This window comes from Streptomyces sp. NPDC052301 (assembly GCF_044593395.1).
Taxonomy (GTDB): Bacteria; Actinomycetota; Actinomycetes; order Streptomycetales; family Streptomycetaceae; genus Streptomyces.
This window is the reverse complement of the sequence record NZ_JBIUBE010000021.1, coordinates 1-57241: the sequence shown is the minus strand read 5'-3', so window position 1 is coordinate 57241 and position 57241 is coordinate 1. Positions and strand designations below refer to the sequence as shown.

At 68.5% G+C, this 57241-nt stretch carries 43 protein-coding genes, 1 tRNA gene and 10 pseudogenes; 26 read left to right on the top strand and 28 right to left on the bottom strand.

Annotation, left to right across the window (positions count from 1 at the left end; genetic code table 11):
- Positions 1-262: 262 nt before the first annotated feature.
- Both ACIHEJ_RS37530 and ACIHEJ_RS37525 read right to left on the bottom strand, forming a co-directional pair.
- Positions 263-700, bottom strand: a complete 438-nt coding sequence (locus ACIHEJ_RS37530) for a hypothetical protein (RefSeq protein ID WP_400142296.1) — start codon at positions 698-700, stop codon at positions 263-265.
- Positions 701-1509: 809 nt separating this feature from the next.
- On the bottom strand, positions 1510-5193 hold the full coding sequence (locus ACIHEJ_RS37525) for a DNA-binding protein (RefSeq protein ID WP_400142294.1): 3684 nt from the start codon (positions 5191-5193) through the stop codon (positions 1510-1512).
- 466 nt (positions 5194-5659) lie between these two features.
- Here ACIHEJ_RS37525 and ACIHEJ_RS37520 point away from each other — a divergent pair, with 466 nt between their 5' ends.
- From ACIHEJ_RS37520 to ACIHEJ_RS37510, 3 genes are all read left to right on the top strand, one after another.
- On the top strand, positions 5660-6106 hold the full coding sequence (locus ACIHEJ_RS37520; protein ID WP_400142292.1) for a hypothetical protein: 447 nt from the start codon (positions 5660-5662) through the stop codon (positions 6104-6106).
- Positions 6107-6289: 183 nt separating this feature from the next.
- On the top strand, positions 6290-6586 hold the full coding sequence (locus tag ACIHEJ_RS37515) for a hypothetical protein (RefSeq protein ID WP_400142290.1): 297 nt from the start codon (positions 6290-6292) through the stop codon (positions 6584-6586).
- Positions 6587-8127: 1541 nt separating this feature from the next.
- Complete coding sequence (locus ACIHEJ_RS37510) at positions 8128-10524, top strand: ADP-ribosyltransferase domain-containing protein (protein WP_400142288.1); 2397 nt, start codon at positions 8128-8130, stop codon at positions 10522-10524.
- Positions 10525-11320: 796 nt separating this feature from the next.
- Here the strand turns inward: ACIHEJ_RS37510 and ACIHEJ_RS37505 are convergent.
- From ACIHEJ_RS37505 to ACIHEJ_RS37495, 3 genes and pseudogenes are all read right to left on the bottom strand, one after another.
- Entirely contained in the window at positions 11321-12520 is a 1200-nt protein-coding gene (locus tag ACIHEJ_RS37505) for a hypothetical protein (protein ID WP_400142287.1), read from the bottom strand.
- Positions 12517-13593, bottom strand: a complete 1077-nt coding sequence (locus ACIHEJ_RS37500) for a CHAT domain-containing protein (RefSeq protein ID WP_400142388.1) — start codon at positions 13591-13593, stop codon at positions 12517-12519. The genes ACIHEJ_RS37505 and ACIHEJ_RS37500 overlap by 4 nt, the downstream gene beginning before the upstream one ends.
- Positions 13594-15646: 2053 nt before the next feature.
- Positions 15647-15736 (bottom strand): annotated as a pseudogene (locus ACIHEJ_RS37495) (IS5/IS1182 family transposase); the annotation flags it as partial.
- 11 nt (positions 15737-15747) lie between these two features.
- On the opposite strand from ACIHEJ_RS37495, the pseudogene ACIHEJ_RS37490 reads away from it, so the two are divergent.
- The 7 genes and pseudogenes from ACIHEJ_RS37490 to ACIHEJ_RS37460 form a co-directional block, all read left to right on the top strand.
- A pseudogene (locus tag ACIHEJ_RS37490) lies at positions 15748-15861 on the top strand (IS5/IS1182 family transposase); the annotation flags it as partial.
- Between the two features lie 351 nt (positions 15862-16212).
- Positions 16213-18654 (top strand): CHAT domain-containing protein, encoded by a 2442-nt coding sequence (locus tag ACIHEJ_RS37485; protein ID WP_400142387.1) that lies wholly within the window; start codon positions 16213-16215, stop codon positions 18652-18654.
- 322 nt (positions 18655-18976) lie between these two features.
- Positions 18977-19150 (top strand): annotated as a pseudogene (locus ACIHEJ_RS37480) (IS5/IS1182 family transposase); the annotation flags it as partial.
- 265 nt (positions 19151-19415) lie between these two features.
- Entirely contained in the window at positions 19416-20519 is a 1104-nt protein-coding gene (locus ACIHEJ_RS37475) for an exonuclease domain-containing protein (protein ID WP_400142285.1), read from the top strand.
- A 66-nt stretch (positions 20520-20585) separates the two neighbouring features.
- Positions 20586-20967, top strand: a pseudogene (locus ACIHEJ_RS37470) (transposase); the annotation flags it as partial.
- 161 nt (positions 20968-21128) lie between these two features.
- Entirely contained in the window at positions 21129-21608 is a 480-nt protein-coding gene (locus ACIHEJ_RS37465; protein WP_400142283.1) for a hypothetical protein, read from the top strand.
- On the top strand, positions 21605-22918 hold the full coding sequence (locus ACIHEJ_RS37460; protein WP_400142281.1) for a caspase domain-containing protein: 1314 nt from the start codon (positions 21605-21607) through the stop codon (positions 22916-22918). The genes ACIHEJ_RS37465 and ACIHEJ_RS37460 overlap by 4 nt, the downstream gene beginning before the upstream one ends.
- On the opposite strand, the pseudogene ACIHEJ_RS37455 reads toward ACIHEJ_RS37460, so the two are convergent.
- Positions 22889-23092: pseudogene (locus ACIHEJ_RS37455) on the bottom strand (hypothetical protein); the annotation flags it as partial. The gene ACIHEJ_RS37460 and the pseudogene ACIHEJ_RS37455 overlap by 30 nt on opposite strands.
- Positions 23093-23105: 13 nt before the next feature.
- On the opposite strand from ACIHEJ_RS37455, the pseudogene ACIHEJ_RS37450 reads away from it, so the two are divergent.
- A pseudogene (locus tag ACIHEJ_RS37450) lies at positions 23106-23755 on the top strand (IS5 family transposase); the annotation flags it as partial.
- Here ACIHEJ_RS37450 and ACIHEJ_RS37445 read toward each other — a convergent pair.
- Genes ACIHEJ_RS37445 through ACIHEJ_RS37430 form a run of 4 tightly spaced genes read right to left on the bottom strand, consistent with a single transcriptional unit; the run spans position 23730 to position 26392 of the window.
- Complete coding sequence (locus ACIHEJ_RS37445; RefSeq protein WP_400142279.1) at positions 23730-24161, bottom strand: GNAT family N-acetyltransferase; 432 nt, start codon at positions 24159-24161, stop codon at positions 23730-23732. The pseudogene ACIHEJ_RS37450 and the gene ACIHEJ_RS37445 sit on opposite strands and share 26 nt — an antisense overlap.
- Complete coding sequence (locus ACIHEJ_RS37440) at positions 24151-24768, bottom strand: hypothetical protein (protein WP_400142277.1); 618 nt, start codon at positions 24766-24768, stop codon at positions 24151-24153. Before ACIHEJ_RS37440 ends, ACIHEJ_RS37445 begins: the two co-directional genes overlap by 11 nt.
- A 23-nt stretch (positions 24769-24791) precedes the next feature.
- Positions 24792-25472 carry a transposase gene (locus ACIHEJ_RS37435; protein WP_400142275.1) on the bottom strand — a complete coding sequence of 227 codons (681 nt, stop codon included), beginning with the start codon at positions 25470-25472 and terminating at the stop codon, positions 24792-24794.
- Positions 25473-25474: 2 nt separating this feature from the next.
- The gene (locus ACIHEJ_RS37430) at positions 25475-26392 is read right to left on the bottom strand and encodes an ISL3 family transposase (protein WP_400142273.1); all 918 of its coding nucleotides are present in this window, start codon (positions 26390-26392) and stop codon (positions 25475-25477) included.
- Between the two features lie 515 nt (positions 26393-26907).
- Between ACIHEJ_RS37430 and ACIHEJ_RS37425 the strand changes: the two genes are divergently transcribed.
- Positions 26908-27378 (top strand): hypothetical protein, encoded by a 471-nt coding sequence (locus ACIHEJ_RS37425; protein WP_400142271.1) that lies wholly within the window; start codon positions 26908-26910, stop codon positions 27376-27378.
- 1330 nt (positions 27379-28708) lie between these two features.
- On the opposite strand, the gene ACIHEJ_RS37420 is transcribed toward ACIHEJ_RS37425, so the two are convergent.
- Complete coding sequence (locus ACIHEJ_RS37420) at positions 28709-29602, bottom strand: LysR family transcriptional regulator (protein WP_400142269.1); 894 nt, start codon at positions 29600-29602, stop codon at positions 28709-28711.
- Between the two features lie 102 nt (positions 29603-29704).
- Here ACIHEJ_RS37420 and ACIHEJ_RS37415 point away from each other — a divergent pair, with 102 nt between their 5' ends.
- Complete coding sequence (locus ACIHEJ_RS37415; RefSeq protein WP_400142267.1) at positions 29705-30793, top strand: alcohol dehydrogenase catalytic domain-containing protein; 1089 nt, start codon at positions 29705-29707, stop codon at positions 30791-30793.
- 740 nt (positions 30794-31533) lie between these two features.
- Here ACIHEJ_RS37415 and ACIHEJ_RS37410 read toward each other — a convergent pair.
- The 4 genes from ACIHEJ_RS37410 to ACIHEJ_RS37395 all read right to left on the bottom strand — a co-directional run bounded on the left by ACIHEJ_RS37410 (position 31534) and on the right by ACIHEJ_RS37395 (position 33689).
- Positions 31534-31608, bottom strand: a tRNA-Met gene (locus tag ACIHEJ_RS37410).
- Positions 31609-31728: 120 nt separating this feature from the next.
- Positions 31729-31896, bottom strand: a complete 168-nt coding sequence (locus ACIHEJ_RS37405; RefSeq protein WP_352367419.1) for a hypothetical protein — start codon at positions 31894-31896, stop codon at positions 31729-31731.
- Positions 31897-32033: 137 nt separating this feature from the next.
- Positions 32034-32327 (bottom strand): hypothetical protein, encoded by a 294-nt coding sequence (locus tag ACIHEJ_RS37400; protein WP_400142264.1) that lies wholly within the window; start codon positions 32325-32327, stop codon positions 32034-32036.
- A gap of 753 nt (positions 32328-33080) precedes the next feature.
- A complete protein-coding gene (locus tag ACIHEJ_RS37395) occupies positions 33081-33689 on the bottom strand; it encodes a TetR/AcrR family transcriptional regulator (protein WP_400142262.1) in 609 nt (202 codons plus the stop codon).
- A 128-nt stretch (positions 33690-33817) separates the two neighbouring features.
- Between ACIHEJ_RS37395 and ACIHEJ_RS37390 the strand changes: the two genes are divergently transcribed.
- From ACIHEJ_RS37390 to ACIHEJ_RS37380, 3 genes and pseudogenes are all read left to right on the top strand, one after another.
- The gene (locus tag ACIHEJ_RS37390) at positions 33818-34579 is read left to right on the top strand and encodes an SDR family NAD(P)-dependent oxidoreductase (RefSeq protein ID WP_400142260.1); all 762 of its coding nucleotides are present in this window, start codon (positions 33818-33820) and stop codon (positions 34577-34579) included.
- 511 nt (positions 34580-35090) lie between these two features.
- Positions 35091-35399: pseudogene (locus tag ACIHEJ_RS37385) on the top strand (PRC-barrel domain-containing protein); the annotation flags it as partial.
- Positions 35400-35423: 24 nt separating this feature from the next.
- Positions 35424-35594: a hypothetical protein gene (locus tag ACIHEJ_RS37380; RefSeq protein WP_400142259.1), complete on the top strand. Its 171-nt coding sequence runs from the start codon at positions 35424-35426 to the stop codon at positions 35592-35594.
- A 192-nt stretch (positions 35595-35786) separates the two neighbouring features.
- On the opposite strand, the gene ACIHEJ_RS37375 is transcribed toward ACIHEJ_RS37380, so the two are convergent.
- A complete protein-coding gene (locus ACIHEJ_RS37375; protein ID WP_400142257.1) occupies positions 35787-36239 on the bottom strand; it encodes a winged helix-turn-helix transcriptional regulator in 453 nt (150 codons plus the stop codon).
- 57 nt (positions 36240-36296) lie between these two features.
- On the opposite strand from ACIHEJ_RS37375, the gene ACIHEJ_RS37370 reads away from it, so the two are divergent.
- The 3 genes from ACIHEJ_RS37370 to ACIHEJ_RS37360 all read left to right on the top strand — a co-directional run bounded on the left by ACIHEJ_RS37370 (position 36297) and on the right by ACIHEJ_RS37360 (position 38417).
- Positions 36297-37166: an alpha/beta fold hydrolase gene (locus tag ACIHEJ_RS37370; RefSeq protein ID WP_400142255.1), complete on the top strand. Its 870-nt coding sequence runs from the start codon at positions 36297-36299 to the stop codon at positions 37164-37166.
- Between the two features lie 76 nt (positions 37167-37242).
- Complete coding sequence (locus tag ACIHEJ_RS37365) at positions 37243-37665, top strand: alpha/beta hydrolase fold domain-containing protein (protein WP_400142253.1); 423 nt, start codon at positions 37243-37245, stop codon at positions 37663-37665.
- A 293-nt stretch (positions 37666-37958) separates the two neighbouring features.
- On the top strand, positions 37959-38417 hold the full coding sequence (locus ACIHEJ_RS37360; protein ID WP_400142386.1) for a PPOX class F420-dependent oxidoreductase: 459 nt from the start codon (positions 37959-37961) through the stop codon (positions 38415-38417).
- Here ACIHEJ_RS37360 and ACIHEJ_RS37355 read toward each other — a convergent pair.
- Positions 38414-38797: a transposase gene (locus ACIHEJ_RS37355; protein WP_400142385.1), complete on the bottom strand. Its 384-nt coding sequence runs from the start codon at positions 38795-38797 to the stop codon at positions 38414-38416. The two genes, ACIHEJ_RS37360 and ACIHEJ_RS37355, sit on opposite strands and share 4 nt — an antisense overlap.
- Between ACIHEJ_RS37355 and ACIHEJ_RS37350 the strand changes: the two genes are divergently transcribed.
- Positions 38738-38899, top strand: a complete 162-nt coding sequence (locus ACIHEJ_RS37350) for a hypothetical protein (protein ID WP_400142394.1) — start codon at positions 38738-38740, stop codon at positions 38897-38899. The genes ACIHEJ_RS37355 and ACIHEJ_RS37350 overlap by 60 nt on opposite strands.
- Here ACIHEJ_RS37350 and ACIHEJ_RS37345 read toward each other — a convergent pair.
- Both ACIHEJ_RS37345 and ACIHEJ_RS37340 read right to left on the bottom strand, forming a co-directional pair.
- The gene (locus ACIHEJ_RS37345) at positions 38896-39180 is read right to left on the bottom strand and encodes a transposase (protein ID WP_400142251.1); all 285 of its coding nucleotides are present in this window, start codon (positions 39178-39180) and stop codon (positions 38896-38898) included. The two genes, ACIHEJ_RS37350 and ACIHEJ_RS37345, sit on opposite strands and share 4 nt — an antisense overlap.
- A gap of 164 nt (positions 39181-39344) precedes the next feature.
- Complete coding sequence (locus ACIHEJ_RS37340; RefSeq protein ID WP_400142249.1) at positions 39345-39980, bottom strand: hypothetical protein; 636 nt, start codon at positions 39978-39980, stop codon at positions 39345-39347.
- Positions 39981-40197: 217 nt separating this feature from the next.
- On the opposite strand from ACIHEJ_RS37340, the pseudogene ACIHEJ_RS37335 reads away from it, so the two are divergent.
- Positions 40198-40417: pseudogene (locus tag ACIHEJ_RS37335) on the top strand (transposase); the annotation flags it as partial.
- Positions 40418-40644: 227 nt separating this feature from the next.
- On the opposite strand, the gene ACIHEJ_RS37330 reads toward ACIHEJ_RS37335, so the two are convergent.
- Together ACIHEJ_RS37330 and ACIHEJ_RS37325 are read right to left on the bottom strand one after the other, a co-directional pair.
- Positions 40645-41379 (bottom strand): dienelactone hydrolase family protein, encoded by a 735-nt coding sequence (locus ACIHEJ_RS37330; RefSeq protein ID WP_400142247.1) that lies wholly within the window; start codon positions 41377-41379, stop codon positions 40645-40647.
- A 476-nt stretch (positions 41380-41855) separates the two neighbouring features.
- Positions 41856-42101 carry a CBS domain-containing protein gene (locus ACIHEJ_RS37325; protein WP_400142245.1) on the bottom strand — a complete coding sequence of 82 codons (246 nt, stop codon included), beginning with the start codon at positions 42099-42101 and terminating at the stop codon, positions 41856-41858.
- Positions 42102-42283: 182 nt separating this feature from the next.
- Here ACIHEJ_RS37325 and ACIHEJ_RS37320 point away from each other — a divergent pair, with 182 nt between their 5' ends.
- Positions 42284-42775, top strand: a complete 492-nt coding sequence (locus ACIHEJ_RS37320; RefSeq protein WP_400142244.1) for a hemerythrin domain-containing protein — start codon at positions 42284-42286, stop codon at positions 42773-42775.
- Positions 42776-43243: 468 nt separating this feature from the next.
- Here the strand turns inward: ACIHEJ_RS37320 and ACIHEJ_RS37315 are convergent, their stop codons facing one another.
- The 4 genes from ACIHEJ_RS37315 to ACIHEJ_RS37300 all read right to left on the bottom strand — a co-directional run bounded on the left by ACIHEJ_RS37315 (position 43244) and on the right by ACIHEJ_RS37300 (position 47520).
- Positions 43244-44326 carry a hypothetical protein gene (locus ACIHEJ_RS37315; protein WP_400142242.1) on the bottom strand — a complete coding sequence of 361 codons (1083 nt, stop codon included), beginning with the start codon at positions 44324-44326 and terminating at the stop codon, positions 43244-43246.
- A 420-nt stretch (positions 44327-44746) separates the two neighbouring features.
- Positions 44747-45628, bottom strand: coding sequence for an EamA family transporter (locus tag ACIHEJ_RS37310; protein ID WP_400142240.1), 882 nt, complete (start codon positions 45626-45628; stop codon positions 44747-44749).
- A 208-nt stretch (positions 45629-45836) separates the two neighbouring features.
- Positions 45837-46499: a Fic family protein gene (locus ACIHEJ_RS37305; RefSeq protein ID WP_400142238.1), complete on the bottom strand. Its 663-nt coding sequence runs from the start codon at positions 46497-46499 to the stop codon at positions 45837-45839.
- Complete coding sequence (locus ACIHEJ_RS37300) at positions 46486-47520, bottom strand: Tn3 family transposase (RefSeq protein WP_400142236.1); 1035 nt, start codon at positions 47518-47520, stop codon at positions 46486-46488. The genes ACIHEJ_RS37305 and ACIHEJ_RS37300 overlap by 14 nt, the downstream gene beginning before the upstream one ends.
- Positions 47521-47893: 373 nt before the next feature.
- Between ACIHEJ_RS37300 and ACIHEJ_RS37295 the strand changes: the two genes are divergently transcribed.
- Entirely contained in the window at positions 47894-48106 is a 213-nt protein-coding gene (locus ACIHEJ_RS37295) for a helix-turn-helix domain-containing protein (protein WP_400142235.1), read from the top strand.
- 337 nt (positions 48107-48443) lie between these two features.
- Here the strand turns inward: ACIHEJ_RS37295 and ACIHEJ_RS37290 are convergent, their stop codons facing one another.
- The 3 genes and pseudogenes from ACIHEJ_RS37290 to ACIHEJ_RS37280 form a co-directional block, all read right to left on the bottom strand.
- Positions 48444-49013, bottom strand: coding sequence for a hypothetical protein (locus tag ACIHEJ_RS37290; RefSeq protein WP_400142233.1), 570 nt, complete (start codon positions 49011-49013; stop codon positions 48444-48446).
- Between the two features lie 585 nt (positions 49014-49598).
- Positions 49599-50041, bottom strand: a pseudogene (locus ACIHEJ_RS37285) (VOC family protein).
- Positions 50042-50634: 593 nt separating this feature from the next.
- The gene (locus tag ACIHEJ_RS37280) at positions 50635-50934 is read right to left on the bottom strand and encodes a hypothetical protein (protein WP_400142231.1); all 300 of its coding nucleotides are present in this window, start codon (positions 50932-50934) and stop codon (positions 50635-50637) included.
- 107 nt (positions 50935-51041) lie between these two features.
- On the opposite strand from ACIHEJ_RS37280, the pseudogene ACIHEJ_RS37275 reads away from it, so the two are divergent.
- The 3 genes and pseudogenes from ACIHEJ_RS37275 to ACIHEJ_RS37265 form a co-directional block, all read left to right on the top strand.
- A pseudogene (locus ACIHEJ_RS37275) lies at positions 51042-51300 on the top strand (transposase family protein); the annotation flags it as partial.
- A gap of 211 nt (positions 51301-51511) precedes the next feature.
- Positions 51512-53569, top strand: coding sequence for a tetratricopeptide repeat protein (locus ACIHEJ_RS37270; protein WP_400142229.1), 2058 nt, complete (start codon positions 51512-51514; stop codon positions 53567-53569).
- Positions 53570-54064: 495 nt separating this feature from the next.
- Positions 54065-56902 (top strand): hypothetical protein, encoded by a 2838-nt coding sequence (locus tag ACIHEJ_RS37265; protein WP_400142227.1) that lies wholly within the window; start codon positions 54065-54067, stop codon positions 56900-56902.
- Positions 56903-57241 lie beyond the last annotated feature (339 nt).

Below are 57241 nucleotides of genomic sequence, written 5' to 3'. Positions count from 1 at the left end.
GTCAGGCCGAGCCGCCAAGGTGTCGACAGGGCCTGGGCGTGCACACTGGTGGGGTGGGCGGCAAGGTGGTCCAGCAGGGGCTGCCAGCGGGCGGAGTCGCTGCAACGGTCGCGCAGATAGGTCAGCGCGCGCTCGGATCCCACCGGTGAGATGATCACCAGCGCAGCGTCGACCAGTGGCTCGTGCGCAAGGAGCGCGTCGTAGTCCGCGCTTCGGCTGGTGAGGACGAGGGGGCCTGCGTGCAGACCCCGCTGGTAGGCGTTCAGGTGCCGCACCGCGGCCCGGGCCCGGGCGGCGGCCGGGTCCGCGGAGCCGTCCGAGCGCGGGGGATCCATTTCGTCCAGACCGTCCAGAGCGGGCAGCACCATGCCGTGGGCCACGAGGCGCTGCGCCATCTCCCGGGCCAGTCCATGGCCTGCGTGAGGTGCTCGGTCAGCAGTTCGGGCAGGGTGTGGGCGGTGTCCCACTGGGCCATGGAGATGCGCACAGGCACCGGATCTCCCTCGGCGCGGTCGACAGTGAGAGCGAGCACGAGCTCAAGGGCGAGGACCGTCTTGCCGGAGCCGGGGGCACCGGTGATGACGAGTCTTCGGGGCTGGGTGGCGCGGAAGAAACCCGCGATGTCCGGGTCCGCACCGGTGCTTGCGCCCTCGTGGAAGGTGCGCCCCGCCGCCGGGGCCTCGGCCGCGCGGCCGGGCACCGCCCGCAGCGTGTAGCGCAGATCGATGCGCCGGGTGTCGCCGCCGAGCAGTTGCTGTCGCAGTTCGCCCTCGCTCTCCTGTACCTGGACGGCAAAGCGTCGCCGCCCACTGCCGCACGAGTTCGACGTCCGTGCCCCGCAACGGCTGCCGCGGTGCCACCACCGCGGCCACCAGTCCCGCCGCGCCGAGCGGTAGGCCCAGCAGGCCGGCGGTGTCGGCCGGCCCCAGTCCGCCGCGCACCAGTTGGGACATTGCGTAGCCGGCGCCGGCCACCAACAGCACCACACCGAGCACGGCCACCGCCCGGCGCCGCTTTCGCTCCCGTCGCCCCCCGATCCCCACCATGCTGTGCTGCATACCCGCCACGCACGCCGAACCCCGTTCCGAAACAGCACCTATTGACCGCCCGGACGCGAAACGTGCGGCCGCGCCCTCAGGTGGCGTCGACGGTGGTCAGGGAAGTCGTCGGCGTCCCGCAGGCGACCAAATACCCTGGCCGGGTTACTGGTCACCGTGTGGCGCCGCGCGCCACGACGGCCGGCCCGCTGGGCGGGGGCCGGCCAACGGGCCTTGCCCCAGCAGCAAGGGTGCGGGCTGCGGCGGGCACTCCGGCTGGGGGGCTGGTCTTGATGCCGGGTCAGCGTCTCCGGGACCAGGTGCTGCCGATTCCCGCACCATACAGGGCCAGTGCGGTCAGCCCCAGCAGGATGACATTGACCGACGAGAACGTATGTCCGCTGTCCGGACCATCCCTGCCGGCGCGAGACCGCCACGAGTTGGAAGCCGAACGTCTGGTGGATGCTCCCGCTCAACAGGTGCGGCGATAGGGGACGTTCGAGAGGTAGGTCTTCCAGTCGTGTTTCGAGAGGCCGGAGCCGGTGCGTTTGCAGACTTGGGCGGCTAGGTGCGCGGGCCTTATGTCGTACGTCTGTACGGGGATGTTCGTGCCGGAGGCGTACACCGTGCCGTCGTGGGAGCCGAACGACAGGGCGAGCACCTTGTCGCCCGGGGTCGGCAGGGCGGAGCCAAGGAGCCGTTGGGACGGGACGTCCCAGAGCTGCACGGTGCCGGCCCAGCCTCCCACCGCCAGGGTGCGGCCGTCGTGGGAGAAGGCCAGGGCGGACACTGGGCCGGCGGTGTCCGCCCCGGCGTCGGACAAGGAGCCGTCCAGCACACCGAGGCGCGTGCGGGCCGCCCCGTCCCAGAGGGTGACGCGGCCCATGGCGTCACCGACGGCCAGGCGGGTGCCGTCTGGGCTGAACGCCGACGTAGTGATCTGCTCGTCGCCGAGCACACGGGGCGCCATGCGTCCCGCGCGAAGGTCGGCAACCAGGCCCTCTTGCGTCACCACGCTGCCGTTGTCGGGGCGCAGGGCTATGCGCACGCTGTCCGACTCGTCGACGGAGGTGGCAGAGCGGCTGTTGCGCACCGTTTTCACGTGCTCGTCCCGGCGCACGTCCCACACCTCGACCGTCGGCCGGAACGCCTGCCGATACACCAGCAGGGTGTGGGCGTGGGTGTCGAGGGCCAGCCCGTTGACGGCGATGGAGCCGTCGTGGTCAGGCCGGATGCCCACAGTGGCGTACTCGCGACCGGTCCTGACGTCCCACACCGTGATACGAGTCCCGCCCGGTGTCCCTTTCCGGTGGCTGTCCACCCTCCGGCTGCGCGCGAGGTATCTGCCGTCGCCGCTGAGCGCCATGACACCGGCGCAGGAACCCTCGCCCTCGTCCTCCTTGCCGGGGCACGCCTCTGCCTCGGGCTCGAAGACCACTCTGCCGTCGTGGGTGTCCAGGACCTGCAACCGCTCCTTGTCGTCCGTCTCCAGAACGCGGGCCAGGATCCGGCCGTCGCCGGAGAGTTCCGCCTGATCTGCCATCTGGTCCGGCCACCGCTTCGTCGTTGCTCTGCCGAGGGACAGCGAGCGGACGACGGTCCCGGAGGTGTTGAGGTAGCGCACGGCTCCCGCGACGAGGTCGAGGGCTACATCGCTCCAGTCGTCGGCGGTCAGCCGCTGCCGCAGCACGGGCAGGTCCGGGTACGCGGCCCGCCACACGAGGAGCCGGCCGGGTCCCGTGGCCACGAGGAACCTGCGGTCGGATCCGAACCACACCTGGGTCAGCCCATCCGCCTCGAGGAACAGAGTTCTGCGCCCGGTGCGCAGATCCCACTCCGCGATTCCGTGGTCGCTGACGACGGTGAGGGACCTGCTGTCGGGAGTGAAGGCGAGCGAATGGTCGGTGCAGTCAGCGGCGCGCACCTTTGCGGCCCAGGATGCGGAAGCCTTCCGGTGGTGCGCGAGATCCCAGATCTCCGGATACCTGTCCGCGCACCAGGCGAGCCACCGGCCGTCGGGACTGACGGCCATCGCGGACTCGCTGCCCCCGGGTGCGGGGATGCGCGGTATCCGGCGTCCGCTGTGCAGGTCCAAGGCATGGATGTAGCCGTCGTTCGCGTCCACCGCGGCCAAGGTGCGCTCGCCGAGGACGAGTTCGGGCTCATCCGAATCGACCTTGGCGAGTGTCCTCGTCACCCGCGCGGAGCGTACGTCCCACAGCTTGATGCCGTCCTCCAGCGTCGGCAGCGCGAGAGTGCCGCCGTCCGGGCCGACCACGGCCGAAGTGCCGTCGGCCATCAGCTTCCCGGGGCCGGGCGCGGAGAGCGTGAGCCGTCGCGTGCGCAGGTCCCAGATCCGGACCCGGTCCGCCGTGACGGACACCACCGATCTGCCGTCCGCCGTCAGCCGGCGCGTCTCGTTGTCGGAGCCGTCGAAGCCGGCGTCGGCCCCCGGCACCGCGAACACGTCCTGCTCTCGTTGTGCCATCGCCCCGATCAGCGCCGACCGTGTCTCCGTCGTGTCGGCCAGCCGCCACGCGGCCACGCTGAGACGCATCGCGGTGACCGGGTCGGAGAATCGCATGCTGTCGGCGACTCCGGCTGTGCGGCGGGCCTCTGCCTCCTCGCGGCGGCGGTCGCTGGTGCGGTGCTGCTGCCAGGCCACGGCCCCGGCGGCGAGGGCGAGCACGACCAGCACCGCGAGGGCGCCGACGAGTGCGCGCCGGCGGCGGCGCTCTCCTTGGCGCGCGGCACTGCTCGCGTTGAGGAACGCCCGTTCCAGCGGGGTGAGCGAGGCCTCGGACAGCTGCTCCCGGGCAACGGCGAGCCGGGTGCCGCGGTACAGGGACCCCGGGTCGCGGCCGAGTTCGTCCCAGGTGCGGGCAGCCTCGGTCAGCCGCCGGTGCACCCGCAGCTGTTCGCGTTTTTCGTCGATCCAGCCGGACAGCCGCGGCCAGGCGGTGATCAGCGCCTCGTGGGCGAGGTCGACGGTGCCCTGGTCGAGGGCGATCAGGCGAGCGCGGGCCAGCCGGTCCAGGACCAGGGAGACGTCCGCCGCCTCAACAGGGGTGTGCGCGGCGCTCGTCGGATCGGGTGCGAAGTCGAGTTCGGAACGGTCAACGGGACGGCGGGTGTCCTGTGATCCCTCGCCGGGGGTTATCAGCCGCAGCAGGACGAGGCGGGCGAGCTGGGCGTGCTCGGCGGAGAACCCGGCGTAGACGTACTCGGCGGTCTGGGCGATGGCACCGTGGACGCCGCCCGCGGCCTCGTACGCTTCCTCGGTCAGCGCCCGGCCGCGGCGGCGCCGCCAGGTTTCGCGCAGGACATGGGACATCAGCGGCAGAGCCCCGGGTTCCCCTTCGACCTCGTTGAGAATGCGTGTCGTCAGCCCGCGTTCCACGATCAGCCCGGCGGCCTGTGCGGGTTTGACGATGGCCTGGCGGAGTTCGTCCCGGCTCATGGGGCCGACGAGCACGGTGCCGTCCTGCAGGGCGGCGGTCAGGGCAGGGTGTTCGGCGCACCGGCCGAGGAAGTCGGCTCGCACAGCGATGACGACGCGCAGTCTGCTCCCGGGATCGGTGGCGGTCAGAAGGCGGTCGACGAACTGGTCGCGTTCGGCCGGGTCGTGGCAGAGGGTATAGAGCTCTTCGAACTGGTCCACGATCAGCCACGTCTCCCCGTCGCCGTGCTTCGGGGTCAGCCGCTGTTCGTGGGTGCGCAGGGGGTGTTCGCCGGGAGCAAGGACGCGTAATGCGGCCGGCCGTGGACCGGACTGGTCCTCGGTGCGCAGGCGGGGGATGAGGCCCGCCCGCAGCAGGGAGGACTTGCCGCTGCCCGAGGGACCGAACACCGCCGTAAACCGGCGGGAGCGGGTCAGCTCGAGCAGACGGTCGGTGAGCTGGTCCCGACCGAAGAACAGGCCGGCGTCGCCGGGCTCGAAACGGGCCAGGCCCCGGTACGGGGGCTCGGCGTCATCATCCTCCGTGCGTGGCTCGGCCGCCGCCTCCGAGGCCGCCTCACGCCACCGCGCCTCCCACTCCTCCTCATCGCCGCCGCAGGCACGCACGTAGGCGAGGACCACCGGCAGGGTCGGCAGCCGATCACCCCCGGCCGCCTGTGACAGCGTGCTCGCGCCCTGCCCTGTGCGCTGAGCCATCACCCGGTAGGGCGGACCGCCGGCCTCCGCGCGGAGCTTCCGTAACTCGGCAGCGAAACGCTGCACCGGCCCCCGACTCGGGTCGAGTGGGCTTTCCGGACGCCCCGGCATCGACAGCACCCCCACCCATTCGCCCGCCTCCCCCGTGGACGCGGCGCGATGGCCCGTCACGCTACGCACGCCCGTGACTCGGTGGCAAACCAGAGGCGCATTCTTCGGTCAGCGCCGCAATGCCATACCCGTGAACTGCGGTGAGCCATTGATCAGGGTGGCAAAACCGGCTGCCCATTCAATTCCGGAGCCGCTGAACTCGGTGATGTGCCGCCCCGCAGCGGCACCGGTGCAAGGAACCCGCCGTCGCCCCACGGGGGTGGGCGACGGCGCCCCGCACGGGAAAGAACACCGAGCCAGATGGTCCTCCGCGCTCGGCGTCCAGACACCTCATCAACAACGAGAGGGACGAAACATGAACACACGCAAGCGGGCCACTCTGTACGCGGCGGCAGCCGGGCTGGCCGGAGGTCTCGCACTGGTGGGCCCCGCCCAGGCGGTAACCACCGCCCACCGCACGGCCGGCACGACCCTCCTCCAGCACACCGCCGTCCATCCCGACGGCTTCGAGCCGGACTCCGTCGTCACCCGCGGCAACTGCAAGGCCTGGATGAACACCAAGAAGATCAACGGCCACTGGAACGCGCAGGGCCTGGTCCGCTCCTGGAACGCTCAATGCGCCATGATGCTCCAGCGCAAGCACGGCGGAGCCTGGGAACGGATCACCTGGTACCACTTCGTGCGGTACAACACGCAGGACCACACCGGCTACTACTGGGACGACCGCGGCTACAAGGCACGGGTCTGCCTGCGAAACATCGACTGGAACGACTCAACCTGGCATTGCAGCAGGGGCATTTGAACAATCCCCTCGCACGATGTAGGAGGCAACAGGCGAGTTCGACGAGAAATGGGGCGGCGGAGAAGGTGGCGGGATGCCGGTGCCGGAGGGGTGGGTGAGGCACACTTTCCGGCCAGTACTCGCAGGTAGCGGTACGTGAGGCCGGCTTGCGGGGGCATGATCGCGGTTGTGTTCCGTGAAGACATGCCCAGCTGCGTGCGGTGGGAGATCCTGATGCACGAACGGTTCAGCGGCGTGTGGATCTGCAAAGGCTTCGGCCGTACGACCACCAGCGCGGAGCCCACCGAGCTGGGCCGGGCCGTCCTGGCCGCGTACCTCGCCGGCCGGTCTGCCCGGGGTGAAACGTTCCGCGTCGTCGTCCGCGCCGACAACGGCAGCCAGTCGGTGATCACGCCTGGCCAGCTCGCGGACTTCGGTTGGAAAGCGGATCCGGCCGTCTGCCAGGCACTGCCCGCTTACCTGCGCAACGCCCTCGCCTGACGCCGGCCAAGCCACCTGTGCGGTCTCGGACGGCTCCTGGAAAGCGGGGACGGCCCAGGAGGCGGGTCCGGCCGGCTGTCCGTCCTCGGCGGGCGCGCTCCACCGGCTTCGGTGGGGCCGGGCGGTAGTTGCTGCCCGTCCGCGGTGTGCCGTCCGACGGGTTGCAGAGCTTGCGCGGCCGGGCTGTCGGGGCGGCCCGTACCAGGGCGCACAGCAAAAGGGCCGCCACCCAGCTCCGCCGTCCTGTCACCGCAGAGCATGATCGACAGTATCCCTCCGCCCGCGAGAGCGCTGCCTCATGGGACAGTTCAGCGATCCAAGGGGCCTGAGCTGCCGTCACAGGCACTCGTGCCTTCAGCGCTGTCCCAGACACGTGGCCCGAGCTGCCAGGCCACGCCGGCAGGGGGCGTGGCCGCACGGTCAGGGCGGTGCGCAGCCGCGACCCGGTTGCGCACCTGCCGGGCGGCGTGACCTTTCTGCACGCCGGGGCGTTGGGCACGGCACGCGTGCAGACCCGCCGGTGGACGCCTGCGCAGATGAGGGGCCCGGACCCATGCCGGCTTGCGAGCCCCCCTGGCGTCAGTCGAGCCCCCTGGCGTCAGTCGAGCCCGCCGGGCTTGCGGTCCTGCGGCCGGTCCGATCGGTGCTCCGCCCCCGGCTGCGTGCGAAGACCGGCGGCTGACAACACATTGCGCCGGTAGTGGCTCGGGGGTGTGCTCGCCGTGGACGAAGAACAGCGACTTCCATCAGGCCCACGGTCATCTCGCCGTAGTCGGCGCGGCGGACGCCGCAGGCCGGGTATTGGGCGGAATCGATGTCGGCGTCTTTCCGGTACTCCCCCTCCTCGGCGGAGAGCCGACAGCCGACGATCTCCGCCGCCACAACGCTCGGCCACCGCTCTGCGCGGAGAACTTCGCCCCACAGCCCCTCACCTCGTCGCCCGAGAGCTCGCACGCTGTTGTTGCTGCAGGCGGGTGGTGGAGACACACCTGCCTGGTGGTGTGTGGCCAGCTGCCGCCCAGGCCGGACGTACGCGGGTGTGGTTCCCCACCGCGTACGGCGTGCAGCTCGCCTCCGAGAGGCCCGAGCTGCGCGGACACCGGGGCTCCAAAACCGTGTCCGATCCGACCGCCCGGCTGAAGGCCGGCCACACGCTGACGGCGACCGAGACCGCGCTCACCTTCCTCGGAGACGCCCGCCGCCGCGGCGATGTATGCCAGCCGCCGGTCTTCTCCGGGATGGTGTGCCGGATGCCCCGGCGTCGCAGGTGCTCGCGGCAGGGCCCGTTGGGCAGAGCTCTGCAACTGGCCACTTGTCTTGCCGGCGGGAGGCACGTGCTCGTTGAGGGCAGGCCACGTCCGACTCATGTACCCCGATCGGCGGGTGCACCGCCGGTAGGACTCGGGGCGTGAGCGGCCACCGCTCGGTGCGGCCTCACTGAGCATGACGGCAAGTCACCCGCCCCTCGCCGAGGCTGCGTTGTCAGTGGTGGGAGATACGTTCGAGGCCTTGGAACCGCTGTTGCACGACAGGAGTGGACGATGACCGAGAGTAGTGCGCTGCCCGCGCTCAGGGTGGTGCTGACGGATGTCAACGAGCGTGTGGTGGAGGCGTGGCGCGCCGCGTTCGCCGACACCCCGGGCATCGAGATCCGCAAGGGTTCGATCCTCGACGAGGACGTCGACGCCTGGGTCACCCCCACGAATTCCCTGGGCCGGATGGACGGCGGGGTCGATGCCGTCATCAAGCGGTACCTGGGGTCCGGCATCCAGGTGCGTGTACAGCGGGCGATCCGTGACCGGTTCGCCGGACCCATGCCGGTGGGCAGCGCGGTCTGCGTCCCGTCCGGCGCGACCGTCCCCCGGTACCTGATATCGACGCCGACGATGGTGCGGTCCACGCAGAACGTGAGTGCCACGCTGAACGTGGCCCTGGCGTGTGCGGCCGCTTTCCAGGCCGTCCACCGGCAGAACCGGAAGAAGCCGGGCAGTATCCGGTCCGTGGCGCTGGTCGGGATGGGGGCGCAGACCGGCCAGGTGCCGGCCCGGGTGTGCGCCAATCTGATGTGGACCGGCTACACGCTCTTCCACGACCACTGGTTCGAGGACGACGACGAGCTGCGGTCCACGATCATCTCCCAGCTCCACGGGATCGAGAACGTGCCCGTCGACCAGCGGGTGCGCATCGTGCCGCCGGCGGCCATCACGTCCATCGCCGCGTCGGCACCCGAAACTGCCGCTCCCGCTCCCTCCACCGCCCAGCCCCCTTCTGCCACGACGAGCGAATCCGGCTCCGCCATGACCGGATCGACGACCGGCGTCCCGGCCTCGGGCCAGCCACCGCAGCCCCAGCCCGATGCGAACGACCCCCTCGCCCTGACCGAGCTCTTCGACGGCGGCGGGGAGGCCTGGCTCCCGCTGCTGAAGCCGGTCATCGAAGCGCAGCCGGACGCCGCACGGTTCATCGGGAAGGACCGCAGCCACGAGGTGGTCCCGGTCCGCGAGCTGACGTTCCAGGCGCTCAAGCCGAACCCGCCGCACAAGTGGAAGGTCGTGGTCTTCGGTCAGAACCCGTACCCGCGGCCGGAGAGCGCCACCGGCATAGCCATGTTCGACAACACCTTCAGCGACTGGAAGGACAGCCAGTTCGGCCGGGTCGTCAGCATCCGGTGCCTCATCAAGGCGGCGGCGATGTGGAAGTACGGCATCGCCAAGAAGACCCCGATCGCCGACGTGCGGGCGCTGCTGAAGGAGCGGGACACGGTCCAGCCGCCGGAGTGGTTTCAGGCGATGCTGACGCAGGGCGTGCTCCTGCTGAACGCGTCGCTGACCGCAAGCGGCGACGGGGCGATGGGGGCCGACCAGCACACGGCGTTCTGGCGGCCGGTCGCCGAGCGGATCGTCGAGGAGATCCTCAAGGCCAAGCAGGACGCGACCGAGGAGGACCACGGGGTCGTGTTCGCGTGGTGGGGGGCGCACGCCCGCAACCTGAAGCGGATCGTCCTGCGGCTCCAGCAGAAGTACCCGGACGTCGATGTCCGGCACCTCGACCACGCGAACCCGGCGGCACAGGGCGACATCTTCTGCGAGGGTGACCACTTTGCTCAGATCAACGGCGCCCTGACCTCGCTGGGCGCCGACCCCATCGACTGGCTGCCGAGCAAGGGGTGGAACGAGCCCGCGGGCGGCACGGACGGGGATGTCTCGGCCCGCATGGGCGCATTCATCGACTCGACCATGAACCTGCACCAGCTGTACCTGGAGCGCCTCACCAGCGTCAAGGACGAGGGCCTGGTCCTGCCCGCGATCACCGGTGTATTCGACACCCTTCTGATGGACTTCCAGGACGCCATCGCCCCGGTCTCCGCGGCACTGTCCGGGCTCGCCGGGCACATCCAACGCTCCCACGACTTCGGCAAGCAGCGCGCGGACCAGGCGGACAACGGCGGCCTGTCCGCCGACGCGATCGCCGCGCTCCACCTCTACACCTGTGAGTCAGCCTTCTACCGGGAGGTCAACAGCGTTCTGCGCTCGCCCGACCGCACCAGGGTCACCCCCTACCTGCCGTACCTGCGGCTGCTGTTCTCAGCGGTCTCGGAGCTACCGGCCTACACGCAGCCGTTGTGGCGCGGGGTGTCGCTGGACCTTCGAGCGCAGTACCCCATAGGCCGGACAGTGACCTGGTGGGGCATCTCCTCGTGTACCTCCGAGCCGAAAGTGGCCAGGGCGTTCCTGGGCAGTCGCGGCAAACGGACACTCTTCGAAGTGACGCCGGCCAGGGCGGTCGGGATCAAGAGCTTCTCCGCCTTCACCGGCGAGGAGGAATACATCCTCACGCCGGGTACCCAGCTCAAGGTGACGGAGGTCAAGAGCGAGCCCCGCGGACTGTGCACGGTCCGGCTGAACGAGGTCACGGACGCCGCTCCCACGGTATCCTGAACCGCCCACTCCCCACGATGCCCACCGTCGTGATTACCGGACGCTCGCGTCCGGCAATCACGTGGCACAGGGAAGTACCACTCCCGCCGCGCCCCTGCTGCAACCAGGGACTTCCATGTTCTGGGCGAGCGGCACGAGTGTGCGGGTGCCCCGGAGCAGCGTCTGCCTCCACGGCACTGACGCGTCTGCTGCCAGCCCATCGTCGCCAACGGTCGCGGGCACGTTGCCCCGCCTTCTCGCCGTCGTGGCCGAACGCTGACCGCCGCTCCGGTGTTCGGCCTCGGACCGGAGTCGAAGGCTTCGCTCCCGACGCTCGACGAGGCCGTCGACGTCGTGCACTTCACCAGCCGGGCGTCGGGTGCCCAGCTGGCGGCGCTCACCTCGCCTTCTTCCAGGGGCGCGAGGAGGAAGTGCAGAGCCTGGGCCGGTGGCTGAGCCAGAGCGGGCGGGGGTCGGCGCTGCGCGCCGTGACCGGCAAAGCGGGGGTCGGAAAGTCGGCCCTTCTGGGGGTGGTGGTGTGTGCCGCGCACCCGGCGCTGCGGGAGGGGAAACGCAATCTATCCCCGACCACGGCGATCCCATCGCCGTACTGCGCCCCCTGAAAACCTACTCCCCCGACACCCACCCCGACCTCGCAGAAAACACCAGCCTCATCCAACACCACACAGCCACCGACTACCTCCGCTCCACAGCAACAACAGCCACCGCCCCCTACCCACAACACACCCGCCACCCACGCCCTCAGGCCTCCTCCCACGCCGCTCTGCCTCACCGGCAGATACTGCGCACCGCTGCCTCAGGAGGTGCTCCACCCCGGTTTGGCCTCGCCCATCACGTCGCTGATGGCTGAGGCGACGGAAGGAAGGGCCCAGTACGCCGAGTGAGTCCATATCCCGGTGCTCGCCTGATGGTCGACTGGGACATCCACCGGAGGCGTGCCGTCATGCAGCCGGAACACTTTCGAAGCGGCGAAGGCCAGGACGTCCAGGGGTTCCCAGAGATTGGTCCAGCGGTTCAGGGAGTCCGGCAGTTGGACGGGCGTACAGCCTTCGAAGGGCTGCAGTTGCCCCCCTCTGGGGTCGCAGACGTGAAAAAAGGCTGCTTGGGAGCCGAAGGTGACGAGGGACTCCGTCCACAGGGGCGCAGCGGCGGTTGCCATGTCGACTGCGATGACACCGCCGAGGCTGTGAGCCACAATGCGCACTGGCCGAGCGGGACTGCGCCCAAGATCGGGATGCACTGTGTCGATGACCTCTCGTACGCGGGCGTGGATGGTCTGCTGATGCCGTTGGTAAACGAGCACGTCACCGAGAAAACGTGTGGTGCCGGCCCCGAACCGGTCACGCAGGGCGTGATTCAGCCGGGCACCCACCGCTTGGATCGCGGCGCCCGCCACGCGGTCCAGGTCTTGCAGCCGACGCCGCACCAGTTCCCGGAGGCGGGTTTCCCGCCCGGTTCCCCCTCCGCGCAGTCCGTCATAGGCGTCGTCACCGTCAGGGTCGGTTTCATCCAGAAGCGCGTGTGCCAGGGAGCGGCCCGTCTCCAGCAATAGCTGCGTGTCGCCTGTGCGACGGAGCCACTCCGTGTCGCCCCACACATCTCTTACGTACTCAAGGACCCGATCGGCATCGAGCTGGTCTCGGCCGCTCCCCCGCATCCCCTCATCGTCCCCGTCGTGTCCCGCGGCCAAGCGTTTACGTACGGCGGCATCGACTTGAGACAACTGCCAGCTCTCGTCGGTGATTTCAGGAAACGCAGCAGCGACGACAGGCTCGGCCATGACGGGCTCCGCAGCCTCGCTGTCGCGCAAGGTATGGGTACCGGATCGGTAGGCGGGTAGGGCGGCGTCGATGAACTCGTCCTGCGCGCCCAGGTCGCCCCAGTGGACTGGGACCATCTCGACACCGGATGCTGCGGCGAGCGCCGCTACGGCGGAGGAGAATCCATCCCGGTCGCGGTTGGCAACGCCGTGGATGACGAAAACGGGATCCTTCATGCGCCGACTCCTCCTGATCGGGTGGTCTGGACGGTGGCTGCGGGGCTGCCGTACACGGCGTAGGCCAGCCATGTCGGATCGCCACCGTGCTGGTCTCTGATGGTCTGCCGGGCCGCCAATGACGCCTGCCCCAGTGGCCGGCGGTGGCTGAACAACTGCTCATAGAAGGCTTCGGCGAACCGTAAGGCGGTGCCTGACCGCACGGGCCAGAGGGTGCCGACGAAGGCTCCCGCGCCTGCGTTGAGGAACTGAGGTGCCCACCCCAGGCTCTCTCCGAACCAGTCGATTTCTCCTGCGCTTCGGCAGGCATTGAAGAACACGAGTGGGCGGTGGGCTCGCAGCGTTCGGAGCTGAGCTGCTGACGCCAGGTCGATGGGGTCGAAGGGGCCGTCGGACATGGTTACGCAAGAGCCGGTGCCCGTGAAGGCGTTGTGACACGCGAAGTGGAGCACGCCGGCGTGCCCGCCTTCGATGAGGGCGGACAGCGCCGCTCGCTCGGTCAGCACGCCGGCGTCTGCCAGTCCGGTACCCAACTGAGCGCGGAGGAGGGCCACTTCTCTGCCGGCGTCGTCAGGTGATCCGGGAGGCACCACGAACGCCGCTGTCGGCACGCTGAGACTGCGAACCCGGTCCTGCCCAAAGACTCGACGAACGATGGGCAGCCATTCGGCCAGGAAACCTCTGTCCTCATGGCCCTCGTTCAATGGATACAGCAGCTCCCAAGGGACGATGTCATGCTCGCCCAGGACCGTGAAGGCCGTCACGCTGTCCGCTTCTTCCCAGAACTGGGCTTGAACGGCTCGGGGTACTGCTGAGGTCCATAGTTGTACGCCGTGGTTACGAAGGCGGTCCCGTACCCGCGTTGCGTGCCCTGCTCCTTCGCCTGTCGCTGCGGCTTTGGCGGCTCTCCTCAGCTCGGCGTAGATCTGCTCGGTCGCTCTGCGGGGGTCACCGGCGCGGAAATGGAAGGTTTCCGGCGCGTAGAACCGCTCGCTGATCAGCTGGAAGCTGTACGTGCCGGCCGCCTCGTCCTTGAGGACCTGCAGTGTGGCCTCGCCCGGGTCGAAGGCCATGGAAGGCAAGGGGGCGTGCTGCTGGTGACCGTCTCTGGTGACACTGCCGTGCTCGACCGAGATCTGACAGGTCACCTCCCCGAGGAAGGTTCCGCCCCTGAAGACCCTCACGGTCACGTGATGAAGTCCTGGCGTCGGGGCCCGCAACCGGAATCGCAGCACGTCCGAGTCCTTACCGGGCACGATGTGCAACTCCTGCTGAAGGTCATCGATGACCACCAGCCCCGGGGCATGGATGGTCACCAGCACCCGGATCCCGTCCGGCGGCACGGCGAAGGAACGCAGTGGTACGCCCCGTTCGCCGCCTCGCACGATCTGCACGTGCAGGGGTACCACCCGCCCGGGCGTAGTCTGCGCGGTCAGCTCGGCAACCAGCGACCGCGGCTCCGCCGAGACACCTGCGGTGTCGGAGCCCGTCAGTGGCGGAATCAGCGGCGGAGCATCGCTGCGGGACTGGCCGGGCGGGGGCCCGCTGCCCCGGTCGGCAGGCCCTTCGCCTGGGGTGTTCTTCTTTCCCGCCACCCTCAGCACTTCATCGATTTGCTCCAGGCTGAGCCGGTCCTTCTGGGAAGCCGACGCCGCGATGATCAACTCGCCACACAGTTCGATCTCTGCAAGGGCCACCTCGTCACGCGTCTCGCTGCCCTGACGGGCATCAGCGTGCTGCGGAGCAGCAGTTAGTTGATCGACCTGCCCCGTCCCTCGGCCAGTGCGTACGGACTCGTGGTGGACGGCATGCTGGAGCTGCAACGTGCCGCTCTGGACGGCGTACACCGTGCCACCGCCATCCGGGCGTGGGCCGACGGTGGGTGGGGTGTCCGAGGGCTCGACCGATGCTTCTGCTGGGATCGCCGGGGCGGGCCGGCCGGGCAGATGGAACCAGGCAGTGACCTCGTCATCTTTGAGGCGCAGTCGGGCCGGGGCGTAGCACGCGGGATCGATGGTTCCGGCGCCGCTTCTGACCACGTCTTCATACAGGAACCGGGAGATCACCAGCACAAGGTCGGCTTCATCAGCATCGAGGAGCCGCCGAGCGAGGGCGGAGTCGGCGAGCCGGCCGGCTAGGTTGACCGCGCGTCCGCTGAGTCCCCGCTCGTCATGCCAGACGGGACCGACATGCATGCCGATGCTCAGTCGCAGAGGCCTACGCAGAAGTCGATTTTCCTTATACAGGCTTGCGTGGACCTCCGCAAGCCACAGCCCGAGCACCAGCTTTAGACTGATCTGGGCTTTCACCACCACGATCACGGCGTCGCCGCGATCCTCGAGGTGCAGGGCTTCGCCCGAAATCCCGGCGCGCTCAAAAGCCGTCTCCAACACATGGTGGAGTCGGGTGCGCATATACGGCTTGTCGTGGTCGTCATACTCGCCAGAACCCCTGGCTTCGACGTCTATCACCAAGGCGTAGGCGTACGGGAGCTCGCGAGCGTGATGCCTCACGCGTCACCCCCATGCACCCGCCCAGCCTGTCGCCGTTGTGCGGCCATACGGACAGCGGGCTCCAATCCCTTTGAGACGCCGGCAGGGACTTTCCCCGCAGGAGCCGGGACGCACGAGATGGCGCTGAGGCCGATCACGGCATGCCGGATGGACCGACGAAGGTGCCGCCCAGGGTATGTGCCGTGTACTTGGACGTGGCCGGTGTCGACGAAGGGGGACGCCAGCGGATGTGACCGCCAGGTTGCAAGCGGCTTCGCTCGACTCACAGCACCCTCCCCCGTCCTTCCGCTATGACTTCCCACAGTAGGCGGGATCGGCCGCTGGAGAGGCCCGTTCACGGACCATGCGGCGCACCACGCCTTGCGACGCGCCGGAGACGGAGGCAGCCTCTCGCGGCAGCACGTCACGGGCTTCTGCACATCGGTGCAGGTGCGGCCGCTGCGAAGGAGCCTCGTCCTCGAGAGTGGACGCCGTCCTGGTCGCCGCGATTGTCGCGGAGAGAGGGGCCCGGCACGTCGGCACTCATGACCGGGCCGCAAAAGACGCGGACCCACCGCCAGCGCGCTCGATCCAGGCTGCCGCCGCGAACTCGGTCGGCGGGCTCGATCTCGCCGATCACGAAGCGGCGGTGAGCGGTCGACTTCGAGACACTAAAGCACGGCGGCAACGCTCGCCATGCACACCGGCTGACCAGCACGTAGATCCGTGTTCCGGCTGCCCGGCTACCGCCGACTCAGCCCACACTACGCACGCAACCCCCGCGACCACCTGGCCTTTCTCGGCCTGGCCGCCGCCCTGTGCTGCTACAAGCGACTCATCCGCCTCACACGTACGACACACGGTCCGGGCAGGTCTCGAATGGGACCTGCCGGCGGTTGGTGTCAGGGCGGACCAGGACATCATGACGGCCGGTTCGCCGGGGTCATGGTGACGGCGGTGTTGGTGATTCTGCTGACTCCAAGCGCCCGCCCCGAGATACTGCAGATCGAGGATCGCAACGGGAGAGAATCATGGCCAACGTGCTGCCCGAACCGGCCGAAGTCCACTCACGTGAAGAGGCGGCAGCCGAGCGGAAGCCGCGCAGCGAGCCCGGTGCCCAACCGCCGGGCGCCGCTCGAAGCGGCCCGACCGCGGACCCACTCGCCAGGCCGAGAACGGCGCGCCGAGAAGTCGAGCACCATGCCTGATACCGGAGACCGCCAACCCGAGCAGGAGCCACCGGCCGGTCGGCACACACAGCTGGTCGATCCCGTCCTCACCGTGCGCCCGCTGTCACGCTTCGACTTCAACCTCAGGTCAGCCGTCCGCATCGATGTTGGGCTGGTCTTCGTCACCCCGGATGGAGGCTACGACACGTATCTGCCGCCCCAACGGCCGATGCGCACCCAGATGGTGGTCAAGCGGTATGCGGTCGTGTACGAGGTGGACATGGGCGTGCACTCGTTCTCGACTGAGCTGGCGTTGCCCAGCGACAACGACGCGTTCGAGTTCACAGCCGCGGTCGACGTGTCCTGGCAGTGTCTCGAGCCAGCCCGGTTCGTGGCCACAGGACACCGGGACGTGCCGCGGTTGCTGCTCGGCGAGCTGCAGCAGGCGGCCCGGCGGGTGACCCGGCGCTTCGCTATCGCTGCCAGCGCGCAGGCTGAGCACGCGCTGCTGCAGGAGAAGACCACGTGGCAGCCGCTCGGCTCGGCCGCGGGATTGCAGGTGACCTGGACACTGCGCCTGAAGCGCGACCAGGAGAACATCGACCACCAGCGTCGGCTCCAGACCATCCAGCACCAGGAGGCATTAGCTTTCGTCCGGGAGCAGCACGAGCTGGCCGCGCAGCAACAGCTGCCCCTGGAGCAGCTGAAGATCGAGTTCTACCAGTATTATCTGGAGAATGGCGGGGTGCATGCTTGGGCTCTGCATCTGGCCGCTCATCCGGAAGACTCCAGGCTCGTCATGGACAGTATGAGCGACGATCAGATTCGCTTCGTGCAGGCACGCTTGGAAACCGCGCTTCAGTCCCTGATCGGTGATACAGCTGAGAGTCACGAACTGGATGCCTCGAAACAATCAGCCTTGCGTGCGGTCAGCGATATTCTCGATCAACGCTTTGCTGGTGCCTCCCCTGTTTCACCGCCGCTTCGACAGGGTGTTGCCCCGATCTATCCCGGTTCCTCACCGTCCGCTGGCCACGGAACCATGGAGTCGAGGCGGCTCGTCGCTGAATTGGCAGAGCAGGCTCCCCCGGGCAGGGAAGTACCACTGCAGGTACAGATCATTCAAGAGCGCGGAGATGTCGGCGTAGCGCTGCGTGGATTTGCCGTGCCTGCGCAAGGGATGCGGCTCCTGATCACAGTCCATGCACCTGGGCTTCTCGCGCTTGGAGATCTCCAGCAGGAGCTGACCATAGTGCCTGGCTGTGACTCCGACGTCGTACGATTTGGTCTGCGGACGACGATAACAGGGCTTCATACCGTTACCGTACGGGTTTTCTGTGGCGGGTCTTTTCTCGGGGAGCTACGGACGCAAATTTCAGTTGAAGCCGACGTGCCAACTCGGGATGGACCAGCTCACAGCTCGCCACTGAATTCGCTCGCTTTCGACCCGGGAGAGGTGACGCTCCAGGTCCTCAAAACGGAAGACGGCGCGTATAGCTTTCAGTTGCTTGGGGAGACTAGCTATGCTCCCGAGACATTCCGGCTTCGTGCCGGGGACCCGGAGCGCATCACCGGCTATATCTACCAGGAGTTGCGGAGCAGTGCCGCAGCGGCTCACCAGATCGACGGGCGACAGGCTCGAGAACGACTTCGCAACCTCGGAGTGTCGTTATGGGCAGATGCCGTTCCCGAAGCGGTGCGTCGGCAATTCTGGGAAGAAGCTGACCGCATCCGTGCATTTACCGTGCTCGGCGAACATGACGTCGTGCCCTGGGAGCTCCTCTATCCCATAGACGGCGCGCAAGAAGGCGACGGTTTCCTGGCTGAATGGCTGCCGATCGTGCGGCGCGTCTTCGGCCAAAGCCGGGTGCGCGAGCTGCCCATTCCCAAGGTGGCGTTCGTAATCCCACCTGGCTCACCTCCTGAAGCGGCCCAGGAGGTCGCCGCACTGCGTGCGAAATTCGACTCGACCATCACCGACGTTGGCACGCTCACCAGGCGTAGCCAGGTCCAAGACCTCGTGAATGCAGGAATGGCAGGCCTACTGCACTTCGCCTGCCACAACACCTTCACAGAGCGAGGCTCACGGGTCGCCATGGAGGATGGCGGCTTCGATCCTATAGATCTGGCATACGCCCGACGTACCGGGGCTTTGCGGGACACACGGCCGCTGGTGTTCTTCAATGCCTGCCGCAGCGCTGGAGAGATCAACTGGTACTCGTCCAGTCTGGGCTGGGCACCGCAGTTCCTTAGAGCAGGCGCGGGAGCGTTTGTCGGCACCTTGTGGCCCGTGCGTTCCGACTCTGCGCTGATGTTTGCCGACACGTTCTATCATCACTTGGTTCGCGAGCACCTCCCGCTCGGCGAAGCCTCGATGAAGGCGCGCCGCGCCATCCGAAACCACGGTGGCGACCCCACCTGGCTGGCTTACGCGGTTTACGGAAGCCCGGCGGCCCGTGTCACGATCGCATAGCCCTCACATCACCCGACCATTCGCGGCGCCTACCAGGCTTCATCAGCGTGTGCGGCGCGGGCTTCCCGCGCAATGAGCTGCAGGATCAGGTTTCCAGCAGCTCGTTGCTCTCCTTCGAGACTGGCATGACGCCGAAGTTGAGTGGACCCTGGCGAGGGTCGTAGAAGGATCCAGCCGCTCCCTCGTATGTGGTCGCGAACGGGCACTCATCGCATGCCGCTCCGGACGTAGGGTGTGACGTGCTCTGAGCCGTTGGCAGGACTACGAGGGAGTGAGTCGTGGACCGGAGCCCCACCTGTGACCGTGCTGGGATGATCTCGGTGTGGCTGGAGTGACCACGGCGTCGCAACCGTCCTGGTTAGCCCCTTTTACCAGGTTGCGCCCGCACAGCTTCAGCAAGTTGGTCACAACCGTTCGCCTTCAAGGGGCTGATGCCGTTCAGCGAGGCTGGCCTTGGCGCCTCCCGCTAGAGGACCGGGTTCTGTTGGTGACGGCGTCCCTGGGCTCAAGCCCGAGTCGGAGGCGGGCATTCAGGCAGATCTCGGCGATGAGCACCGGCGTCCGGTCCGGTTCCCGCAGGATGTACCAGTCGAGGAGTTTGACGACGTCGGTCCTGATGTCCTGACTTTGCTCTCCTGCGGCTGCGCACTCATCTGGGGTGGCCTGTCCGCGCTTGACTGGCGGTACTACCGATGGTTCGACGATCATTCGATCTGCACTCGACCAGCCGGGCCCTGGGCCCTCCGCCTCAGGACAGGACCATGTTCTTCGACTCTCGCGCCCCAGAGCCTTTCCTTGACGCCTTGATCGAGGCGTTGCCGGTCGGGTGGGGTGGGCACTCGACAGGGCCGGGACTGGCCGACAGCTATCAAGAAGAGTCGCGTCAACGTGATCTGGCTCGTGACGCCTGCTCCTGGGAGGAGTTTCTACGACCGGGTGAGACTACGGGCTTTGGGGAGTGGTTGCTGCTGTCGTTGGGTGAGGAGGAGCGCTACGCAGTCACCATCGGGCTGCTGTCCGGCCCTGATGACAGTTGGTCCCTGTTCATCTCATCTCCGGGAGGGCTGGCAGACGAACAAGGAGAGTTTCTTCGGCTTCCTCGCGCCAGCACGCCCGGGGAGGTAGCCCACGCTCTGTGCCGAATGGCCCGTGCCGCGGACCGGCGCGCGGTTGAGAAGCACCTGCAGGAGGCGACAGCAGAGAGGCGCCATGCCTCTAGTTCGCTTCCTGGCGGACGAATTGTGGTGTTCGATCTGGAAACGACCGGGTTGGACCCCGAGACGGCCCGCATCGTGGAGGCCGCCTGGCTGGTGGCCGACCACCGTGCTCTTGCCTGGGGCAGCGTCCTGATCGATCCGGGCGTGCCAATCCCTGAAGGCGCCTACGACGTCCACGGCATCGACGACACGATGGCCCGTAATGACGGTGTGAGCCCACGTGACGCCATCGATGAACTGACCGGCATCCTCGCTAAAGAGATCAGCGATGGCGCCACACTGGTGATCTTCAACAGGGTCTACGACTTGCCCTTGCTGGACGCGGAATGCCGCCGTCATGGCCTTCCCCGTCTTGCCGACCGCCTTCGCCGGCCGGTACAAGTCGTGGACCCGATGCGGATCAGTCAGCAGATCCGCTATCACAGCGACAATCACGCCCTGTCCGACCTTGCCGACTTGTACTCGCCCGGCAACCTCGCCGCGCACAGTGCTCTCGGCGACTGCCTGGCCACCTGGGACGCCCTGGTGGGTCTGTGTCGCCATTACGGCGAAATCGTCGTGCGCCTACTGTTCCAAAGGCAGGAAGTTGCCCGACACGACGAGCCACTCACGGTGCAGCACCTGCTCGCCTGCAGCAACGTCGGATGAGTCCCGTCCTTTCCTGCCGCCACCTTAGACCGCGTCCTGTGTGGTGAGGCGGTCGTTGGGCTGCGTATGGGGCGGGGTACGTGGAGTTGGATTGTTCCGGATGGGCTGTGGGAGATCGCGAAGCCGCTGATCCCGCCGTCGAGGCTTCGACCGCAGGGTGGTGGGACGCAGGACACGTCTGATGACACGCTGTTCGCGGCAATCATCGATGTGCTGGTCAGCGGCCGTGCCTGGCGCGCTGCCGCCCTGCTTCGGCATTACGAACTCCACGGCCCACCGCCGGTTCCTGATCTGGTCCAGAGCCGGCGTGTGGGGCCGCCTGCACGAGGCGGTCCTGCAACGACTCGACGACGCCGGCCTCATCGATGTCACCCGTGTTGTTATCGACACCGCCCACGGCAGGGCGAAAAAGGGGGGCGAACACACAGGTCCGAGCCCCGTGGACCGCCGCCGCTCTCGGCATGGCGCCCGGAACGGTCAAGAACACGCTGCACGGGCACTCACCCGGCTCCGTGAGGAGTTGCAGCGCCGCGACCCCGACTCCGCTTCGGAGTCGCCCGTCGGCCGTGGATACCCAGCGGCTGGCCAGCGGGCTCGATGATGGGCGGGATGCACCGCATCACCGGCGCCAACCGATCTGAGATGTCTGGGGTGTTCAGCCGCTGTTGTTGGCACGATGGCCTCATGGAGCAATACGGGGAGAATGAAACGCCATCTGCACGCTGCACCTTGAGGTTGCGGGTATCGGCCGAGCCGGGTGCGGAAGCAGAGACGCATCTGGTGTCACTGCGGGATTGGCTGGCTGCGGAAGAGGCACTGCGCGGCCGGGTGGAGCTGCTGGGCCGGACGCCGCAGCCGGGGCACATGGGGGCCGCGCTGGACGTGCTGGCGGTGGCGCTGGGCTCCGGTGGAGCGGGAGCGGTGCTGGCCAGGTCTTTGTCGACCTGGCTCGTGCAACGCCGTGCGGACGTCACCGTGCGACTGAGCCGCAGCGATGGGCGGGAGGTCACCGTCGAGGTCCGCCGGACCAGTGATCCGCAGGCGGTGCTCGGTGCTGTCGGGCGGCTGCTGGAAGGCGGGGCGGAGTGAGGCAGAGCGCGCCGCGCTTCCCCGACGGTGCCGCTTCCCGGGTAGTCCTCATCGGGTGCAGCGAATTCGACGCCATCGATCTGCCCGCGATTCCCGCCGTGAAGTCCAACCTCGCGGACCTTCGCTCCGCGCTCACGCATGAGACGCACGGCATTCTGTTGCCGGAACACTGCCGTGTGCTGGCCGATCCGGCCGATCACCGCAGCGTCGGTATGGCACTTGCCCAAGCGGCACGCGAGGCCGAGGACCTGCTGCTCGTCTACTACACCGGTCACGGGCTGCTGGACGAGGACGGGCTGCTCCACCTCGCGCTGTCGTCCACGGACCCCGGTCATGTCGGCTTCACCGGTGTCCCGGCCGACCTGGTCAAGCGCTACCTCGGCCGGGCCCGGGCACGCCTGCGGGTCCTGGTGCTGGACTGCTGCTTCTCCGGCCGCGCGGTGGCCGCCATGACCGAAACGGGCAGCCTGCTGACGGCCCAACTCGACGTGAGCGGCACCTACACCCTCACTTCCACCACGGCCACCGCACCCTCCCACGCACCGCCAGGACAGCGCCACACCGCCTTCACCGCCGCCCTGCTGGATGCACTGAATCAGCCGCAGCCGCTCACCCTGGACGACATCCACCAGCACATCGACACCGTGCTGCAGGGTGCAGGGCTGCCGCGGCCGCAAAAGCGCTCCGTCAACGCTGCCGGGGACCTCGCCCTCGCCCGGGGCCCCGTCCAGCCGCACCCGGGGCCGCCGACCGGCAGCGAGGGAGAGATCCGTTTCCGTCAGCCCCCGCCCGACCCACCGGCCAACCGCCGCCGTGACACCATCCAGGTATTTCTGACGCTTGCCGTCTCCATTGCGGTGATGGCGCTCTTCGGTGGGTGGCGCGTGCTCTTGATCTGGGGCGGCGGTGCAACCCTCTTCGTCGGTCTGATCGGCCTCCTGCTCTCCCTTCGAAGAGGCGTCCACTACGGCCTTGTCGTGAACGGGAACGGGCTGGGCATCGAGCGTGGGACGCATTCGGCTCACGTGCCATGGAGGGACGTCGAGTGCGTGGGCGTGCTGCGCAGGGCGCCGGGGACTGTACTGGTCCCCAACGTGCTCATCGTCCGGCTGAAGGCAGACGCTCCGCGGCCGCCAGGGTTCCACGAGAGGCTCAACCGACGTCTCCCGGACCGACGCTACGTCACCGCGGGAATGCTGGGTACCTACGGTGCCGATCCCATGCGCCTACGCTCGGCGATCGAACACTTCGCCGGCGGCATCTACCGCACCGACCAACAGCTACTGGAGATGGACCCACGGCTGCGTTAAGAGCTCCTGACAAAGGCGTCGGACGTGGCGGTGGGTGATCAGGCAGGTGGCGAGGCCGAGGAAGGCTTCGTGGATGTCGTCACGTCGCTCCCATCGGATCCGCAGGCGGCTGAAGCCGTGCAACCAGGCGAGGGTGCGCTCGACCATCCGACGGAGGACGCCCAGGCCGGAGCCGCCCTCAGCGTCGTTCGTCCCGTCCGGGGCAACCGCCCACCGGAGGTTCAGCGAGTGGACGAAGGCCCGGGTGTGGGCAAAGCTGCATCGCCTGGTCCTCGACGAACTGGGCTCGCGCTGCGACTTGGACTGGTCGAGGTGCGCGATCGACTCGGTGAACATGCGGGCCCTGAAAAAGGGGACCTGACAGGTCCGAATCCTGTAGATCGAGGCAAACACGGCTCGAAGACCCACCTGATCACCGAACGGACCGGGCTGCCCCTGTCCGTCGGAATCTCGGGCGCCAACGTCCACGACGGCCACGCCTGATCCCGCTCGTGAAGGGCATACCGCCGGTCCGCTCCCGGCGAGGTCCCCTGGCGGCGCAAGCCCGGCAAACTCCACGCAGACAAGGGCTGTGACTACACCCACCTGCGACGACGGTTATCTCACCGGGGCATTCGGCACCGCATCGCCCGCAAGGGCGTCGAGACCTCGCAGCGACTCGGACGACACCGTTGGACGATCGAACGCACCATGGCCTGGCTCGCCGGCTGCCGCCGACTACACCGCCGCTACGAACGCAAGGCTGACCACTTCCTGGCCTTCACCAGCATCGCCTGCACCCTCATCTGCTACCGCAGACTGCCTCCTCGGCTCACCCCTCGGCCGGCAAAATCATGAAGTTCTCGGGGTTCAGTACTGGGACGAAGCCAGCCTTCGCGTAAACCTCGTGCGCGTCAAGAGTCGACAGGAGGACCCGTTTGAGCCGGTAGGGGGCAAGGTGGTCGCGTACCGCTGCCGCAAGCCAGGTCCCGAGTCCCTTACCGCGGTGGGAAGGGGCGACGTAGACATCACAGAGCCAAGCAAAGGTTGCACGGTCGGTGACCACTCGAGCGTAGGCAGCCTGGTCACCGCTGTCGTCGTAGATGGCGAAGTTCAGTGAGCCGCGCATCGACTCTTCGACAGTCTCCCGCGTACGCCCCAGCGCCCAGAACGCGTCCGTCGATAGCCATCGGTGCACCAGCTCCACGTCGAGGCGATCCGGGTCTGTAGAGAGTTCGTACCCGTTCTTACGGCTAGCGATCATGGAGCGGCAGCGTAGCCTTGCCGCTTGGTTTTTCCAAGTGACTATGGTGCCAAATGAGATGACCTCTAAGGAACTGCTTCGCTGCCTCAACCGCTTCCCCGTTGAGTTCCTCAACGGAGACTCCCCAGCTCTCCTCCCAGCCGTCTAGGTTGTGCGCGCAGTGCACAAGGGGTTCTAGCTCTTCGGGGTAGCCGAGGTCATGGGCGATGTCTGCCCAGATGAGGTGGGTGCCGGCGGTGGGATCTAGTGATCCGTCGGCGATCTGACCGGCGGTCCAGTAAGCCATCGCCCACTTTGCGGCCCGGCGGTCTGCGGGCGGGTGGAAGAGCAGTCCCAGCTCCTCCAGTACTTGGTCGAAGAGCTCCGGCGCGTCGGGCTCTTCGCTCCGGAGGAGTCCAGCCAGCATGGCCACGGACGGGCTCTCGACCCCAGCAGTCAGCGCGTCCAGACCTGCCTGAATGAGCCTGTCCGACCCGACATGCCTGCCAAATGCCCTCTCACGCGCGATGTGTCTGAACTGATCGAGGGCGTCGTCGCTGGTCATCAAGGTTTTCTCCGTCGGTATCTGGAAGGGGAAGGCTTGCACATCTGCCGCCGCCGCTGCCATCAAGTTGCTCCCGTCGTCGATGATCAGGACATGAGGACGCGCTTCCGCAGGAGGGCGAAGCCTGCACGGCCGAACATCTGGCGCTTGAGCATCTTGATCCGGTTGACATGCCCTTCGACGACGCCCGAGCTCCAGGGCAGAGTCAGGCCGGCGATAACCGCGTCGCGGTCGTGGTCGATGCCCGCCGCGAGGGTGTGGAGGCTGGGCAGGTCGTCCCGCCGGACGGCGTCGAGCCACGCGGGCACGCGCTCGCCCCGACGCTCGGTGAGCAGGGTCGCGAAGGAGCGGACGTGGCCGGTGAGGGCGTCGAGTTCGGAGCAGTGTGCCCGGACGGCCTTGAGCTGGAGTTGCTCGGTCGCGGTGAGGGCGTCCGGACGGCGGAGGATCCATCCGGCGACGGTCCGGGGCGAGGGCGGCCGGGCGGTCACCGGCCGCGGTGGGATGCGCTTGTCGTGCAGGTAGGCGCGAACGCGGTGGTAGCTGCCTTTGTAGCCGAGTGGCATGATCTCCTCCCACAGCTTCCAGGTGCTGCAGCCCTCGTTCCAGCGGTCGTCCAGGTAGGGCTTGTAGTCGTTGAGGACAGAGGGCCGGTTCTGCCACTGACCGGTGAACAGCTCTTCCGACGTCGCGGCGTCGGCGGACTGCTTGACGGTGCGGTAGGTCATCCCGAGCTGCCGCTGCACCGAGCGCCGGCTGTGTCCCACCGTCAGCAGTGCGTGAACGGCAGCATGCCGAGCCCGGGTCCGGTCGGCGCATCGGTGTCCGCGCGCCCAGGGAGAACCGGACGAGGCCGCGGCCGGAACAGCCTCGGGATCGGGTCCAGGTTCAGGAGCCGTGGGGCCAGAGCGCGGAGGCAGCGACGGTGCTGGGCGACGCTCCGCTCGGTGGCCTCGCTGAGGTTGTGCCAGAGATACCACCGGTCCGCGACCTGGACGGCCTGCGGTGCACCGGTGGTGGCGCCCTCGGCGAAGAACGGCGCCCGGTCCCGGCATACGACCTCGACGCCGGGCCGATCGGCGAGCCAGGCCGCCAGGCTCGATGCCTCGCGGTCGGGCAGCAGGTCGACAGGGCGGCGGGTTTCGACGTCGACGAGAACGGTGCCGTACTGGCGGCCCTTACGGGTGGCGTACTCGTCAACGCCGACCATACGCGGGGCGGGCACTTCCGGCTCGGGAAGAGCATCGACCAGGCGCAGGACGGTGCTACGGCTGACGCAGACCCCGAGCGCGGAGCTCAGGCGAGCGCCGGCACGGCCCGCCAGGGCGAGACCGACCGAGGCCAGCGTCGCACGCAGCCGCTCGGTCCGCTGACCGTGTCGATGCATCAGGCCGGGTATCTGCTCGACGAAAGTCCGGCGTGCGCACTCCGAGTTGCCGCAGGCGAACCGGCGGACCTTCAGCTGGAGGACAACGCTTCGTCCGGCGCTGGGCACATCAGCGGGAAACCACAGATAGGAGCCATGAACCCGGTTCGACCAGACCCCGCACACAGGGCAAGCCGCACCGTTCGCAGTGCATTCCATGTCGACCCGCACTATCGCGATGCTCACGTCCACCGACAGCACCGCGACGTCCGCGATCGACGCGAACAACAGCCCTTGCAACCGGAGCGCGATCTCTTCCACGGCCCCGAACTGTCATCCCAACCGTCCTGGTCACGGCTCATTTTCGGGCGACTTCGCCTACTGTCCGCGGAAGCCCGGCCGTCACTCAGCGTGGCCGCGTCACAGAACTTGTGCCAGAACCCGAGAGGGCTCTGGTCCACTTCTTGTGGTGCGGTCACTCCCTGTCGGATCCGAAGCCGAGTTCCTGCGGCAGGTATTCCCAGGCGATTGCGGTGTGCAGCACGAACAGACGAGGAATATGCGGGTATCGGGATCAGCGACCGAGGAGTGACCAGCGCCGTTCCCTACGCGGCGGAGGTTCCGGCTCGATCTCTCGCGGCGCGGGGGCGCTCCGGTCCGGCTCCAGCCCCACCCTGTCGGGGTGCACAGAAGCGGCCGGCGCGTTACTGCTCGTCGCCGCTAACCTGCTCGGTCTCGGCCTGGTCGGTGCCACCGTGGCCGAAGACGTCCAGGACCAGACCGTGACTGTGCCGGATACCGGGGCGGGCGACTGAACGAGCGGATACGGTTCCCCCATGACGAAAACTGCCCGGACCGTGAAACGTACGGGAACCCTCGTCGCGGCAGCCGCCGCGGCCGCGCTCGCCTTCCCCGCCCAGGCCCACGCCGCTGCCGTCGCCTGCGGCGGCGGGGTCTCGACGCAGAACATCGGCGCCCGGGGCTGTATTTCCGCCGAACGCTGGAAGGACGGGAAGATCTTCTGGCGCGACATCACCGCCCACGCCCTCATCACCAACTCTCGCTCCCACACCTCATGGGTCGAGTACGAGGCGTACCTCCACGTGCAGGGGGACGGCGACGACTGGATGAAAATGGGCAGCGGCCGGACCATCGTGCAGCGGCGTTCCACGGTCGGCCCGATCGCCATCGCTACCTCCACCCGCATCTGTGGCCCGGTCAAAATCACGATCCGCGTCCACGTGAGGCCGGCGGGGGGCGCCTGGTCGAACTGGTCCAGTGCGGCGACCTCGCAGTGCCAGACCTGACGCTGCCAGACCTCGCACACCGCAGCGCCTCCGCCTCCGCGACCAGGAGGACGGGGGCTCTCGTGTTTTATGCGGGGGGATTACGCGGCCACGGGAGGCCCGTGCAGCTCCTTCGCGGTCTCCCGCTTCAGACGCGCCTCGAACTCCTCGCGTGTCTCTACCCGCAGCCGGTCCTGGTACCGCTTCATTGGCACCTCCCCCTCCCCCCCACGCCGCGAACCGCGCAGCGATGCCGTCACGGTCCATGTCGACCTTCCCCGGCACCCGGGACACGAACCAGCCGGCATACCAGCCGACCGGCGCCAGATGCAGCACCTCGTCCGCCCCCTTCTGATCGGTGGCAGCCGCGTTCGCCCGAGCCCGCGCATTCCTGCGTACTGCGCACGCCTCTGCGACCGCCTCCGCGTCCTGTCCGATCCGCTGAGGCATCTGACGGTGGCGCTCCGCAGTGATGTCCTCCAGCCGCTGCTCCAGCAGTGCCTCATCAGAGAACCTTTGCCCCGCTGTAACGTGACGCGCGGTTCGGCTTCTGGTCCGTGGTTAGGTGCGTGACTGCGGGCTCTGGCCCACTTGTGCGGTCGTGTGACTCTCGGTCACACCAGCAGGACTCGTTTGCGGAGGAGTTCAAATCCTGCGCGGCCGAACATCTGACGCTCGAGCATCAACCGGTTGACGTGGCCTTCCACGACTCCGGAGTTCCAGGGAAGCGTGAGGCCGGCGATGAGTCTTGCGCGGACAGGAACCCTCCGCGCAGACGAACCGGCGCACCCTCAATGCCACCACGCCAGACTTGCCTGCCGTCGGCAGATCATGAGGAAATCGCAGATAGGAGCCCTGCACTCGCCCCGACAGGCCACCCGCAGCCCGGGCAAGTCGCCTGCCGGGCAGTGCTCAGGGCCTCGACCCGGATGACCGTGTCGGTCGCCTCGACCGACTCCACCAACACGCTCTCCAGTGAGGAGAACGACAACTCTTCGAGCTGCGGCCGTACTTCGTTCACGGGCCAGCACTGTCGGCCACGCAGCCCACCGGGCCGGGCGATTTTCGGGCTATCTCAGCCACCTTCCCAAGAAGATCGACAGTCACGCTGCGTACGCGACCACACGAAGTGGGCCAGAGCCCGAGTATTGAAGTCAGTCGTTCACGGGTCTGGGAGGCCCCCAGATCCACGGCCTGGCTATGTTCACGAGTTTCGACGTCGCGGGGGTACTTGCCCGGGCAGCAGCGGGGTGTTGCTGCTGAAAAGGCCATGGCCCATGCCGAGGGACAGGTGATGGTGTGCGCCTTCGGCGGGCTACGGCACCGAATGTGACGGCCTCGGCGGCACGTGTCAGGTGGTCGAGGCAATTGCTCGGGAGACGGCCGTGATCGCCGGGGTGGGGCGGCCGGGGAGGCGCGCCACGAGAACCCGGCGGATCTCGGGAGGTGCTCCTTCGACGTGCAGGAGGCTCACTCCGGGCGGCAGCACCGGCGAGAGCCGCGAGGGCACCGTTGTCACCCCGAAGCCACCGGCGACCAGCTGAAGCTTCGTCAGCCAGTCGCGCGCGCAGTGGACGATGTGCGGCCGTGCGGGCAGGCCGGGCCAGACACCGAGCAGTGGCTCAGCGTTCGACGCCGGGGCGGCGATCCACGGGGCGTCGACCAGTTCGTCGACGTGGACCGCGGTGCGGCCGGCGAACTCTCCGGTCGAAGCCGCCGCCACGAACAGTTCGGTGTCCGCAACGGTCTCGACGTGCAGGCGCGGCGACTCGCCGTCCAAAGGCCGGTGGGGCGGGCGGGACGTCAGCACGGCGAGGTCGATCGAGCCCGCGCGCAGTGCCCGGATCAGGGAGGGCGTGGTGCCCTCGGTAGTCGTGACCGTGATCTGCGGGTCGGTCGCCGCGAGGTGGGTGAGTGAGACGGGCAGGATGGCCGCGCCCGCGCTCAGGAACAGCCCGAGTCGCACCAGTTCGGTCCGCGGCACGGTGCCGGTGAGGTCGCGCTCGGCCGCCGTCAGACAGTCGAGGATCGTGCGAGCGTGGCGCAACAGAGTCAGACCCGCCGAGGTGAGCCGCACACCGTCGGGGCGGCGTTCGAACAGGGCGGCTCCCGCGCTTCGTTCGAGGGAGGCGGCCTGACGTGAGACCGCCGACTGGGTGTAGCCGAGCCGGGTGGCTGCTGCGGTGAAGCTGCCGGACTCGGCGATCTGTCGCAGGACCCGTAGGCCTGTGCTGGAGATGTCCATGCGGCATACGCATACCAGAGATGCTTGATCGTCGCTTCCCGCATGCTCGCCGGGTTTCTAGTGTCGATCTCGACGAACACGGACGAACACGGAGGTCATCACGTGCGAGCAGCACTTCTGACGCAGTTCGGTGCCCCGCTCACGGTGCGGGAGGTTCCCGACCCCGAGGCCGGCGGCGGCGAGGTGGTGGTCGAGGTCCTCGCCGCCGGCGTGGCGCCCTACGCGGCCGAGGTCTTCAGCGGCGAGCGGAACTACCCCCTGGTCCCTCCCGTCGTGCCAGGGACCGGCGGCGTGGGACGGATCGTCCACATGGGCCCGGACGCCACCCGACTGCGCCCCGGCGACCTGGTGTGGTGCGACTCCACAGTGCGCTCGCGGGACGACGCCCTGACGCCCGACATCACGCTCCAGGGCTGGAGCTCCCGCGGCGAGGGCGGCGCACGCCTCGCCCGGCACTTGCACGACGGATCGTTCGCCGAGCTCATGCGGGTCCCGACGGAGAACGTCTTCCCGCTCCCCGCAGCGGCGGGCGACGACCCGGCCCGCTGGGCCGCGCTCGGCGTGCACGTCATCCCTTACGGCGGGCTGCTGGCCGGCGGGCTCGCAGCCGGTGAGACGCTGCTCGTCAACGGGGCCACCGGCAATCTCGGCAGCAGTGCGGTCGCGGTCGCGCTCGCCATGGGGGCGGGCCGCGTGGTCGCCCCAGGCCGCAACCAGGCCGCGCTCGACCTCCTCGCCGACCGGTTCGGTCCGCTCGTGCGCCCGGTCCCGCTCACCGGGGACGAGGCCGGCGACCGCGCGGCGATGTCCGCGGCGGCCGACGGCCCGATCGACATGGTGATCGACCTGCTACCGCCGAGCGCACCCAGCTCGGCAGCGCGCACGGCAGCCATGACCGTGCGCGAATACGGCCGCGTCGTTCTCATGGGCGGCGTCGGCATGCTCGGTGGCGACGACCTCGCACTCCCCTACCCATGGATCATGCGCAACTCGATCACGGTGCGCGGCCAGTGGATGTACCCGCGTACTGCGAACGTCGGCATCATCCGGTTGATCGCCTCGGGCACCCTGGACCTCGCCCCGGAACGGGTCCGGTCGTTCGCCCTCAACTCCGTCAACGACGCCGTCACGTACGCCGCCTCACACGGTGGCCCCTTCGACCGCACCGCCCTCACTCCCCCGGCTCGCTGACAAGACCCACTGATCGCCACCTGTCAGCGCCACGCCCCCGCTCTCACGAGCGCAGGTCAGCATACTGCTGCCGCTATGTCTCGTTGAGAGCCATGAGCCTACCCATCACCAACTGCTGCCCGAACGGACGAACTGTCGCTGCTGTTTGAAATGAACGAAGCCAACCGTCCAACGCTGCATCAACCGCCTGAAGAATTGGCGCGGCCTGGCAATCCGCCGTGAGAAGACCGCCGTCGTCTTCCGCGCCGGCCTTCACATCGCCGGCATCTTCATCTGGTCCGCTCGCTGATCCCGGAGGAACCATCTGACGAGCGTCAGTTCCAAGGTTCCCGGTAGAGGTTGCCACCCAGCAGCTTCGCTGCGACAACGCAGAGGTCTTCGCGAAGAGCTGGTTGCCGCCCCATCCGGTGAACCGCCGAGATCCGAAACACAGGGCCTGGTCGAGGACCAGCACGAGCCGACTTCCGGCGCGGGCTTCGAGCGGTGGCCAAGCACTTATAACGGCCGGCACCGCGCACAAGACCGATCCGCCCAGCAAGACCGTCGCCGTACGGAGACGCCTTCCGTCAACGCACGCCCGCATCTCGCAGCGCCGCCCCGGTGGGTCGCCAGTGCTGGCAGACCAGATCGGCGGCGATGCCTTCGCCCTCGTCACCGTGCTGTCCGTGACGGCTGCCCGGTGCAGACCAGCTGATCGCTCGGGGACGGAGAAGGGGCCCGCTGCAGCGGGCCCCTTCTCCTGGTAGCGGGACAGGATTTGAACCTGCGACCTCTGGGTCATGAGCCCAGCGAGCTACCGAGCTGCTCACCCCGCGCCGGTGAGGCCACCCTGCATGGCGCGACACGCGAGGGCGGACCAGCCACCGCGCTCAGATCACTGGCGTGACAGGCGAAGCAGCTCTCTTCGGCCGGCGTTTTTGGGACTTGATGCCGGGTCAGCGTCTCCGGGACCAGGTGCTGCCGATTCCCGCAACATGCAGGGCCAGTGCAGTCAGCCCCAGGAGCATGACGTTGACTGACGAGAACGTGTGATTCGTGCTGATCTCGGCCGCGTTGATGAGGAACGCGATGAAGAACAGCACTGCCGCGACTACGCCGAGCATGACGAGCCCCTCTCTCATAGGAAGTGAAGCCCGTATGCCCGCTGGCCGCCCCCGTAGACGTGAGGCGGCATCTTCCGGAGCCGCATGCCCCACCCTGCAGGAGCCTGCCGGCTCATGCACGGCGGGCTGGCGCTTGCTCAGGCGTGGGCGTGGCGGGCGCTTGCCGTCTTGCGCGGGGCGGCGTGATGCGCGGGCCGGTCCGTCGCGGGAGCTGCGAGACGCCGCAGGGACAGGCCCGCGGTGACGAGGAGACCGGTGAAGACAGTCAGGAGGAGGACGGACACCCACATCTGCCGGCTCCCGGGCTCCTGCCAGCCGGTCCAGGCAGAAGACGCCGCCCACAACAGGACACCCACAGCGTAGAAGGAGCGGACACGGTGCAGCTGCCGCACGGCCCGCAGGAACTGAATGCGTTCGATCTTCGGTGCCATGCGGAGCCGTGTACCCCAAAACACCTGACGTACCGCTCTCCTTTGCTTCAGTCCATGGCGGCGCCGCAGTGGCTGCAGAAGCCGACCGGCCCGCCGGTGCCGACCTCCGGGAGATCCTGGAGGGCGTCCAGGAACTCCCGGTACTCGGGTACGGCGAGCTCCGCCCTTTTGAACTGGCGGCTACCTGCTCGGGTGGCCCTTATGGCCCCTTCGGCAGTCGGACTCCCCTGCCCCGTCGCCCCCGACGCAGGAACCGGCGGGGTGCGGCGGCGCTCGTGAGCCTTGGCCGATCCGGACGAACGGCACTGCGAAAGGCTGTTCCTTTGCGAACCGAGTGTTCGTGGCGTGGGCTGTGCAGAACCCATCGGGTCGCAGCGGGCAGAGCGGCAGGCACAGCAGCATCGACGGGCACGTGTGAGTGCCGTTTCTCTGCACGGCCTCCGGCCGACAGCGCATCGATACGGACGCTGAGTCACGTCATGCCACGCGCCGTGCTCGCCAATGTCCATGGGCTTGGCCGGCTGGCCGCCGCCGTGTGAGGGGCGCCACGAACGAGTGAGTGGCGCCTGGGCGGCGGCAGGACTATCTTCGAGGTAGAACGACCGGTCTTCCTACTTAGGAACTGGCCTGCCGACCGGTCCCACCGCCTGCCACCCATGTCGAAGAGAGACTGACAATGCGGCAACCGCCACCCGTCCCCGAAGAGGCCGAGACCGGCCCCACAGGCACTGCTGTTACTCGGCGGGCCTGGACTCAGCCGCCGGAGCGGATCAGTCGGACTGCGTCAAGCAAGGTCTTGTGGGCAGCCGCGGAGTCATCCAGGTAGCCGGCCGCCATCGCCCCGTCGTACAGCATGAGTAGTGCACCGGCCGCCGAGTCCGGATCGGCGTGGCCGGACCGCGTGAGCAGTTCCTGGAAGAGCGTGCGGGCCCACGTGCGGTGGGACGCCACCAGGGCACGCACCGGGTGATCCGCGTCCGGGTATTCAGCAGCCGCGTTCGTGAACGGTGATCCTCGAAAACCGCGCTCGCGGGCGTGCTCGGCGATCGCGTCGAAGATCAGGTCGATCGCCTCGGCGGGCGGATGGGCGGCGGCCAACGGCTCGGCCAAAGCCCGATAGTAGGCGTCCTTCGTCTCCAGATAGGCCACGACCAGGTCGTCCTTGGATGCGAAGTGCCGGTAGAAGGTCGCCTTCGTCACCCCGGCATCCGCGATCAGCCGCTCCACCCCGATCGCCCGGACTCCCTCGTAATAGAACAGCCGTGACGCCGCCCGGACCAGGCGCTCACGGGGCGGTGGCTGCCCGGCGCTCTTCGTCTCTGCCTGCGTGCCGTCGGTTCTCTTCTGCCCAGCAATGCTCACCACCTCATTGTGCCCGCGGCCGGGCCTCGAACGGCCCCCACCCCTGTACGGCTCGCCTCGAAGGGGGCCGTCCTCCCCCATCACGTGCGGATCGCATCGGCTTCCGCTCACCGAAAGGCATTGACTCCATGACTCCTCGTCTCGAAGGAACCGTCGCCCTGGTCACCGGAGCATCCAGCGGCATCGGCCACGCCACCGCCCTGGAGCTCGCCCGCGAAGGCGCCGCCGTGGCCCTGGTCGGCCGACGCGAGGACCGGCTCGCCGAACTCGCGACAGATATCACCGCCGCCGGCGGACAGGCCCTCGTCGTGCCCGCCGACATCACCGACGCCCAGGCCGCCACGGAAGCGGTCGAACGGACCGTCGACGGGCTGGGGCGCCTGGACACCCTCGTCAACAATGCCGGTCTCATGCTGCTCGGGCCCGCCCCAAGCGCGGACCTGAACGACTGGCGTCGCATGATCGACATCAACCTCATGGGCCTGATGTACGCCTCCCACGCGGCCACCCCCCACCTGGTCAAGGCGGCAGCCGACGGGCACCGCCGGGTCGCCGACATCGTGAACATCGGCTCACTCGCCGGTCGCAGCGCCTTCGCCATGTCCGCCGTGTACTGCGCCACCAAATTCGGCGTCGGCGCTTTCAGCGAGGCACTGCGCCAAGAACTGGCACGCAGCCACGTCCGCGTGTCCGTCGTCGAACCGGGCAGCGTCGACACCGAGCTGCGCACGCACAACCCGGCCCCCGTCCAGCAGCAGCTCGAGGCCTACCTCGGCGACATCGAGCGGCTGCAGAGCCGGGACATCGCCGACGCTGTCGGCTACATCGTCACCCGACCCCGCCACACGGCCGTCGCCGAACTGCTCATACGCCCCACCGAGCAAGTCTGACCAGACGCAAGCTCCCCGTTCATGACACGGGGGCTTGTCGAAGGAACGAGAGCCGCCATCGCTCCCGTGGTCCGGATCCGTGAACTGCACTTGTCGAACTGTCGGCCGTCGTCTTCTGATCAGGAAGACAGCGCCCAGCACGGCCAGAGCTCCGGCGAGAGGACCGCGGGTGCGAAGGGGCCGTGGGCCAGGCGTGTGCTCAGTGCCCTCACATGGCGGTTGCGGTTGCTAGCAGGTCCAGGGCGTCACTGCCCAGCAGGCGGCCGGCGCCGTATCCGAGGAGGGCTCCGGCGGTGTTCACGAGCAGCGCCACGAGCAGACCGCCGGGCGGCCCCGAAGAGGACTCCGGCCGCCGCGCTCAGCGCCGGCTTGGGGACGAACGCGCTGGTGCCGAGGGCATAGACGAGGGCGAAGGCGAGCACGGGTCCGGGGCCCGAGCACCGAGGCGCCCTTCGCGGGTGTCAGCAGGCCGGATGGGGCCGACGAAGAAACCGGAAGGCGTCGGCCCCGCGACAGTGGTGGCCACAAGATCGGCACGTTGGAGTCGGTGTATGTGGACATCACGACCGACCAACCCTTCTTCGCCACGGTGACCGTCGGCCTGCCGACCCGGCGCCGCCTGGTCTTCGTACCGCTCAAGGGCGCGACGGTGGGACCGGCCTACCTGAGGCTCGCCTACGACAAGAGCGTGGTGAAGAAGACCCCGGCGATCGACACGGACGGGGAACTGCCGGCGTCGGACGAGTCGACGGTGTTCGCGCACTACGCACTCGACTACTCCCAGGGTGTCGGCGGCGAGCGCCGCCTCGCCCGCCGTTGAACCACCGAAGCTCCGGGAGGGCCGATGAGTCTGTTCCTCCTCCTGATTCTCGTCGCCATCGTTCTGGGAATCATCGGATTCGCCGCCCACGGGCTGTTCTATCTGCTGATCATCGGCGCCGTCGTACTGCTCGCCGATCTCGTCTACGACGGAATGCGCCTGCGTCACGGAGGAAGGCAGCGCGTCGTCAGGTAATCGTCGCGCGCCTCATGTCGTGACGCCGTCAGGGTGCGGTACTCACCCAGTTCGGCGCTGCCACCCGCCGACGTCGAAACCATACGAATCAGGCAGTAAGAGTCACTGGAGGATTCGAAGCGCTTGCGATCAGCAGGGTCCGTCGGGGAAGCGATCGCCAGGGCTGGGGAGTCGCAGATGTCGCGGGTGCGCTCACTGGTGCCGTACTGGTTGCGGCGCCGGGTGGTGTCGAGCCGCACGGTCGAATGCGTTCTGATCGAGCTGAACCTCTGGCATGTGCATTTCGGCCCACTCTCGCAATTGTGACAGGGGTTGCGCCAACGACCTTCCACGCATGGTGAGCCCGTAGAACACCCGTGGCGGAACGGAAGGCTCGACCCGGCGGGTGACGAGGCCATCCCGTTCGAGTGACCGCAACGTCTGCGTCAGCATCTTCTGGGAAATCCCGGTCATGGCTCGCTTGAGTTCGGTGAAACGAAGTTCGCCGTCGGTCTGGTCGAGGGTCAGGACGAGCATTGTCGTCCATTTCGTTCCGACCCGGTCGAGCAGCTGCCTGGTGGGGCAGGCCGCATCGAAGAGGTCACCGCGGTGGGGGGTTACCCCGGGGTGACCAGGGTTCCGGGAAGTGCCTTCTTGAACGCCCACGGCCGGTCTCCTAAGTTCGCCTGGTATCTGACGGTAACCGAATGGATGAGATGAACGATGTTGACTGCCCACCTGGCGGGTGCCCGAGCGCGGTACATCTCGGTGAACGGCGTCCGCCTCGCGGTCGAGGTGGCGGGTGAGGGCCCCGCAGTCCTGCTGCTGCACGGTTTTCCGCACACGCGGGCGATCTGGTCCGAAGTCGCGCCGCTGCTGACGGCGGCCGGACTTCGTGTCGTCGCGCCGGATCTACGCGGTCTGGGAGACAGCGACCGAGCGGCTGGCGGTTACCTGGCGACCGAGCTCGCCGGGGATCTGGTCGGGGTGCTCGACGCGCTTGACATCGACCGGGCGCACGTCGTCGGCATCGACCTCGGCGCCGCACCGGCGTTCACGTTGGCCGCGGCCCATGCGCACCGGGTGTCCAGCCTGACGCTGAGTGAGGCGATGATCGGCACTCTGCCCGGCGCCGAGTCCTTCACGGCGAACGGCGCGCCCTGGTGGTTCGGGCTCCACTCGGTGCCGGGCGGGTTCGCCGAGGACCTGCTGGCGGGACGGGAGAACCACTACATCCGGTTCTTCCTCGACGGCGGAAGCCGCCGCGGGCTCTCGGAGGCGCTGACCGCCCGGATCGTCGAGGCGTACTGCGGGCGGGAGTCCTTGCGGGCCGCTTTCGAGCATTACCGCGCGATGCCCGCGAACGCGGGCTGGATCTCCTCGTGGGTGACGCAGAACGCGTTCACACTTCCGGTGCTCACGATCGGCGGAGACGCGGTCGGCGAGGTCACCGCGCGGCAACTCACGCCGTTCACGGAGAACTTGACGGCGAGCCTGCTGCCCAACGCCGGTCACATCGTTCCGATCGACGAGCCCGAAGAGTTTTCGGCACTGGTAGCGCAGCACGTCAAGTCGGCGGAGGCACGCACTTGACGGACAAGCACACCGTCGTCGTCGGCCCGGTCGAACTTCCACACCGCACCGGCCTCGGAACCAGGCAGGTGACAGCATGACTCGTGAGCTACGCGAGCAGGTCGGCGAGCTCCTGCGGAAGTCGCCGCTCGACCTGGGCGGCGATCTCGGCGTCCAACGGCCGCTGTTCGAACAGATCCTCAGCTCAAGCTCGCAGCCGGTGCCCGCCGACGCCATCGTCGAGAAGCTCGATCTGGCGGGTGTAGCCGCGCTGTCGGTCGCGATCAGCGGTGCGCCGCAACCGGTCGGCACCGCGCTCTACTTCCACGGCGCCGCGTTCGCTCCGGGTTCGGCGGACAGTTCCTTGGGCTTGGTGACCCAGATCGCCCGGCGATCGGGACTGCCGGTCGTCACGGTGGATTACCGGCTCGCGCCGGAGCACCCGGCTCCGGCCGCGGCGACCGGTGCCGCGACGTCTTATGAAGCGCGCTGGACTCGGGTGTCGGCGCCGACGAACTGATCGTGATCGGGGAGTCCGCCGGAGGCGGGGTGGCACTCGCCCCGTGACGAGAACGTCTGCCGGTCACATCTCTCACTGCTGCGAGCCAACCAGGAAGAGAGCATGACCGAAACGACGTGAGCCGTTGTGCTCGACGCCCCAGGTCCGCCGGAGTCGTGATGATCCGCGACGTCACCGATCCCTGCCGGGCTGTCTGCGTGCCCTTCATGGGCAATTAGGGCGTGTTGTGAAAGTGGGGATCAGGCACACAGTGTCCAGGAAATTGTTGGGCGGCCATGGATGTTGATCAGGCCATGACTCAAGGACCTGCGCCTCGCCCACTGTCCGACAAGGCCCTCTCCAACCTGCTTGGCGAGCAGCAGTTCGGCACGCTCGCCACCGTCAAGCGCAGTGGCCATCCCCATCTGACCACGGTGCTGTACAGCTGGGACTCCGAGGCCCGCATCGTGCGGTTCTCGACGACGGCCGACCGCATCAAGGTCAGGCACCTGCGGCGCGACCCGCGTGCGGCGCTGCATGTGCAGGGCGGCGACGTGTGGTCGTTCGCCGTCGCTGAAGGCGAAGCCGAGGTCTCCGAGATCACGACGGTTGCTGGCGATGCGGCTGGTCGGGAACTGCTCGGAATGATTCCGCAGGCCGCGAAGCCGGAGGACGAAGACGCGTTTCTGGAGCAGTTGGTTGCCGAGCGCCGAGTGGTCATCCGGTTGAAGGTCGACCGGCTGTACGGAACAGCTCTCGACATCAACGGCTAGGTTTCGGGGCCCGTGCTGGTCACAGCCACTCGTTGATCACTGCGACCGGCACGATCGCGTGACAGCGGACGGCGAGTTTGTCGTATCTTGTCGAATTTCGGCGGGCGGCCACCGAGGGGACCGAGCCTGTGGCGGTCGCGGATCTGGTCGGCCTTCTCCGGGATGGTGCACCGTACGCTGCGTCTGCGCAGGTAGGCGCGGTTCGCGCGCGAGCCGTAGGCCCGGTCGGCGCGGACCTTGGCCGGCCGGGAGCGTGGTCGGCCCTGCCTGATTCGGGGCACGCGGACGGCGTCCAGGACCGGCTGGAACTGGGGGCTGTCATGCCGCTGGCCGACGGTGACGAGCAGGGACAGCGGTTTACGTCCCTGCTCGACCGCCAGGTGCAGCCTGGTGGTCAGGCCGCCGCGGGAGCGTCCGCGGGCGTGGTCGTCGGGCTCCACATCGACGCCGCCGGGAAGCTCCTTCTGCAGATCCCCTCTTAACGCGCCCGGGCGGCGTGCAGGTGGGCCCGGGCGATGGTGGAGTCCACGCTCACATCCCAGGTGATCAGGTCCTTCGCGTCCGCTTCGGCCTGCAGTCGCTCCAGGATGCGCTTCCAAGTGCCGTTGCGCTGCCAGCGCCGGAACAGGTCGTAGACCCGGTCCCACCGTCCGTATTGCTCGGGCACGTCCCGCCACGGTGCCCCGGTCCTGGTCCGCCACCGTATGCCGTCGAGCAGCTGCCGACGCGTCCAGGTTCGCGGACGGCCCGGCTTCTTACCCATGGGCAGCAAGGGTTCCAAGCGGGCCCATTGGCCGTTCGTCGGATCACCACGCCCCACAGATGGTGATCATCCAGGACCTTGATCCATTTTTCGCAACAGGTCCTGGTACTCCAGCCGTAGATCGTGATCTTGCGAGCAGGGACCACGGCCTCCAGGAGTTCCTGTCAGAACCAGAGAGTGAGCCCGACTGCGCCGACTCCCGTGCGCGCCGCGTAACGCAGCACCCGAAGCGGGCCGTCGATCAACTCGTCGATGTCGCAGTTCGGGTCGTCCGCCATCTCGTCCAGCCACAGCCGGATCCGGGCGGCCACGCGGGCCCGACGCGGAGGGTGAAGGACGAGCGCTTGCTCGGCCGTCGGGAGCGCAGCCCGTACTTGGGCGGCATCGAACAGGAACTGCCCGCAGCAGCCTGGAACTCGGAGTGTCGTGTCGCGACCGAGCCCCCACATCAGCGCCGCCGCGCCGTCGCCCCTGGGTACGGCAGCGCAGAACATGCCTTCGCTCTCCTGCTGCGGGACCGCGTGAAGCAGGTAGTCCTGAAACTCGTCCACCTCGGTCTCGTCGTTCCGGACTCTGTCGACCGCGTCGGCAAAGCGCAGGATTTCGTCAATGCGCGACGGCCGCTCGGGTGTCCCGTCGAGCAATTTCGCGGGCTCGAGAGGATCGCACCACTGGCTTATGTCGGCGGACGACGCCGGCCACATGCCGTGGGCGCCTGCCGCGTCGGGAAATCTGCGACGCGCCTCCTCGATGGGATCGTCCGCCACGATGCCGACCACCCAGACCCCCATCACGCTCATCCGCGCTCCTTCACATCCACGTCGCTCAAGCTTGGCGAGGAGGAAAGCTAGTGCCGTGACCGGGAAGGTTACTGTTGGAGGGCAAGGTCGTAAGTCATGACCGGAGATTGCCACACGGCACCGACAGCAGGTCCCTTCAAGGCCCCCGCTGACCTCACCTCTCCATCAGAAACGGTGCCTTCGGTCCGCGACGCCGTCGGGACACGGTTCGGGCACTCGGACTGGCATACCGTGGCGGGACCTGCCGGAACGCTATGGGCCGTGGGGACGGTGTATGGCCTTTTCCGCCTCTGGCAGCGCGACGGCGTCTGGCACCGGATCCTCGAACAACTCCAGGCCCGGGCCGACGCGAAGGGTCTGATCACCTGGGACGTCTCGGTGGACTCCACCATCGCCCGCGCCGCCAGCACGCGGCCGACGCCCGCAAAAGGGCGTCCGCCGAAGTTCGACCCGCCCGGCTACAAAGAGCGCCACGCGGTGGAGTGCGGGATCAATCGTCTCGAACGCCACCGCGCGGTCGCCACGACATACGACAAGCCTGCCGTCCGCCACGAAGCAACCGTGCTGGTCGCAGCCATCAATGAGTGGCTGTGACCAGCACTCTCGCAACACGTCCCGGGACTGCGGAGCCGTGCACTTCAGGTTCGGTTTCCGAACCTGAATCTCAACCGTTGGCCAGAGTGCGGCCGAGGAGGGGGAGCAGGTGGTCCCAGTGACGCTGCAGTGCGGCGGGGTTGAAAGCGTCGGTGTCGGCCATGGTGAAGCCGTGGACGGTGTCGGGGTAGATCTCAGAGGTGTGGTCGACACCCGCGGCGTCCAGGGCCTGGTTGAGTTCGCCGAGGGCCTCGGGCGTCAGGTCGGTTTCGGCGTGGCCGAAGTGGACCTGGGCGGTGAGGCGGCGCAGGCTGTCGGGCCCGGCGGCGCCCACGGGGGCATGGAATCCGGCGACGGCGGCCACCTGGCCGGGATGGGCCGCGGCGGTGCGCACCGCCAGGAGGCCGCCTATGCAGTAGCCAGTCACCGCGACGGGTCCGGCGCCGGCCTCGGGCTGGGTGGTGAGGAACCTGAGGTAGGCCTCGGCGTCGCGCAGGGTCCGTTCGATGGTATGTGCCTCGATCAGGGGCATCAGCCGGCCCATGACCGCGGTCCGGACCTCTTCTCCGATGTACTCGGGAAGTTCGACCACAGGTGCCGGGCCGTGCCGGTAGAAGAAGTTGGGGACGAGCACGTAGTACCCGTGGCCGGCCAGTTCGCGGGCCATCTCCCGCAGCACGGGCCGGATGCCGAAGCCGTCCGCGTACATCAGCACCCCTGGGTGCCGCTCACCGTCGTCGGGGAAGGCGGCGAAGGCATCGGCCTGGCCGTCCGCGGTGGGAATCTGCAACATCTTGGTGGGCATGAACTCTCCTGTCGTGGTTGATGTCTCCTGTGATCAACCCGAAGGAGGCGGAGCCCGCGCAGCAGCGCAAGGACCTCGATCGCACAGCGGGCCCGCACTGGCCCGTACGGCGCTCAGAAGAGCACCGGGTCACCGATCCGTGTGTGGCGCAATGCCGTCCCGGTAGTCACCCCCACAACCTAGTCCACCGAACAAAGCCGACGCCAGCACCCCCAGTCCACAGCCCGGCTCACGAAACGGTGAGCAGGCAGTCAGCCTGCGGGCGCCGGACAGTTGATGGCGGGCGGTGATGAGGGCGGCGTCGATGTCGCGGGTGCCGGCCGCCATGCCACGCATCCCGTACGGCGGCCGGGGCCTGGTGGCACGCCCGGCTCAATCGGTGGACAGCGCCTGGCGCAGCTCGCCGACCTTGGGATCGGGCAGGGGACGTGCGACGTCGGCCTGGGTCACCATGCCGACCAGGTCGTGTCCGTCGATCACGGGCAGGCGGCGGTCCTCGTGCGCAGGATCTCTTCCACGTCGTCGGCGGCGCCGACGGTGGCCGCGCCCAGAGCGAGGCCACCGTCGGGACAGGAGACGGGGTCCTCGCCCGCTCCGAGCATGCCCTTGAGCTTGTTGTCGCCACCACAGATCGGCAGCGCCCCGACTCCGAGGTCCCTCATCTTGCGGGCGGCGTCCAGCACCGACTCCTGCTCGCCGATGCACTCTGCCCCGCCGTTCACGATGTCCCGCGCCGCCCGAAGCGCTCGCGTCCGTTCTCCCGCCTCTGGGTGGAGAAGAGGTGCGGCGCGTCCGGACAGGGCAGCGCAGGGGTGCTGTGCCGTGGAACCGGGAAGTCATCAACGCGGGCGATGAGGGTAAGCGGAAGTGACCCCAGCCGTTCGCACGAAAGAGATGCCCTGCCATGGCCGAGACCCAGGACGTCGTCGAACTCATCCTTCAGGACCACCGGCGCATGGAGGACCTGTTCCGCCTGATGCGCAGCGTCGAAGCCGACCGGGCCGCCGCACTTCGGGAGTTCGCGGACCTGCTGATCGCCCACGCGCTGGCCGAAGAGGCCAAGGTCTATCCGGCCCTGAAGAGGTACAAGAACATCGACGACGAAGAAGTCGAGCACGGCGAGCACGAGCACGACGAGGGCAACAAGGCCCTCCTGGACCTCCTGGAGGTGAAGGAGGTCGGCTCCGAGGAGTGGGACTCCAAGCTGGAGGACCTGGTGGAGGCCGTCACCCACCACGCCGATGAGGAGGAGCGCACCATCCTCAACGGCGCACGTGAGAACGTGACGATGGAACGGCGCGAGGAACTGGGAGCGGCATTCCTGGAAGAGCGTGAGCGTCAGCTGAAGACCGACTGCGGCTCGACCGACAACGTACGCCGCATCGTCAACCCGTGACCGTACCTTGGCACAGGGGGTCCGGCTCCACGGACCGGACCCGTCCGGACCGCGCAGCCAAGCCGCTTGTGCCGCGAACGCGACACCCAGGATGAAACATCCCGGTTCAGGTTGCCCGACAGCGGCAAGGTCACGACCTTGGTCACCGGTGCCACTGGCTGCGGCAGGAGGGCCGGCGCCTTGGTCGGGGCCGCGAGGCTGCCGTGTGATCGCTGCAACACCGGGGGCCGTCCATCTTGTCATGCGAGGCTCAGACACCGCTTCTGACCGGATCGAGGACGTCCGCGAACCGGCTCAGCGACCTCGCCGTCCGCGACATCCTCGGCCTCGACGGTTTCCGGCCCCATGTCCAGTTCGTCGTCCTGAACACCCCCGGCGCCCGCGAACTGCTCGCCGGCCTCGCTGACAACGCCGACCCCGAGCTCCGTGCGACGCCGCGGCCACTGCTTCGCGGGTCCGGCGTCCGCGTCAGCTCCGTCGGGATCGTCTCGCGGCGATGGCCCGAGCCCGGTCGAACGCCGCGGCCGGACGGCGGCGCTTCGTCCACGGTTCTGCGCCACACCACGGTCCGATCCGCCGGAACTGTTGCAGCGCGGCCTCGTAGCACCACGCTTCGAGCAGGCGGTGAGCCAACAGATGGCGCATCCGAGGCAGGCGCTCGTCGTGGGCGGGGACCTGGTCCAGTGACCGGGCGACGCTCTCCAGCATGTCGTTGACCACACGCGCGGGCGGAAGCGTGGCACTGCGGGGCCGCTGGTCGAGCTCGTCCAGGGCGAGCAGGTAGAGACCGGCGAGAGGACTGCCGACCGGTGCCCGGTGCACGGCGCGTTCGGCGAAGTCCAGCATCAGCTTGTCGGACCCGGCCCATTTGGCAGACCAGTACTGCAGCGCCTGAACGTGCCCCACCCAGTGGTGGGGGGCGCGCTTGTACAACTCCAACCACAGTTGCTGGTACCGGTCGTGGGGGAAGCGCAGCCCACGGGCGGCCGCGATCTGCACGACCCACGGCCCGGGGTCGTCGGATGCGAGCGGCGCAGCCGTCTCGGCCGCGTCCATCGCCTCCCCGAGCAGAGCCGTGAAGTGGCTCATGCGTTCGGTGGGGACGGTGTGCGCGTATCCGCTGCCCCGCACCGCCCAGGCCCGGACAAGGAGCAGGTACGCGTGAACAGTGGCGGCTGCGCAGTCCCTGGGCCGGGCGGCACGCCAGGCATTCAGCCAGGCATCGTCCTGATCGGCCAACTGCCGCAAGAGCTCCAGCCGGGACCAGCGCTCGTCCCAGTCCCGGTCGGCCTCCTCCACGTAGGCGGCCGCGGTTCGCCAGTCACCGTTCCGTGCGGCCTGAGCAACGGCGCTGATGGCCACGGCACGGTCAGCAGGCGGGGGTGGACCGGAACGGCCCGCGTCGAGTTGCTCACGAGAGGGCAGCCCGTAGGCCGTCGGGTCGAAGCGGGCCCGAACCCACAGCTCACCTCCCACCTGGCGCAGTCCAGTTCCGATCCGCCAGGCAAGGGAAACGGCCGCCACGCCGAGGAGACCGAACAGCAGCATCATGGCCCGCATGATCCCGGCCGTCGATCACCTGAGACAAGAGCACTTTGCCGGATCGATCCGACCGCGCCTGCAGTGCGGCCGCATCGGAGTCGTCGCCCGGCAAGCGGCGCCTGAGGTGGACGAGGCTTGAGATCTGGCGCGCCGTAAGCCCTTCTCGCCAAGAAACGGAGCCATCGCCGCGCTGGAGGAGTTCAACCGCTCGCTGCCACATGTCGCCCGTCCCAGGGCCTTTCATGCAGCCGACGTCCCCGTCCCACCGCCCCGCCAGGGCCGGAGTACGGCGCCATGCTCAGCAGGGTGGTCCGCAATCGCGGCTCGGCCGCCGCGAGCTGCCGTTCACGGGGACTGTCCCTCAGCCCAGTGTTGGGACGACACCTCGTCGTCCCAGGACCCGGACCAGCGGTCCTGCCCCCCTCGGTGTCACCTTCGCGGGGAGCCGGACTCGGAGGTCCCTGGTGTCGTGGTCGGCGCGGCCTTCTCCTCGGCCGGCGCCCGGTCGGGCCTCTCGGGGGCCGCTTCGCGCGTGGCCCCCACCGAGGCGAGAGCCACCGCGGCGACGCCCGCCCACTGCGTCCCGGCAAGGTGCTGGCCCAGGAGGAACAGGCCGGTCAGCGCGCCGACCGTCGGCTCCAGGCTGGTGAGCACGCCGAAGACGCGGGGCGGGAGCCGGCGCAGCGCCTCCAGGTGGAAGGTGTACGGCAGGACGCTGGAGAGGACGGCCACCACAGCGGCGACGGCGAGCGTGCCCGGCGCCAGGAGACGAGTACCGGCCTGCACGACACCGTACGGCAGGCTCAGCAGTGCTCCCCAGGCGACAGCCAGGGCGAGGCCACGGCCGTCGGGGATGCGTTCGGCAAGCCGTTTGCCGACCAGGATGTATCCGCCCCAGCAGCACCCGGCGACGGCGGCGCAGACCGCTCCGGCCACATCGAGGGTCGTGCCGGAATGGCTGAGCAGGACGACACCGGTCGCCGCCAGGCACGCCCACAGCAGGTCGCAGAGGCGCCGGGAGCCGCACAGGGCGATGGTGAAGGGGCCGAGGAACTCCAGGGTGGTGGCGGCGCCGAGGGGCAGCCGGTCGACCGCTTCGTAGTAGGCGAGGTGGTGCAGCGCCAGGAGCGTGCCCGCGGTGCCGATGATGCCGAGGGTGGACCGGTCGGCCCGGATCCGTGGTCGCCACAGGGCAACGAGGACGAGCGCGGCGAGGCACAGCCGCAGGGTCACCACTCCGGCCGGACCCACGGCAGGGTAGAGACGGGTGGTGAGCGCGGCCCCGCACTGAAGACCCAGGACACCGCCCATGACGAGTCCCGGGGCAGGTACGGCCCCGAGTCCCCGGCTGATCGCCGCGGCGGCGCGGACGCGAGGCGTGGGGAACTGACTGATGGCTACTGGGCTCCTTCCGGCGGCACGGGTTGGTCGCGCCCGCGCCGCCGCTGGTGACGGGTGGCGCGCCGGTTCGGCCCCGGCGGACTTGGCGGTGGTGCCCCGGCGGTGACCCGGTGGGTCGTCAGCGCCGTTGCGCGATGTCGGGTGGCCGGCGGGCGGGGCGGGGGGACGTGCTCCAGGATCGGCGGCGGTTGAGTACGCCGATGAGAGTGGCCAGGTCGGCGGCGCCCGCGGGGTCATCCGCATAGCGGGTGGTCTGGAGAGGGCCGACCTCCGGAAGCACGATGTCCTCGCGGGCCAGGACGTGGACCAGGGCCAGCAGGGCCGCGCGGGCATTGCCGTCGGCGAAGGGGTGGAAGAACGCCACGTCGAGGTACACACGGGCCGCACGGGCTGCCAACGGGACCTCTGGGCCGGTCGCCTCGCCCAGGCAGGCGGTGAAGTCGGCCCGGGTGCGCGGAGTCAGACCGTAGCGCTCACGGCCGCCCTTCGCATAGGCGTCGTTCGTGCGGAACGGTGCCTCTGCTTCGCCGAGGACCTCTCGCTGCCAAGCGGCCAGCCGGGCGAAGTCCAGCGGAGCACGGCGTGCGGCATCGGCGCGGGCCAGAGCGTGGGCGGTGAGCAGACGCTTCGCTCGAACGGGGTCGCGTCGGTGCACCGGCCCTTCGCACCAGGCCCGGAACCCGTCGCGCACAGGTAGAACCCGCTGCAGGGCTGGTGCTTGGTGCCAGTCGATGTCACGGCGCACGCGCAGCCAGATCGAAAGACTGTCAGCCGCGGTCATGGAAATCCTCCAAGGCCGCACGATCACGGTGATCCTGATAGGGAGCATGGCCGGTGAGGCCGACAGCGAGGTCCTCCCCAACAGATTCGATCACTGTCCGTCCCGGGGTGACCCAGCTCTCGAACCGGCCGCCGATCGCACGCTCCACCGCCTGCTCGGCTTCTACCTGGTCCGAGCCGGTGCTGTTGAGGAACCAGCGCAGGACCTGCGCGGCCTGCCCGTGCCAGCCGCCCTCGGCGCCCGAGTCCAGGGCAACGGTCACCAGGCGGACGCAGGCCCGCTCCACATGCCAGCTGCGATCTTCGGGAGAGGCTTCGGGCGGCGGCGCCAACTCGGCGAATCGCCGGGCCATGTCCTCCAGCCACTGGCGCCACTCCAGCAGCGCGGCTACGACGCGTGCCGCGGTCTCCTCAGGGGTGGTCACCGAGCTCGGCCCGGTGACCCAGCTGCCGATGGGCCCGCCGTACAGGTAGCACCAGTTCCATCCCTGGGCCCAGTTCCCATAGCGACCCCGGATGATCGCATCCAGCTGCTTCTCGCACCAGCGTTCGCCCTGCCACCAGCCCGCCATGCCTGAGAGCACGGGTGGCACCCACTCGCGGACCAGCGTGCGCAGACGCGCTTCCTCGTCCGCGTCCCAGCGGAACGGGTGGCGGGCCGGGTCGAGGTCATCCCAGCTCCGCAGGCCTGCGGCAGGCGGCACGAGGTTCTCGGGGAAGGGCAGGGAGTCTCGGTTGTACGTCAGCGCTGGCCTGCTCTTCCTGTCCGATGTGATCAGCCCTCCCAGTCTCGGCCCGCAGGCCCCGCGGTGGCGAATGGTTTTCCCGGCCGGCACCCCGCGCGGCCACTGGTCCTCCATGCCCCCGCGGTAGTGCTGCCGTACCTCGCCACGCCGGTCGAAGAAGAACATCCGGAGCAGACAGTGACGGGCCTCGGTGATGTGCAGCCGCTTGCCGAGCATCCGACGGTAGTCGTCGTCGGAGATGAGCCGTTGCAGGTGCGGGGTCTTGAGGTCGAGCACCTGCGCCTCGGCGTCCGCCCCGTCCCGGCCCGAGCCCGTCGCCGCTGATGGAAACCGCTGGCGCCACTGCTCTCCGCCCCAACGGGTTCGCGGCCACGATCGGAGAGCGACGACAGGCCAAGCAGGACCGCGGCCGACGTATCGAGCCAGAGTCGCTCCGAGTTGCTCGGCCGTCGTCCTTGGACGGTCGAACGAACCATGGCCTGACTCGCCGAATGCCGCCGACTTACCACATGGGATGACGGCTTGGCGCCGAGCCGAGACTACCTCCGTACTCCGCAGCCCATCACTCGGCCGCGTCTTGGCCACATGGGTCGCGGCGATGTGGGCAATCGGTGATCAATCCCGAGACGTGTCGCGAGAGGAGCTATTCGTGCAGAAGAGAAAGTGGATCACTGGTGGCGCGCGCGAGGAGCTGGCCCAGAGCTTGGCCAGGGAGTACGAGGACGGGCAGTCAATTCGTGCTATAGCCGACGCCCACGGCAAGTCGTACGGCTTCGTGCATCGTGTCCTCACCGAAGCGGGAGTCCCCTTGCGGTCCCGTGGAGGCGATGTGCGCTCGGGCACCACCCGGCCGGTGGGCTGACAGCCGCCGTATCGCCAGCGCTGCCGCCGGCGCGGACCGCGGGGGCCGGTGGCAGCGAGGCATACGGTGATCTGCGGTGAGCCAGGCCCTCACTGCAGCCGATGCCCTCTTGGACTCGTCAGGTGCGGTCCGCGGGCCATCGCACACGCTGAGGCGGCGGAGGACAACTGGTGCGAGCTGCAGCGGTCCCTGACGCAGGCGGCCGCCTGCGCGGCCTCGATCGCCTCGCGACAGCGACGCCACTGGGCGTCGTACTCCTCGCCGCTACACCCCGAGCACCCGTTTCACCCATGGGAAGCTCTGCATCTCAATCCAGCCGACCGTCGGATTCGAAAGTTCAGCAGGAATTGAAATTGATGTTGTTGTTTCCGACATTGCACTTGTTGCTAGTGTTCGTGCGATTGTTTCCGCGCCAGCTCCACTTGTGATCGTTGCCGTTATTCCCCTGTTTCGTACCGGTGTTGTTGTTCCTGCCGTTCCCGTCTCCGCGACTGCCACTGCCACTGCCGGTGGGGTTGCATCTGTTGCTGGCGTTATTGTAAACGCACCCACCGTTGTTGTTTCCGCTGCCGCTGCCGGAGCCGCTCCCACTGCCACTGCCGGTGCCGGTGCTCGTGGGATTGCAACTGTTGCTCGCATTGTTGTAAACGCACCCACCATTGCCGCCCCCACTGCTGCTGCCGCTGCCGGAGCCGTTCCCACTGCCACTGCCGGTGCCGGTGCCGGTGGGGTTGCAACTGTTGCTGGCGTTGTTGTACACGCAGCCGCCACTGTCCATACGCGCCGCCGTGTAAGTCCCCGTAGTCGCCGGGGTGGCGAATGCGACAGAGGGCCCCAGAGCACCTCCTGCCGCCAGTGCAGCCGATGCGGTCAACAGCGCCGCACGCTTTGCGAGCTTGTGAGACATGACGATTCCTTTCCCATGACTAGAATCCTGCCGGTAGGCAACCCAATTCGATCGTGAAAGGAATTGATCGCAGAATGCGCCACCAGGTCTCGACCTGATGAGCTGCCGGAGTCATTTCGGCGGCGCAATGGGAGGAATTCCGGGACACCCGGCGTCTGGGCTCTTTCGGCAGTATGCCCTGCCGCAGCGGGGGGCACATCGGGTGAACACCCTAGATTTCACCGCGCCACACCCCACATGGCACCCAGGATTCGAACCTGCGACACCCGCTTCAGAGCTGAGGCTGGGGTGTCTGGCGGGTGACCTGCCCCGTCCACGGCCGAGCCGGCGGGTGCCCGTGTGCCTGCCAGCCGCCGTGCTTCCGTGGAAGGCATCGCCCATGACTGGACGTGGCCGCGGGAGTCCGGGCGCGTCCTTCGTCGTACCCATGACGATGTGCGACCCGTTTCAGGTGAAGTTGACCGGTACGTTGCGCGGGGTTCCGTCCTTGGCGACGCAGGCAAGGCGTGTCAGGTTACGGGCTGGCTGATCGGGCGGTTCAGAACCTCGATGATGTCGTTCGGCTGCATGGATCGGTTCCTCTTGTCAGCGCAGGTGCTCGGCCAGTCCGACGATGATGCCCTCCGGGCCGCGGATGTAGCAGAGCAGATAGCTGTCCTCGAACCGGGCAATCTCGCCGACCAGTTCGGCGCCGTGAGGGCGCAGGCGGGCAACGGTGTCCTCGATGTCATCGACGGCGAACATGACGCGGTGCGTGCCCAGAATGTTGTGCGGCCGGTTGGGCGGCCCGGCGCTGATCACCGCGGGGCTGCGGTATTTCGCCAGCTCGAGCCGCGGCTGTGACCGTCAGGGGTCCGGAGCATCGCGATGTCACAACGGACGCCGTCGAGCCCGGTGCACTGGTCGGCGAAGAGGCCTTCGACCTCCGCCCTGCCGTCCAGTTCCATACCGAGTTCCACGAAGAACGCGATGGCGGCATCCATGTCCTCGACGACGATGCCGACGTTGTCCATCCGCTGAATCGCCATGCGGGTTCCTCCTTCTTCCTCGTGCGGCCGGTGATGGCCGCTGATGTCGCCGGGACGGAACCGGCGGCGCGTTCTCGACATCCGCGGACCGTCGAACTCCGGAAAATCCGGATCGCGCCTCCCTGATTCAATTTATGGTGCCGGGTCGCCCTTGGCGGGTGGATTTCCCTGTGCCGCTCACCCTCGCCGCATCCGTCCAGGCCGCGCCGCCCGGGTCGGCACCTGAACCAGCGGGTGTGCCCGCTCCCCTCCACCTACTGGGCCATCACGACGCGGCATGGAAACTGGACGGAGCGCTCGTCTCATCGCCGCTACGCCCTGAGGACGCCCATTACGGCGAGCGGACGATCGGCATCGTGCTTCCACCGGCGTGGTGGCGGCCCTGGTCCCGCTCGTGCGGGGCGCACCGTGATCACCGGTGGCTGGAGGCGATTCCGCCGTCGATGTCTGGGATCCAGAAGCAGATGTCCAACGTCTTCAGGCGGTCCGGTGCCGCACACGGCGGCCATGAGCCTATTTCAACCCGGTTGAACCTCATCCTTCCCAGGTCTCGTTCTGCCCAGACTCGACCAGCCCTCTCGTCCGGATTCCGTTCAGCGCACGGCTACACCCCGCATTGCGAAACGCAGCTCCTCGAACAGGTCACGCAGCTCGGTCGGCATGCGGGGCGCCACGACCGCGCCCACCTCCAGCAGGAGCCGGACGCTACCCCGGAACTCCTTGTCGCCGGTAGGCTCGCCCAGCATCCTCGCCACCTCGATCAACGGAACGGCGATGGAGGCCTCGACGTCGTCCGGAAGGCTGTCGAGGTAGACGTCGTCCTCGGTGAGCACGAGATCCACGATGCGCCGGGCGGCTTCCCTGACGGACTGCGAACCGATCTCGGACGGCACGGTCACCCCATGTCAGTCGGTGTGTGAGTCTCTTCGAACTTACCGGGGTGACCGAACTTACCGGGGTGTCCGCGAGTTGGACTGCCAGTGCGGTGAAGATCCTGGCAGCCGCCTCGACGAAGGCTTTCGTTCCTGCTCGACGGAACCCTGTTGCCGTTCGGCCGCACAGCTGCCGACCAGCTCTTCTACTCCGGGAACCACAAGAAGCACGGCATGGACCTGCAAGAAGTCGTCGCCGATCCACTCGGCCGCCTGCTGCGGGCATCTCCGGCAGTGCGCGGCGCTGTCCACGACATCCGCGGTGCCCGTGAACACGGCATCGTCGACGCCCTTGCCGCAGCAGGCGTCCGGTGCCGGGCCGACAAGGCCTCGCTCATCGCCACCGGAGTGGAGGACCTCGTAGGTCTGTGACAGCCGGCCGACGCCCCGGCGGACGGACAACTCTCGCCCAGCAACTGTCGACAGGGCCGACGCAACGACGAGAATGGACACCCACTCACGCCCGGGGGGCAGCGTGTTGCCGTATCGCCGCCAAGTAGCCGGCCCGAGTCGCGGCTGGCTGAAGTACCTTACCGCCGTGGGGATCGGAGCCTGCGCGCTGGGACTCGCCGCCACCTGGACGACCGGTCCTCTCGCCACCGGAATCGGCGCCGCCGTCACGGCCGTGTACAGCCTCGTGGCGGACCACATGCGACCACAGCGGGCTGGTTCGCACGCCGCGGCCCTGCTGCGGACCACCGCGGGCCGTATTCCGACATTCCACCAGCTGGACCGTCCCGAACTGGCCGGCGTGCACCCCGCGGAGGGCCAGCACGCGCAGCCGGCACCCCCCTATGTGGAGCGTGATGCCGAGCCGCTGTTGCGGGAGGCGCTGACACAAGGCGGCTTCGTCCTCATCGTGGGTGAGTCGACCGCCGGAAAGACGCGGCTGGCGTACGAGGTCGCGCGGTCACTCTTTCCCCGGCACGCTTTCGTACGCCCTCTGACCAGGACCGCTCTGGCTGCGGCCATTGAGGTGGCCCGGCGCCGTAGGCGCGCCGTGCTGTGGCTGGACGATCTCGAGAACTTCCTGGGCGCCGACGGGGTGACCCCGTCCATGCTGGCCGGGCTGGTCCAGGGACGGGCTGGGTGTGCCGTGGTGCTGGCGACGATGCGTTCGGAGGAGTACCGCCGTTATGACGCCCGGGAGGAGAGCAGGCTCACCGGATCCGACCGGGATGCGTGGCGGGTCCAGCGAGAGGTGCTCGACCAGGCGAGGAAGATCCGCCTCGCCCGTCACTGGTCGAGGACGGAACAGCACCGAGCCGCGGCGCATCGGGCCGACCCGCGGATCCGACTCGCCCTGCAGAGCTGCGACCGGTTCGGGCTTGCGGAAGTCGTCGCAGCGGGCCCCGAGTTGCTTGCGGCCTGGGAGAACGCCTGGGCGCCCGGGGCCAACCCACGCGGCGCGGCCGTGGTGGCCACGGCGGTCGACTGTCGCCGCGCGGGACTGCGCCGCCCTGTGAGCAGGCAGTGGCTCCAGGAACTCCATCCGCCGTATCTCGCCGAGCGCGGCGGCCCGGACCTGCAACCCGAGCCCTTCGAGCAGGCGATGCAATGGGCCTGCAAGGCCGCCTACGCCACGAGCGGACTGCTGGTCGGCAACTACAGTCAGGGCTACATGGCGTTCGACTACCTGCTGAACACGCCGCGCCTTCCGCCGGTGCCGGATCATCTGTGGGAGGCACTGCTGGGCCGTGTCGGCCCCGCCGACGCCTACGACATGGGGCTGGTCGCCCACCAGCTCAACCAGTTGTCGCGCGCGGTCACAGCGCTCGGACTGGCCCGGGAAGGGGGAGCCGCCGGCGCGGACTTCCTGCTGGCGATCGCTGTGGGAGACCGTGGCTGGCCGCGCCAGGCGGTGCGCAATCTTGAGGAAGTCGTACGGCGCAGGCGTGCCGACCTCGGTCCGGGCCATCCCGAGACACTGTCCGCCCGGCACCAGCTTGCGTTCTTCAAGGGGGAGGCCGGCGACGCGCATGCGGCCGAAGCCGCGTTCGGCGAACTGGTGGCCGACACGACGGCGATGCTGGGACCGACCCACACCGACACGCTGGCCGCCCGGCATCAGCAGGCCTACTTCGCCGGAGAGGCCGGCGACACCCGGACAGCGGTACGGCAACTGCGGGCTCTCCTGGAGGACCGATTACGGCTGGAAGGACCGGACCATCCCCAAGTCCTCGCCACCCGGCGCAGTCTCATCTGGTTCTCCAGCCTTCATGAGGATCTCGGCGGGGCCCAACTCCAACTGGGTCGACTTCTCGAGGATGCGCAGCGCTGTCTCGGGCCGGACGACCCGCACACGCTCGCCATCGTGAGCAGCCAGGCCGCACTCGCTGCCCGGGCGGGCCGAGCGGACGAGGCGGAGGTGGCATTCGCGCAGTTGGTGATCGACCGAAGCCGGGTACTCGGCCCAGACCACCCCCACGTCGTACACACCCGCCTGCAAAGGTGCCAAGCGCTGATGGCCCAAGGTCGCACCGCGGAGGCGTGTGAGCTGCTGACCCAGGTCCTCCAGGACGCGGAGCGCATCCTCGAGCCCGGACACCGCCACATCCATCTCGCGCGACTCATGCTCGGCCAGGCTCAGGAGTGATGCGAACGTGGTCGGCCTGCACCGTCCGGCCGAGCCACTGCTGCCGACAGCGCCCGCCGGTACGAGGCTGCTGCACGTGCGGCCCCGCGATCACCAACCCGAGCCCTCCGAAGGTCAGCGGCATCGGCCACAGCGGAACGAACCCGTCGCTGCGCGCGTCCGGCGGGCACCTGCCCACGCGTACCTCAACTTGCATGCCGATGCGAACTGACGCGAGGCACAGACGCTTTGGGCAACGCCGTGGGTGACTTCGAGCAGGGCCGGCAAGCCGTCGAGGATGTGCGGCGCCAGGGAGAAGACGTGCCTGCTTGCAGGTAGGCGCCGGCTGGGGGCCGTCGATGCAGGGCTGCTGGCTGCGCGGGAAGCGTCACCGGCAGACAGAAGGCACTCACATTGCTCCAGAATCGGTCGATTAGCAATAAAGTCTCCCCCTTCTCCGCTACGTCCCTAGGCTCGCCGAACAGTCCGCCGACATATGACTCACGGAGGTCCTGCGTGCTGCACCCACCCCCAGAGGACGCTCAACAGCTCGTCCTGCCCGACGGGTTCGACGCGCTGATCCGCGTGCTCGACCGGTACGTCACCGATCGGCGGGCAGGCCTGCCGTGGCGGGCGCGCTCTCGCGGGCGCGCACTACCGGCCGTGCTCCTCGCCCGTGAACCGGAGGGAGGCCCGGCGGCGAGCACCGCCGAACCGGACCCAGCGCTCACCGCGCTGGTTCTGGCGTACCGTCAGCGGCTGCTGACCACGGGACGCGATCCGGTCCAGCACCTCGCCGGCCTGGTACCGCACGCGGTCGTCGACGACGCCCTTCTCGCCAGGGGCGGCCCGCGGGAGGACGACGCGGGCGGGCCTCACGTACTCCTCGTGGAGGAGGTGGCCCGTCAGCTGCGCACCTCCATGCCGGACCGGACCGGTACCTTGCGGCTGCGTGAGTTCGACACCCTCCTGGCGGTGCTGCGTGCCCCGATACCGGTGGGGGACGACACCGAAGCCGACCGGAAAGCTCTTCGGGAGATGCTGGTCGACAGGTATGCCCGGCGGTTCCAGCCGGCCCCTGGAGCCGCGCAGCTCGGGGACGCCGTAGGCGGTCCGTGGGCGGCGGCCGTGCGGTGGGTGACTTCGGTACCGGTCGGTTGGCTCTGGCGCCTGTGGTACGGCATACGCGTGGACCGGCAGCATCCTTGGCTGGGTGCCCGGTTGAACCAGCCCGGCCGCAGCTTCCTCGACGCCGCGCTGGCCCTGCGCGCGGCGCACCAGTACTCACGCACCCGTGACACGGCACGGACGCAGCCCCCGGAGTCGGCGGTCATGGCTGCCCGCGACGAAGCGGTGGTCCGCCAAGTTCTGCTCATCGCGCTGATCCACGACCTGGCCAAGGCGGCACGCCCCCCGGCGTGGAGCCGGCGCCGCCCGCGGCGCGGATGGTCGTTCGTCCTCTTGCTGCCGACCGTGGGCGGCGACGGGTCCGCCTGCCGCAAGCTCCTGGACACTTACGCCGCCACGGCCGGCGACGCCGGCCCCAGTCCGCTGCTCGTACTGGGCGCGGCCACGGATGACATCCCGTCGTACGCCGCTCCTCCCGCACCGCAAGCCGTACCGGCCCAGAGCGGTTCCCGCACCCACCGGGCGGGCCGTGCGGTGGCCACGCTGTTCTCGGCGGCGATCGCAGGCCGGGGCGCCGAAGCCGTGTGTGTGCTCCCGCTGCCCCGGACCCCGGACGACGGCACCGCGGCGGAGTGGCTCGCCGGGCACCGTGTCGTCAGGACTCGGCGCGCCGCCGCCTGGGACTGTTGGCGGCCTGTGGCCGCTACCGTCGCAGCCGCCTTGCTGCTCGCCGGCGGCTTCGCCGGCTACCGGGCAGTGCTGTCCCTCCTGCCCGGCGAACGCTCCCCCGCCTCCTGTCGAGAGGTGGCGACCGGACAGGTCGTGGGCCTCACCGACGGTACCGACGGCTGCGACCTCGCGCACGGGCTGTACGCGCCGGAGCTGCGGAAGCTGGAGCGGACCCTCGGTGAGCAGAACGCGCTGGTCGACACGAGCCGCCCTTACCGCACGCTCGTCTTCTTCGCACCGCTCAGTGTGGGTTCGGAGTCGAAGCGCACTGTACCGACCGGCTTCCAGATGCTGCGTGGCGCCCTGCTGGCCCAGAAGCAGGTGAATGCCCGGCATCTGAAATCCCAGGTGCCCGTCCGGCTACTCGTGGCCAACGCAGGCGAGTACTTCCGCTACGGCTCCAGCGGCGGTCTCAACACCACCAATCACACCACCGTGGACGTCGCACAGATGATCCTCGACAGGGCGAGCACGGACCACATCGCAGCCGTCATGGGCCTGACCCAGAGCCGGCCGGAGTCCCAGCAGGCCGCGATCGAACTGGGCACCAAGGGCCTCGCCGTCCTCGGCACCGGAGTCACGGGCCAACAGATGGTGGAGGGCGAATCGCCCGTGTCCTACTTCCAGCTCTCCCCACCCGACGCGCGCATCGCCTCGGTCATGGCCTCCTTCGCCCAGCACTCGCCCCGGCTGAGAGCCCTGGCCAAACCCACCTCGGGCCACGTCGCGCCGGCTGCCGTAGTGGTCTACGACCCGAGCGACAAGTACTTCAGCAACGACCTGGCCAACCGCTTCGACACGGCCTACAAGCCGGCCGGACCCGTGTACCGGGTGCCGTACGGCGAGGTGGACGACCGGCGAACCTCGAACGTCGCCCAGACGGTCTGCGCACTCGTTCACCGGACCAACGGGTTCGTCCTGTACGCAGGCCGCTCCGGCGTCATGGAGGATCTGTTCCATTACATGCAGGGCGATCCGGGGTGCCGCGCCCGCCAGAACCGGGTGGCGGTCCTGGCGGAGAGTCCGGCCCCGGACCTGACCCTGCATCCGGAACGGATGCAGCAGGAGTACGACGCGCTGACGTTGTTCTACAACCAGTTCAGCCTTCCGGACCGACAGGGACCGTTCGCAGGGCTCTTCCACGCGGCGTTCCACCTGTCCGCGGAGAACGACGCGGCCCTCGGCTACGACGCGGTCAACGTCCTCTCCGACATCATGGACGCCATCTTCACCACCGATCCCGCGTTCACACCCAGTTCCCTGGTCACCCAGCTCCAGGACCCGGGCGTGTCCCGGTATGTCGGCGAGTCCGGCGTCATCACGCTGAACAGCGACCACAACTACCCGCCGGACAAGGAGATCCACGTCCGCGAGATTCCCTCCCACGGCAAGCCACTCACCGACCTCACCTGCGGTGTACTCGCCAAGGGCGCGCAGCGCGTCACCCACTGGGGCTCCGACGGCCGCTTCACCTGCCCGACGGACGACCCGTCCTGATACCGCAGTGTGCGCGGTCCTCCCCAGCCGGGCCGCCGCGCGTCGTCCACCCGGCACTGAACCTCACCGCTGGGATGCTCCCCCAGCCGAACGCTGAGCGGGCGTGAGGGCTCCTCACGCCCTGCCCGCTCGGCTCGCTGTCGGCGTCGTCACGCCGGTACCGGACGATCAGCGTCCTTGCCCCACAGACGCGCCCTGAACGAACAAGTCGGGGGTGAGAGGCGCGGACGCCCTGAAAATTCTCGTCAGTAGGCGGAGTTGACGTTGTCGATGGAGCCGTAGCGGTGTGCGGCGTAGTTGGCGGCGGCGGTGATGTTGGCCACCGGGTCGGTGACGCTG

Bases quoted from the DNA above. Each gene is read 5' to 3' on its own strand.
- ACIHEJ_RS37315 (WP_400142242.1), bottom strand. From the start codon at position 44,326: ATGATGCTGCTGTTCGGTCTCCTCGGCGTGGCGGCCGTTTCCCTTGCC.
- ACIHEJ_RS37485 (WP_400142387.1), top strand. From the start codon at position 16,213: ATGCCTGATACCGGAGACCGCCAACCCGAGCAGGAGCCACCGGCCGGT.
- ACIHEJ_RS37350 (WP_400142394.1), top strand. From the start codon at position 38,738: ATGCCGCTGGCCGACGGTGACGAGCAGGGACAGCGGTTTACGTCCCTG.
- ACIHEJ_RS37520 (WP_400142292.1), top strand. From the start codon at position 5,660: ATGAACACACGCAAGCGGGCCACTCTGTACGCGGCGGCAGCCGGGCTG.
- ACIHEJ_RS37320 (WP_400142244.1), top strand. From the start codon at position 42,284: ATGGCCGAGACCCAGGACGTCGTCGAACTCATCCTTCAGGACCACCGG.
- ACIHEJ_RS37405 (WP_352367419.1), bottom strand. From the start codon at position 31,896: ATGCTCGGCGTAGTCGCGGCAGTGCTGTTCTTCATCGCGTTCCTCATC.
- ACIHEJ_RS37420 (WP_400142269.1), bottom strand. From the start codon at position 29,602: ATGGACATCTCCAGCACAGGCCTACGGGTCCTGCGACAGATCGCCGAG.
- ACIHEJ_RS37310 (WP_400142240.1), bottom strand. From the start codon at position 45,628: ATGGGCGGTGTCCTGGGTCTTCAGTGCGGGGCCGCGCTCACCACCCGT.
- ACIHEJ_RS37345 (WP_400142251.1), bottom strand. From the start codon at position 39,180: ATGGGTAAGAAGCCGGGCCGTCCGCGAACCTGGACGCGTCGGCAGCTG.
- ACIHEJ_RS37465 (WP_400142283.1), top strand. From the start codon at position 21,129: ATGCACCGCATCACCGGCGCCAACCGATCTGAGATGTCTGGGGTGTTC.
- ACIHEJ_RS37505 (WP_400142287.1), bottom strand. From the start codon at position 12,520: ATGAAGGATCCCGTTTTCGTCATCCACGGCGTTGCCAACCGCGACCGG.
- ACIHEJ_RS37425 (WP_400142271.1), top strand. From the start codon at position 26,908: ATGACGAAAACTGCCCGGACCGTGAAACGTACGGGAACCCTCGTCGCG.
- ACIHEJ_RS37440 (WP_400142277.1), bottom strand. From the start codon at position 24,768: ATGGCAGCGGCGGCGGCAGATGTGCAAGCCTTCCCCTTCCAGATACCG.
- ACIHEJ_RS37305 (WP_400142238.1), bottom strand. From the start codon at position 46,499: ATGACCGCGGCTGACAGTCTTTCGATCTGGCTGCGCGTGCGCCGTGAC.
- ACIHEJ_RS37515 (WP_400142290.1), top strand. From the start codon at position 6,290: ATGCCCAGCTGCGTGCGGTGGGAGATCCTGATGCACGAACGGTTCAGC.
- ACIHEJ_RS37510 (WP_400142288.1), top strand. From the start codon at position 8,128: ATGACCGAGAGTAGTGCGCTGCCCGCGCTCAGGGTGGTGCTGACGGAT.
- ACIHEJ_RS37365 (WP_400142253.1), top strand. From the start codon at position 37,243: ATGACTCGTGAGCTACGCGAGCAGGTCGGCGAGCTCCTGCGGAAGTCG.
- ACIHEJ_RS37390 (WP_400142260.1), top strand. From the start codon at position 33,818: ATGACTCCTCGTCTCGAAGGAACCGTCGCCCTGGTCACCGGAGCATCC.
- ACIHEJ_RS37525 (WP_400142294.1), bottom strand. From the start codon at position 5,193: ATGGCTCAGCGCACAGGGCAGGGCGCGAGCACGCTGTCACAGGCGGCC.
- ACIHEJ_RS37500 (WP_400142388.1), bottom strand. From the start codon at position 13,593: ATGGCCTTCGACCCGGGCGAGGCCACACTGCAGGTCCTCAAGGACGAG.
- ACIHEJ_RS37370 (WP_400142255.1), top strand. From the start codon at position 36,297: ATGTTGACTGCCCACCTGGCGGGTGCCCGAGCGCGGTACATCTCGGTG.
- ACIHEJ_RS37400 (WP_400142264.1), bottom strand. From the start codon at position 32,327: ATGGCACCGAAGATCGAACGCATTCAGTTCCTGCGGGCCGTGCGGCAG.
- ACIHEJ_RS37475 (WP_400142285.1), top strand. From the start codon at position 19,416: ATGTTCTTCGACTCTCGCGCCCCAGAGCCTTTCCTTGACGCCTTGATC.
- ACIHEJ_RS37340 (WP_400142249.1), bottom strand. From the start codon at position 39,980: ATGAGCGTGATGGGGGTCTGGGTGGTCGGCATCGTGGCGGACGATCCC.
- ACIHEJ_RS37380 (WP_400142259.1), top strand. From the start codon at position 35,424: ATGAGTCTGTTCCTCCTCCTGATTCTCGTCGCCATCGTTCTGGGAATC.
- ACIHEJ_RS37290 (WP_400142233.1), bottom strand. From the start codon at position 49,013: ATGTCTCACAAGCTCGCAAAGCGTGCGGCGCTGTTGACCGCATCGGCT.
- ACIHEJ_RS37330 (WP_400142247.1), bottom strand. From the start codon at position 41,379: ATGCCCACCAAGATGTTGCAGATTCCCACCGCGGACGGCCAGGCCGAT.
- ACIHEJ_RS37445 (WP_400142279.1), bottom strand. From the start codon at position 24,161: ATGATCGCTAGCCGTAAGAACGGGTACGAACTCTCTACAGACCCGGAT.
- ACIHEJ_RS37360 (WP_400142386.1), top strand. From the start codon at position 37,959: ATGACTCAAGGACCTGCGCCTCGCCCACTGTCCGACAAGGCCCTCTCC.